Below are 54860 nucleotides of genomic sequence, written 5' to 3'. Positions count from 1 at the left end.
CCGTCCTTTCATTAAGTTTTGCAGCGCTTGTTGCACCGCCATTTCCGATTGGCTGTCGAGGTTGGAGGTGGCTTCATCCAACAATAAAATGCGCGGGTTGCGCAACAGCGCGCGGGCGATTGCGATGCGTTGGCGCTGCCCGCCGGAAAGCTTGATGCCGCGCTCCCCGACTTCTGTGTCGTATTTTTGCGGCAGTTCCTCAATGAACGACGAAGCGTACGCCATATCGGCGGCCCATTTCAATTCTTCATCGCTTACATCCCGCTCCAATCCATAGCAAATATTGTCGCGAATCGTTCCAGCGATGAGCGGGCTTTCCTGCGACACGTAGCCAATTTGCTGGCGCCATGCAGCGAGCGAAAACGAACGGAGCGGTTCGTTTCCCAACGTGATCATGCCGTCTGTCGGTTCATAATATCGTTCCAAAAGCGAGAAAAACGTTGTTTTGCCTGAACCGCTCGGACCAACGATCGCGGTGACTTTGCCCGGTTCAATAGTGAAATTTAAGTTCCGCAAAACAGGTTCTTCGCCGTAAGAAAAATGCAAGTTTTTCACATGGATCGGCACTGGTGCGCGCTTTACTTCATTTCCTGACACATAGTCTTCCTCTTGTTCGCTTAGAGTCGCGATAATGCGGTGCGTCGCCCCCATCGCTTTTTGCAGCTGCGTAAAAAACGTGCTGAACGCAGCAAGAGGCATCACCATTTGGAACAGGTATAAAATATAAGCGACAAGTCCACCCGCGGTCATCGCCCCAGTCGACACGCGGTATCCGCCAAATCCGAGAATGACGACGAGCAGCACCATCATAATAATTCTCATCAATGGCATAATCATTGCTTGCACCTTTGCCTCTTTCAACCCGTAGTGAAATAAATTCGCAATGCCTCGCTTTCCGTTTTCGTATTCGCTGGGCTCGGCATTTGATAATTTGACGAGGCGAATTTCCGATAACACTTGTGTGATGAACGCCGTAAACTGCGCCATTTCATCTTGAAGGCGTTTCGCGTTTTTGAACATTTGCCTGCCAAGCGGCCGCATGACGCTGATTGTCAGCGGCAGCACCACGAACATCACGAGCGTCATTTTCCAATCTAAATACAATAATAGCGCGATCGAGCCGATGATGGAAATGACGCCGTTCAAAAAATTGGCCATATGTTCGGTAATGAGTCCTTTAATGACAGAAGTGTCGTTCGTAACGCGGCTCGCCGTTTCTCCGGTGCGATGATGGTCATAGTAGGAAACGGTCAATGACAACAGCTTTTTCCAAACTTGCTCCCTTAGTCTTGAAACAATCATTTCACCTGTGTAATTCATTAAATAAATCGAGAAACCGCTCGCCAACGTTTGCACGATAAAGGCACCGACTAACAAGACGATCGTCGTTTTGCTTAACGATGATATCGTAAAGCCATCCGTTAGTTTTTTCGTAAACATTGGGATGGCTAAGTTAGCGAGCGAAGAAATCAAGCTTAAAAGGAGAGCTGTGGTCATGATCACTTTCGGCGGTTTTGTCGCCCGGATCATCGCAATGAACGAGCGCCAATCCGCTTTTTCTTCCTGCATCTGTTTTTTCATCGTTTTCACTGCTCCTTTTTCATTGTGTTGGCTGTATGTGTATTGTAATCGATTTTTGTGAACGGAATATGAACGATTGTAAAAGAAGGATATTTCGCTTCTCTTTCTGTTTAGATGGGAGGTTTTTAACATAATCCGCCGAGAAGTCTCCCATCTCTAAGCGAAGTGTAGGTGGGGGAAGTTCATTTCATTGTCGTTAATTGATTGGGAAATAGTGGATGATATTTTTATCATTGTATTATATAATTTTCCTAGAAACGAAAAGGAGGAGATTTGATGTTTGGAAAAATGGCAGCGGATGTGCTTGGGTTAAGCGACATCGGCGCGGTGATTAAGCCGGCGGATTACGACAAAGTCGACGCCGACGATTATGTGATGCATGAAGACGGGGAAAAAATTTATTTTTTGATTAAGTCGAAGTCGGATGAGTATTGTTTTACGAACCGAGCGCTCATTCATTTAGACGGAACGAGCGCGACAAGCAAAAAGCGGACGCTGCGCCGCTACGATTATTACAAACACCCGATCTCCAACGTGTCGCTGGAGACGGCGGGCACGGTCGATTTGGACGTTGAAATTAAATTTACAATTGGTTCAGAGCATTACTCAATCGATGTGCACAAAAAACATATTGAAGAAGTGAAAGATTTATATAAAGCGCTTCTGAAAATCGCGGAAATTTGCCATGAAAATGAAACGGCGCTTGAGTACGCACGGCAAAGCTTGGACGTGGCTACGTCGGTGTTTGGACGCATCACAAGCAATCCGGGGAACATTGCCGAGCAGTTTAAAGAATTGAAGCAAACAGCGTTCAACTGGCTTGTCGAGACGAAAAAGCAATATACGGTAAAAGATTTTAGCGATGTATTTGAACGTTATATTAATAACTGATCGCATAAAAGCAACCCGAATCGGCCAGCGGTTCGGGTTGTTTGAATATTATAAATAAGGGTGGCTGTTTGTTTCTCGTTGATGATGCAAATATGTTTCCGTGTAGATGCGCTCATTGTCGGTGGCGCGGCTATTTCCTTTTAGCGGGTCGATTTGCACATTTCGTTTTTTGGCGATCCAGTCCGTTACAAATCCTAAAACAAGCAGGCTGCCGATAAGCAAGATCCAGCCCATGCGTTCACCCCCTTTTACTTTCATTTTACCATTTATTCCCCTTTTTTAAAAATATTTTTATTTTTCTAAAGAACACGGTGATACGCATTCGAGTGAGTGACATAAAAAAATGGGTTGTGCTCATGTTTGGAAAGCATGATGAAGGCAGTAAAATATTTACGCTGTTCTATTGGTTTGCTTTTTCTATTTATTCATTTTACTTGTTGGTGAACGCTTATTATTTGTTTGCGAGCCCAAGCCTAGGCTCGCTGGCCAGTTTTGTGCTTTCAGCGGTCCTATTTCCGCTTCTATTTCGTCTAGTATACAGCATCCACGTCAAAATTCAAAAATCGTTGAAGGTAAAGAGATAAAGATTTTTATTGCCAAACTCTTCTCACTGATTTAATATTATAGATGTCAATTGTTTGATTATTTTGTACAATTGCATACAGGCGCAGAAAGGTGCCAAACGGGCAAGGCTCTAGTAGGCTTAATAGGGAATCTGGTGCAAGTCCAGAACTGTCCCCGCAACTGTAAATGCGGACGAAATGAAGCAGCCACTGTGCGGTCGGATGGCGAAAGCCGTTTGCCGCATGGGAAGGTTCAGAGTAGGATGAAGCATAAGTCAGTAGACCTGCCTTTTTTGCGCGATGTTTCCTATCTTCGGGGGGTGAGGTGGCGAAACGGCAAGGGGCTTTTCTGTATCTCATCGTTTCCTTATGTTGTCGTTTCCCGCTCATTCCATCCGGAGTGAGCTTTTTTATTTTACATGCAGGAGGAGAATAGACATGAAACAGCTGAAGCACTATGCGCTGCTGCTTGTTTTTGTGCTGACGTTCGGCCTTATCGCCGCATGCGGCAGCAATGAAGCAAGCAAAACAACAAACGAATCCGACACAAAGCAAGAAACAAAAGCCGCTTTTCCAGTGACTGTAAAGGATGGATTGGGACAAGATGTAACGATCCAATCTGAACCGAAAAAAATAGTTTCGTTGATTCCTAGTAATACGGAAATTGCCTATGCGTTAGGATTAGGCAAAAAAATTGTCGGAGTGAGCGATTTTGACAGCTACCCAGAAGATGTGAAAAATAAAGAAAAAATCGGCGGCACGGAGTTCAACGTTGAAAAAATTATTTCGCTCAAACCGGACTTAGTGCTTGCTCACGCATCAAGCGCCCACAATTCGAAAGAAGGGTTGCAGCAATTGAAAGATGCGGGAATTACAGTGCTTGTCGTCAACGACGCGAAAACGTTTGATGACGTCTACCATTCGATCGAATTAATCGGTCAAGCGACAGGAACGACCAAAAAAGCAGATGAAATTATCAATCATATGAAAACAAAGCTCGAACAAATTAAAGAAAAAGCGAAAAATGTGAAACACCCGGTAAAAGTATGGGTGGAAGTATCGCCGGCGCCGGAAATTTACACAGCCGGAAAAGGCACATTTATCGATGATATGCTGCAGGCGATTTCCGCGAAAAACGTCGCTGGCGACCAACAAGGCTGGCCGATGATCACCGAAGAAAAAGCCGTTTCTTTTAATCCGGATGTCATTATTACGACGTATGGATATTATGTCAAAGACGCAGCAAAGCAAGTAATGGCACGTCCTGCGTGGAAAAACGTCCCAGCGATTAAAAATAAACAAGTGTACGATGTCAACTCGGATTTAGTGACACGTCCAGGCCCGCGCCTTATTGAAGGGGTAGAGGAACTTGCAAAAACGATTTATCCGGAAGTCTTTAAATAATGCAATGATTTATGCGCTCGCAGCCATCGTGGCAGCGATGTGCATGCTGTTGGGGATATCGATAGGCTCTCTATCGATTCCCTTTTCTACTATTATCGAAATTTTTTTGTCGCACTGGTTCGGGGTTTCTCCGTCACATCCGATTCCCGATGACTTGGTACAAATTGTGATGGCGATTCGTCTCCCTCGCGTCGTTCTCGCTTTTTTTGTCGGCGCATCGCTGTCGCTTGCCGGAGCGGCGTTTCAAGGAATGTTGAAAAACCCGCTTGCCGATCCGTATACGCTTGGCGTTTCGTCCGGCGCTTCGGTTGGAGCGGTCCTCGTTTTATTTTTCCATTGGCAATGGGCATATCTTGGTGCGTTTACATTGCCGACAGCGAGCATCATTTTTGGATTAGCGACTCTTTTTCTCGTTTTATATTTTGCTAAAATGGCGGATCGCCGCATGTCGATGGAAACGATCATTTTAACGGGTATTATTTTTAGTTCATTTTTCAGCGCTCTCATTTCGCTTATGATCGCGTTGACGGGCGAGGAGTTGCGGCAAATTATCGGGTGGTTGCTAGGAAGCGTCGCGATGCGGGGCTGGAATTACACGTTGATGATTGTTCCGTTCTTTCTTGTTGGAAGTTTGTTGCTATTTATGAACTACCGTGAATTGAACGCGTTTACTTTTGGCGAAGAGGCGGCGGCGCACATCGGCGTCGATGTTGCCAAGCGGAAGTTGGTCATTTTAACGAGCGCTTCGCTATTGACAGGAGCAGCTGTTGCTGTTTCTGGGACGATCGGCTTTGTCGGTTTGGTTGTTCCGCATATGATCCGGCTTGTCACCGGCCCGAACCATCGTTTTCTTTTGCCGCTGTCGCTTTTGTATGGCGGCGCTTTTCTAGTGCTTGCTGATTTGGCGGCGCGGACGATCATTTCACCGCGGGAGCTGCCGATCGGTGTCATTACATCGCTTATCGGCGCTCCGCTGTTTGCCTTTTTATTTATAAAAAGAACGAAAAGAAAGACGTGAAAGCAGTGTTAAACGTTTGTGACATATCGCATCGGTACGATGATAAAACGGTGTTGCAAAAAGTGGCATTCGAAGTGGAAAAAGGGGAGTTTTTCGGAATTTTAGGGCCGAACGGAAGCGGGAAGACAACGCTGTTAAAGCTGCTAAGTAGAGAGCTGCCGCTGCAAGAAGGAGCGATTACGCTAAACGGCGTGTCGCTTGCCTCGCTTTCATCCAAGCAATTGGCGCAATGGATCGCCGTTTTGCCGCAAAATGTTGACATCGCATTCGGTTATACAGTAAAAGAGACGGTTGAGCTAGGGCGTTATGCGCACCAACGTGGGTTATTTGCGAAATGGACGGATGCCGACGAACGGGCGGTAAGCGCGGCGCTCGCACAAGTCGGCATGCTAGCCAAAGAGACACAAACGCTCGACCGTTTAAGCGGCGGCGAGCGGCAGCGCGTGTATTTAGCGCGGGCGCTTGTGCAGGAACCAAGTTTGCTTTTGTTGGATGAACCGACAAACCATATGGACATCTCGCAGCAGATTCTTTTGCTTGATCAACTGAAACAATGGACAAAGGAAAAGCAATTAACGGTGATTGCCATTTTTCATGATATCAATTTGGCGAGCATGTATTGCGACCGCCTTCTTTTGCTCCATGAAGGAAAAGTCGCAAATATTGGTGAGCCGAGCGATTTGATTGAAGAAGAAATGTTAAAGAGCGTGTTTGGCGCATCCGTGCGGCGCCAAGCGCATCCGGTTGTTGCATCACCGCTTATTACCTTTGTGCCGAACGTTGTGCAGGAGAATGAGGAACATATTCTCGATTCTCTCACTATTACGGGCAATCGAGAACAAATCGTTGTCGCGTCCCCTCGGCCGTTGAAAGTGCTGTCATCCGCTGTTGTTGGAGCTGGATTCCAATGGGCGACTCATTTTGTTAATCGGCACGTGCCGAAAGATTATGACTGCGATGATCCAGAAGAAGAGATGAGACAATATTTGCGGAACCGCTCTTTCGATGTGCATCAAACAATCGGCATGATGACGGCGGTTTATTTAGAAGATGCAGTGATTGTGCGCCAAAAAGAGGGGGACGTGTCGCTTGTTGCAATCGTCACGGCAGGAGTTGGGAATGCGGTCGATGCCTCTGTTGCTTGGAAGCGAACAGAAGCAATTGGGTGTGCTGGCACGATTAACATTGTTGTTCTCATTGAAGGGAAGCTCACCGAAGCGGCATATGTGCAGGCGATGATGACGGCGACTGAAGCAAAAGCGAAAGCATTATGCGATGCCGGTGTGGTCGATCCAGAAACAGGCACGATAGCTACAGGAACGTCAACCGATTGTCTGGCCATTGCCGCTTCGCAAACGGGACCGATGTATGAGTACGCCGGGACAGTTACACCACTTGGAAAAGCGCTCGGCCGTCTTGTCTATGAGGCAACAGCAGAAGCGCTGCAAAAGTATAAGAAGCGACGGGGGGAAGCCAGATGATGCACCACGTTACGGCGATGGCCGTTGCCCTCGTTCTTGACTGGCTTATCGGCGACCCGCGTTGGTTGCCGCACCCGGTGCGCGGCATGGGGAAGCTGATCGCTTTCGTTGATCGCCAAATGAACCGCGGCCGATATCGGCGGATCAAGGGAGCAGCCGCTATAATCATTGTGCTCGGCACCGTCTATAGCATCGGTTTTATGCTCGTATGGGGCAGTTACCAAATCTCGAATCTATTAGGAGTTATAGTAGAAGCGGTGTTCATATTTACGACGATCGCCGCCAAAAGCTTACGGGAAGCGGCATGGAATGTACTCATTCCCCTTGAACGAGGCGATATGGGGAAGGCGAGAAGGGAGCTCGGCATGATTGTCGGCAGGGATACGGAAACGCTTGATGAACCGGAAATTGTGCGCGCTTGTGTTGAGACGGTCGCAGAAAATACGAGCGATGGAGTGACCGCGCCTCTTTTTTATGCGCTCATCGGTGGGGCACCGCTTGCGCTTTTGTATCGCGCGGTCAATACGTGCGATTCGATGCTTGGCTATAAAAATGAGGCGTATCGCGATTTCGGCTGGGCTTCAGCGCGTTTGGACGATGTATTAAACTATGTGCCTGCCCGATTGACCGCGTTGATGATGGTGCTTGTGAACAGTCGACATGTCCGTCGCTGTTTGCACCTCTTAATGCGCGATGCCCGCAAACATCCGAGTCCGAACAGCGGCTGGGGCGAGGCGGCGATGGCGGCGCTTCTGGGCGTGCAACTCGGCGGTGTGAACACGTATCAAGGCGTCGTTTCTTGCCGTCCGAAAATCGGCGATGCCATTGTGAAGTTAGAAAAGCAACACATTCGCCAGGCAGTCTATGTGATGCTGCGCACGGTGATCGCCTTTTTTGCGCTTCTTTCGATCGGAGGGATGCTTGTTGAAATTGCCATCACATGGAGCTAATCCGCACTATTTATATAAAAGTATCGGCCTTCCGCTCCCGGAGCAATGGATCGATTTTAGCGTTAATACAAACCCATATCCGCTGCCGCTGTCGATATGGCCGACGCAAGCAGAATTTTACAAATGGGCTACAGAGTATCCTGATCCGGACGCAACTGAATTGAAAAGCTATCTCGCTCGTACGGAGCGGCTTTCAACGGAGCAACTTTTCATCGGAAACGGCGCTTCCGAGTGCATTTATTTGCTCGCCCGGCTCTTTTCGGGAAAACGAGTCGGCATCGTCGAACCGACATTTTCCGAGTATCGCCGGGCATGCGAGTCTAACGGGTGCACCGTGTTGTCCATCGTTTCTGATGAAGCGCGCGGTTGGATGCATGCACAAAGCGATTTGGTGACGATGATTGAGCAAGTGGATGTCATCTTTTTGTGCCACCCGAACAATCCGACTGGAACGGTGATGAAAAAAGAGAAATTCTTTTCCCTTTTAGAAGCAGCCAAGCGGGCTGGCACGTTTGTTGTTATTGACGAGGCATTTTACCATTTTTGGGACGAGCCATTTACCGCTCTTGAATGGATTTCTTTGTTTTCTCATCTCATTGTGATTCGTTCGTTAACAAAGATGTATCATTTAGCTGGCGTGCGGATTGGATATATCGCTGCCGATGAAGCGATCATTCGGAAAATAAGAGCCTTTCAGCCGCCGTGGAGCGCAAGCCAAGTGGCGCAACAGTTGGCCATGCGGCTTTTACCGCTGAACGAATTTGTCGCGCGCACAAGACGGATGATCGCTAGCGAACGAAGCCGGATCACAGCGGCTTTACAGGAAGCAGGTTACTATGTTTCTAGATCGGTAGTGAATTTTTATTTATTGCGGGCGCCAGAGCGTTCGACGGAGGAACTGCTGTATGATTTGCTGCGGGAGGGGTTGATACCGCGCCATACGAAAAATTTTAATGGGCTGAACGGAGATTATTTACGTTTGGCGGTTAAAACAAAAGAGGAAAACGACCAGTTGTTATCTTTTCTAATAAGGTGGCTATCATGATTGTATTTATTAGCGGCGGTGTCCGCAGCGGAAAGAGCGATGTTGCCGAACGATGCGTTCAGGTGCTTGCCTCTTCTGAAAGTGTCGTTCATTATATTGCTACGGCGAAAGTGACCGATGAAGAGATGAGAGCGCGCGTTGTCCACCATCAAAAGCGGCGGGACGGCCAATCGCTTTCGTGGCAAACATGGGAGCAGCCGCTTTGTTTGCATAAATTGGCGCCGAAATTTGCTGCGCGGGATGTTGTGTTGCTCGATTGTTTAACAAATTGGCTGGCGAACGAATTGTTTGCTACGGAAGGTTGGGAACGCGAAGAGCATTGCCTGCAAATTGCTGAGCGGATGCTTGCGGCCATCAAACAGCTCGCCGCTTCGTGTAAAGCGCTCATTATTGTCTCGAATGAATTGTTTTCCGGCGGCGTACCGGATGATATCGGGACTTATCATTTTATGAAGGCGCTCGGTCGGCTTCACCAGCGCATCGTTGATATGGCATCGTCTGCGCTGCTCGTTCAGCATGGCATTCCGACTTTGAAAAAAGGAGTGGACATTTTATGAGGCCGATTTGGCACGGGTTTGTCTTGGCGCTGCAATTTTTGACTATCGTTCCGCTGCGGATGGAAGTAAGTTGGGAGCGCGAGACGGCGCGGTGGTCCGTTCGAGCGTTTCCGCTCGTCGGCGTACTGCTTGGAGGAGTGCTGGCTAGTGTGTATTACGTTTTGTCGCATCTTCCAGTGTCTTCATTTTTTGTTGCGCTGTCGCTCCTTTTTTTGTCTGTGTTTTTGCCGGGGGGACTGCATGCGGACGGATGGATGGATGTGAGCGATGCATTTTTTTCATACCGCGATGCGGCGCGCAGACTTGAAATTATGAAAGATTCGCGCGTTGGCGCGTTCGCTGTGCTATCAATTATGTTTCTTTTATCGTTTCGGTTTCTATTTTTATACGAAACGATTTCTGCGCACATATCATCGCTTCTGTTCATAGTAGTTCCGTTTTTTTCGCGCGCATGGATGGCATTGTTGCTTGCTTCTGGACGCTTGGCGAAGCCGACAGGGATGGCGGCTGCTTTTCGCGAACATCTTGGTCGTAACGATATTTTTTGGCTGATAGCGGCGTTGCTTTTGGGAACGGCTTTAGTTAGTTTACTGCGGCCGCTATTTGCTTTCATCTTGGCCGCTATGGCATTTGTTTTCTTTTCGGGCGCGCGGGTGTTTTACGAAAAACAGTTTGGCGGCATTACCGGTGATATGTTAGGTGCGTTCGTGGAAGGAGCGGAGACGTGGCTATGGTTCATCATTTGGCTCTTACATTTCTTCGTCACGGCATGACAAAGGAAAACATGGAGAAACGTTATATTGGCTTTAGCGATGTACCGCTTCTTCCACAAGAAATGAAGCGCCTTCAGGAAACGGATCGAAGTACGTATCCTAGCGCTGATATAATTGTTGCAAGCGATTTGCAGCGCTGCCGGCAGACGTGCGATTTATTGTTTGGCGCTGCCCTTCCTGTTTATCCGATGAGCGAGTGGCGTGAAATAAATTTTGGCGATTGGGAAGGAAAAACGTTTGCCGAGTTGAAAGATGTAAGAGAGTATCAGCGATGGCTTCAATCGCCGTTGGCGGCCGCCCCGCCGAACGGTGAGCATTACCGTGATTTCAAACAACGAATCGAGCAGGCGTTGACAAAAACAATCGAGCTCGCTTGGCAAGCGAATGCTTCTCATCTTGTGATCATTACGCACGGGGGACCGATTCGTTATATATTGGAGCGGTATGCCCCTAAAGAACGGCCGTTTTGGGAGTGGCGCGTTCCGTTTGGCGGCGGGTTTATGCTGCAATCGACGATTGAACGATGGAGGGAACGAAAGCGATGCACTTTATTGTCGGAGGTGCCTTTCAAGGAAAACGGAAGTGGGCATGTCACTACTACAAACTAAATGAAGGAGTTCCTTATCGCTGGTGCAACGGATATGAACAGGAACCATTTGCTCCAAATGGATCACAAGAGCGTATTATCGTGTTCGAAGGAGTCGAGGCGTTCATCCGCCGCTTGCCCGATCGGACACATTGGGAAACGTTTTTTCAAACATGGCGTGAATGGGAACGCGAAAAAGCGGGACGCATCGTCGTTTGGATCGGTTGTGATATTACTCAAGGAATCGTGCCGATGGCGAAAGAAGAGCGCGATTGGCGCGATGTTACAGGATGGTGCTATCAGCAGTTGACACAATGGTGTGACCGTGTTGACCGGTTGTGGTGCGGTTTGGCGGAACGAATGAAATAATGGGGGAGGAATTTATGATGAAATTGTATACGAGAACGGGAGACAAAGGGAAAACGAGTTTAATAGGGGGACGCGTCGATAAAGATCATTTGCGTGTCGAAGCGTACGGAACGCTCGATGAGGTCAATTCGTTTGTCGGTCAGGCGATGGCTTGGCTTGAAGGAGAGAAATTTCAAGATATTTATGCGGAACTGCAAAAAATTCAGCACGAACTGTTTGATTGCGGCGGCGACTTAGCGATTGTGAACGGAAAACTCCCATACAAAGTGACGGCGGAGATGGTAACATTTTTGGAAGAGCGAATTGATGAATATATTAAACAAGCACCGCCATTAGAAAAATTTATTTTGCCAGGCGGTTCGAAAGCGGCATCAGCGATCCATGTGGCGCGGACGGTGGCAAGAAGGGCGGAGCGCTGCATCGTATCGCTTAGCAAAGCAGAGCCGATTAATGAGATCGTGTTGCAGTACGTCAACCGTTTGTCTGATTACTTTTTTGCAGTGGCGCGCGTCATTAATGCGCGTTTAGGGGTAAGCGATATCGAATATGAACGGAGCGCCATCGTGTTTCGCGATAAGGAGGAGCAATGATAAGGGACACGAAGCGATTGGCAGCTGTGGCGCTATTCGTCAGCTTGTCAGTACTTGGCTCGCTTTTAAAGCTTCCAACGCATATCGGGAGCATTGCGTTAGACAGCACGCCAGCACTTGTGGCCGGGGCGTTGTTGGGACGAAAGGAAGGAGCGCTCGTTGCCGCGGTTGGCCACCTTTCTTCGGCATGGCTTGGCGGTTTTCAATTAGGGCCGCTCCACTGGTTCATCGCGTTGGAAATGGGAGTGCTCGTATATAGTTTCAGTTTATTGTTTCAGCTCGGCTGGAGAAAGACGGCGTACTTTTTCTTTTTTATCGGCAACACTTTTCTTGCGCCGCTTCCGTTTATTTTTGTGATGGGGAGCGCATTTGTTATCGCGCTTTTCCCGCCGCTCGCCGCCGGAACGATAGCGAACGTTGCCGCCTCGTTTGTCGTTGTGTCAGCGCTTTTAAGGCTTGGAATATTTAAGCAAAGGAAGATAAACGATGCGTGATGTGCTGTTTTTGCCGCTTGGCGAGAACGAAGAGCTTGTCATTGCGGCGGATGGCTCTGCCGCGATCGGATTGAAAGAAGCCGATATAGTTTGTGCCCCGTATGAAACGGTGGCGTATTTTGCCGCGCGTGTAGCGTTGATGGAGGCGATGTGCGTCGGCGCGGAGCCGATTGCGGTTGTTTTGCAAAACTTTAATGGTGACGAGGCGTGGAATGCGCTTTGTGCGGGCGTGCGCCAAGCGTTATCCGAACTTCAGTTCACATTGCCGCTTGTCGGAAGCAGCGAATCCAATTTTCCAACGCTGCAATCAGCCTTGGGCGTGACGGTGATCGGGAAAGTGCGGACAAAACGAAAGCGGATGGCCATCACTCCGAAAGATGCCCAGTTTGCGGTCATCGGCGAACCGCTTGTGGGCGATGATGTGTTAAAGCGCCACGATCGAGCGTTACCGCTTTCGCTATTTCGCCGACTATTATCGATAGAAGGAATTTTTGAGCTTGTTCCAATCGGTTCAAAAGGAATTGCCTACGAACTTCAACAATTGTTTGAGGATAATAGAATGGAAGCGGCGCCGTTTGCTTCTCCTTTGCCGCTGCATGTTTCGTCAGGGCCGGCCACCTCGCTATTAATTAGCTTTCATCCGCAAGCCCAGAAGGAAATTCGCCGTTGTACCGGCGACTACTTTTTTCCTATTGAAATAAAGAAATAAAAAAGGAAGAATATCACGTCATATTCTTCCTTTTTTAGTGTAAAATTTCTAAGATGGACACTGTAACGAACAGTGCTTTTTTAGCGACCAATGCAGTAGAACGGGAGGAGAAGGAATGGATTCCGCTTTTGATGAACTATATGAGAAATATCACCGTGATTTATTCCAGTTTTTATTTTATATGGTGCGAAATCGCGAACAAGCGGAAGATCTTGTTCAGGAAGTATATATAAAAGTATTGCATTCATACGGGCGATTTGAGGGGAGGAGCAGCGAAAAGACTTGGCTTTTATCCATCGCGCGCCACGTAGCTATCGATTTTTTTCGCAAACAAAGAACTTGGCGCCAAAAAATCATGGACACATTTGATTGGTCGACGAAGCCGCTTCATGACCCGTATCCGTTACCTGAGGAAGTCGCGATGCAAAAAGAGGAAATTCAGATGATGTATCGCTGCCTTGGACAATGTTCAGTTGATCAACGGCTTGTCGTAGTGCTCCGCTTTATTCAAGGGTTGTCGGTAGCGGAGACTGCGGAAGCGCTCGGCTGGACGGAAAGCAAAGTAAAAACGACACAGCATCGGGCGTTAAAACGGCTGAAACAGCAAATGGAGGAAGAAGCAGCGAAGGGAGGATGGCAGCATGAGAAAGTTCCAATGGAATGAGGATGAAATACAGTCGGTGCTAAAGCAAATGCCCATGGTAAACGACCGCCGCTCCAAAGAAGAAATATACCGCCAAATGAAGCGAAGAGAAAAACAAGAAGGGAGAAAAACGCGCATCGTTCCAGCGTTCGTATCAGTGGCTGCGGCTTGTTTATTGATCATCATTGGCGCATCGATCTATTCATCTTCGCTGGCGCCAGTGAAAAAAAGCAAAGAAAACAGGATGGAAATGGCGAAATCAATGGATATAGCGAAATCGACGCCGCAACAAAAACAATCGCTAATGATGAAAGCAGAAAACGAAAGTGCCGTTTCTTCGCGTATCGTTCAGAAAGGAAAGGTAATCGTTTTTGGGCTTCCAGACAAAAGCTTGCAAGTGGTGATCCCTGTCAGCATTGCTGTTTCGAAACAGGAAGGGTCGCGCGAGCAGCAGATAGAAACAGCGAAGACTCAGCTGCCAGAACAATGGGGGTTAGATACTCATTGGTTTGACCATATACACATTTCGCCGTCCTCGACACATCCAAGCGGTTGGATTGTTCGCATAGGAAGGGCACATCCTGTTTTTTCTGGGGGAGCTGCTAGCGAGGCGATGCTTCTTGCAAGCGTGGAGGAAACGGTGCGCTCATTAGGCGGAACAAGCATACAATTTTTTACCGGTGGCAGAAAAGGAGTGAAGTTATCGCACATTGGACATTTAGAAGCGCTGAAAGTTTCGCGTAAAAAGCGAGCGTACTATTTTTATCAGCTTGACGACGCGCATCCGCCGTTTCTCGTTCCGTCAAAAGAAACATTTGCGACGATCGAAGCTGCTTTCAAAAGCATGCAAAACGTGAAAAGCGACATACTTCGCCCTTCGATTTCCAAGCGTGTGCGCATCGCAGCTGTTCAAAAGCATGATGGGCAGCTTGCTGTCAAATTTGCTGCTAATTCAGCGTTCGACGGTTCGAGCGATTCCCAATGGATGCTTGAAGCGATCTTATTGGCCGCAAAAGAATTTGGCTTCCGATCTGTCATGTTTACAGGCGGAAATGTTAAACAAATCGGGCCGTACTCGTTTGGAAAAACTATTCCTGTGCCGATTGCGCCGAACCCGATGCCGGTGAACTAACCTAATCGAAGCCGTCATTTAACACATTTACCGAGAAGTCTCCCACCTCTAAGGGAAGTGTAGGTGGGGAAGGTTCATAGATGACGGCTTTATTACAATTTTGTAAAAATGAATCAAACACCGTTCTAATTGTTCCCTTTTTTACATAATACATATATGGTCGATATCACGAGAGGGAGGAACGAAATCATGGAAGATGTGATGAAGCGGCTTCTTGCGGTGGCGGGGATGGTTGTGTGCATTCGCCTGTTGTTTTTAATCGGGCTATCTAACTAGCATTTTGAAAATTCAAGAAAATGATTGTCCTCCTGCTTTTGCATCGGATATAATGAGGAAAACATGGTAGGGGGCGTTTCAGATGCTAACGGATTATCACAACCATTTGGAAAGGGGAACATTGACGCTTGACTATTTGAAGCAATTTACCGATGAAGCAGCGCGGAAAGGGATTCAGCACTTTGGCATTTCGGAACATGCGTACCATTTCTACCAAACGAAAGACATTCTTTCTAATCCGTGGGTCGAAGAGCGGAGATATTATGATATGGCCGATTATGTCCGCCTGTTTCATGAAGCGTGGGATGCGGGAATTGATGTCAAAATGTCGATCGAAATGGATTACACACCAGGAAAGCATGCGGAAATGGCAGCGTTTATTCATGCTTATGATTTTGACTACGTCATCGGTTCGATTCATTGGGTCGATGATTTTGGCATCGATTTAGCGGAATATCGAAAAGAGTGGGAACGTCGCGATTTATATGATACATATCGCAAGTATTTTGACCAGGTTGTAACATTGGCTGAATCGAATTTATTCGATATTATCGGCCATCTAGATTTGGTCAAAATTTTTAAATACGTTCCAGAAGATGAAGAGTTTTTACTTGAGCAATATGACCGGGCGACAACCGCTCTCGCCAATTCAAAAACGTGCGTCGAAATCAGCACCGCAGGGTTACGGAAGCCGGTAGGAGAGCTGTATCCCGACAAGCGGCTGCTGCAAATGTGCTACGACAAAGGCATTCCGATTGTGCTCTCATCGGACGCCCATGTGCCGGAGCATGTCGGAGCTGACTACGATAAGGCGATTGCGCTTGCCAAAGAAGTAGGGTATACGGAGCTTATGACGTTCAATAAAGGTGAACGAAAGGCGGTAACGTTAAGGTAAAAAATTTAGAGTTTCATAGTGTCTAGAAATCTTTTAAAATGCGTTTGCCTAAGGGTGAGAAAGAAGGGGAGCGGTCCGTTTTGCGGGGCGAAATCAGCGATGGTTTCGCCCTTTTTGTTATAGCGGCTCTGGTTTTTTTCTGAAAGAAAACGGGTGTGCAGCTTACAGAAAGAATCGCAGTGAAAATTGAAAAGGGGGAAAGCAGCATGGAGAATAAGGAGGGGTTAAAGCAACATTTATACGAACTGGAGCGGCGGCTATTAGAGCCGGATGTCCGCACATCGCCGAGGGAGCTAGATGCGCTGTTGGCCGACGATTTTTTTGAATTCGGCAGCTCCGGGAACGTATGGTACAAACAAGATTGTGTCGAGGGCGGCGGGCTTTCGGTACGGCACATGACGATTTCCGATTTTGCGATACACCCTTTAGCAGATGGAGTGGCGTTGGCGACATATCGCATCCACGATGAAACAAGGGGACAGCGCACGTTGCGCAGTTCGATTTGGAAGCGAGTCGACGGAAGATGGCAACTATTTTTTCACCAAGGAACGATAACGAGTCAAGAGTGAAGAAGGAGAACGGGACTCACCGTTCTCCTTTTCTATTATTCTGCTATACTTCAATTTTTTTAGCAATTTCGATGTCTTCAATGCCAACGAGCGTTTCTAGCAACTCATCGTCGAGCGGCTTGTCGAGCGAAAGCATCATAATTGCTTTTCCGCCTGCCTGTTGGCGTCCGACTTGCATCGTCGCGATGTTGACGTGATGGCTTCCTAGCACGTTTCCGACTTTGCCGATCATGCCCGGTTTGTCTTGATGTTGAATATAAAGGAGATGTCCCTCCGGAGCAAAATCGATGGAGAAGCCGTCAAAGTGGACGATGCGGTCTCCGTAGTTCGGAATGTGCGTCCCTTTAATGGTGAACGTTTTGTTTTCGCCGTAAACCGTCAAAGAAATGCAGTTCGCATAGCCGTGCGTCTCGCCCGAAAATTTTTCCCCGAACGTAATGCCGCGTTCTTTCGCCACCATGGCGGCGTTGACCTCGTTGACGGTGGAAGCGACGCGCGGTTTCAGAAAGCCCGCGAGCAAGCTTCTTGTAATGTACGTTGTTTCTAAATCGGCGACGGTGCCCGCATATGTTACTGCGACCTCTTGTACCGGTATATTCATATATTGAGAGGCGACGGCGCCCATCTTTTTCGCAAGATTGTAGAATGATTGAATTTTTTCGTACAAATCTTTAGACAACGTTGGCAAGTTAATCGAGGATGTGACAGGTTTTCCTTCTAAAAATTGCAGCACTTCTTCTGCGACTTGTGTAGCGACGTTAAGCTGGGCTTCGATGGTGGATGCTCCAAGATGCGGTGTGACAATGACGTTGTCAAAGGCAAGAAGCGGGTGATCGCCCGGTGGTTCCTGTTCGAATACGTCAAGAGCGACGCCGGCGACATGGCCATTTTCTAAAAATGTTATGAGCGCCTGCTCGTCAATAATGCCCCCGCGGGCGCAGTTAAGGAGGTACACCCCTTTTTTCGTTTTCGCAAGATTTTTCTCGCCAAGTAGACCTTTTGTTTCCTTAGTAAGCGGCGTATGTACCGTAATGATGTCAGAAAGAGCGAGCACTTCATCGAGGGTACAAATCGAAACGCCGAGTTTTTCTGCGCGTTCTTTTGTTAAGAACGGGTCGTACACATGCACTTTCATGCCGAACGCGCGCGCCCGTTTCGCCACTTCCGAGCCGATGCGGCCAAAGCCGATAATTCCTAAATGTTTGCCATATAACTCGGCGCCGACGAAAGCGGAGCGGTTCCATTCGCGCGATTTGACAGACACGTGCGCTTGCGGAATATGGCGGACGAGCGCGGCCATCATCGCGAACGTATGCTCAGCAGTGGAAATCGTATTGCCGTTTGGCGCGTTAATGACGACGACACCGTGTCGTGTTGCCGCATCGACATCGATGTTGTCGACGCCGACGCCTGCGCGGCCGACAATTTTTAAGTTCGGCATTTTGGCAAACAGCTCTTCCGTGACTTTCGTAGCGCTGCGCACGAGCAACGCATCGAACTCATGCAGGCGGTCTTCTACTTCATCAACCTTTTTTTGCACAATTTCAATATGTTCGGATTTTCGGAGAGGGGCTAATCCTTCCTCGCTAATAGAATCAGACACTAAAATGCGGAACAAGGTGGTGCACTCCTTTCTGGAACAACAATTTTAAATTTCTGATAATTTATCACAGGAGTGGTAGTCTGTCAATGCAATTGGAAGAAGTCATACAAATGTAAGCGTTTTTATATAAAACGTTCGGAATTTGCCTAAAAAGAAAACCAAGCGAACGAACGTCGCTTGGTTTTTTAGACTTATTTGTTTTTTGTTTCGTTGTAACGAGCGATGCACTCGTCGATGAGTTTCGCAGCCGCTTCCGGACCTTCCCATGTGCCGATTTCGGTGCGTTTTCCTTGCAAATCTTTGTAGCGCTCGAAGAAGTGAGCGATTTCTTTTAATTTATGCTGCGGAAGGTCTTCGATGCTGCGCACTTCGTCGAAGCGAGGGTCTTCAACAGGAACGCCGATCAATTTTGCATCTTCTTCGCCGCTGTCAACCATGTTGAGATAGCCGATGACGCGAGTGTCGATCACGCAGCCAGGGAATGTCGGATTCGTTGTGATGACTAAAATGTCAAGCGGGTCGCCATCAAGAGCAAGCGTATTTTCTAAATAGCCGTACTCTGCTGGATAAAACATTGGCGAGAACAAAACGCGATCGAGCTTAAAGATGCCGCGCTCTTTATCAAACTCGTATTTGTTTTGGCTGCCTGTCGGAATTTCGATAAACGCTTCTACTACTTTGTTTTCAAAAGCCACAATCATTTCCTCCTTCTTCTATGTATGCGCCTTAATTATAAAACAGAGCAGCAAAATGTAGCAACAGTGTAAGCATTGATTGTTCGAGATTTTGTTGCAGAGGTGTAAAAACCAATTTTCCCTTGTGATCTTCAAAAGCAATATATAAAAAATACCACGAATGGTTATTTAGGAGCGTGAAAACATACTGAAAAATGGGAGGTGAATACGATGAAGAGGCTCATTACTTTAGTCATTTCGTTCTGCCTATTGGCCATTTTCGCTATTCCAGCAGCGGCGCAACAGTTTGAATATGCGGCTAATCAAGAGCGGTCGTTTATGAGTGCCGACGAGTTTTATCAACAATTGAAAAACGGCGAGTATAAAGAATTTGCGGATGCTACTTACAGTGTTCGACAAAAAATCTCTTACAAAAAAGTACCTGATGCTCTTATGGTTTTTGAAAAGAAAACAGGAAGATATTTCGGCCAATCAAAACAGAAGCTTTCTCCTTTTGTTCATCCCAAACGGCAAGTATATTTTTTTGCTTCTTTTGTTCAAACAAAAAATGAAGAATATTGGAAGTATGCTGTTATTGACGCAGAAACGAAACGACAGCTTCAGAGCGGGAGCGCCTATAAAAGTTACAAGTGAACGATGAGATGTATTGATGGTGGCAAATAAGTGAAATAAAAAATCCCCCTTGCCGAAACAAGAGGGGGATTTTTTATTCAAATTTGTTTGGATCGCCGTCAAATGGCTCGTCAGCGACTTTAATTGAGTCTGTCGGGCAGCCTTCGAACGCATCCATCATGTCGTCGATTAAAATATCAGGAATTTCAACGATCCCTTGGTTGTCATCAAGCGTTACGTATGCAATTCCTTCATCATCGTAGTCGTAAATGTCCGGAGCAGCCGCACCGCAAGCTCCACAGGCGATGCATGTTTCTTTGTCGACGATTGTATACTTTGGCATAAAAAAACCTCCCCAATTCAATTTGCGCTGGTCGTTGCCGCGCATATGTAAAAATAAAAACACATTCCTATCCCTATAATAAAGCGCTTTTCCTAACTTTTCAATATAAAACTCAAGTGAGAATAGCTTTCACAACAAGGCATGGCGATATACGCGTTCAAACAGGGCTAAAATTTTGGTAAAATCATTGTATATGTATGCAAGAGGCGATCAATGTGAACAATGTATTGCATTTTCTTCTTTTATTTTGCTTGCAACGATTTAATGGCGAACGTTCATTGTCGGCCGTTTTCCATCTGCTCTCGGGGAAAAAGTCGGCGCAGACGCTGCAAGATAGCAAATGGTTTCGGCTTGAGCGTGTATTTGGTATATGCAAAGACGTATCGATGTATGAAATTGAGCAGGCCGCTCGTGAGCTTTTAAAGCAGCGATGGATTGCGCCTCATGGAGAGCGGTCGTACATATTAACGGATGCAGGAAGAAGGGAGCTAGAGCAACAGCTTCCGTCCGCGCATTTTTTGCAGCATATGAACGGCTTTTTATATCATTCGACCGAGACGTTGTTTTGGTATCGGCTATCTTTAGTGGTGCAGACGATTTCTAACTTGGTTCACCAGCGCTCGTTTGAGCCGATTCATCGGCATGAGGCGACTTTTATATGGGTGAAGCGGTATTTGCTTTCGCAAAAGCGGCCGATCGCAGAACTAGCAAAGGCCCTTTACGAAGAGCTTTATGCCCTTTGTTCTTCGCTTTCTGAGGAGAAGGCAACGATTGTGACGTTGCGTCTGACGAGTTTTGAACGGATCGGCTGGACGAACGAGCAACTGGCCGTGTTTTTTCAAACCGATCCTCTTTACGTTCAATTCATGTTTCACGATGCGTTGCATTACATTATGGAGCGTGCAGAACGCGAGGCGACATCGTTTCCCATTTTGCATGAATTGGTCAAAGATCTTGTTTCCCCTCTATCATTAACGAAGTCGGCGCATAAAACGTATGAATGGCTGCGCAAAGGAAAAACGATCGAAGAGGTTGCGCGCATTCGCGGGTTAAAACGGAGCACGATCGAAGACCATGTTGTTGAAATTGCGGCGAACGTTCCTGAATTTTCGATTGAACCATTGATCGATGCGGAGACGATAGAAAAGGTAGTTGCCGCAACAAAGAGGCTTGGCACGAAGCAGTTAAAAAAAATTCGCGAGGCGGTCGGCGAACACGTCAGTTATTTTGAAATTCGCCTCGTTTTGGCAAAGGAAGGGGAGAACAGTGCATCTTGAACAGCTTCTAGAGAAGACGTTTGGTTATCGTTCATTTCGGCTTGGCCAGAAAGAAATTGTCGAAGATGTAATAAAAGGGCGCGACGTATTGGCGATGCTGCCGACGGGGGGAGGAAAATCGCTTTGTTACCAACTGCCCGGTTACGTGCTTCGCGGCAGCGTTCTTATCGTTTCGCCGCTTGTGTCGCTCATGGAAGATCAAGTGCAGCAGTTGAGAACGCGTGGAGAAAAAAGGGTGATCGCGCTCAATAGCTTTTTGGCAAACGACGTTAGACAGGCGGCGCTTGCGGATTTGCGGCGGTTTCGTTTTATTTATGCGTCTCCGGAAATATTGCAATCGCCAAAATGGTTTGCCGCGCTCAAGAAAGCGGGCGTTTCTTTGTTTGTTGTTGATGAAGCGCACTGTATTTCCCAATGGGGACATGATTTTCGCCCGGACTTTTTAAAGCTTGGCGATATTCGCAAGAAGCTTGGAACCCCTCCTTGCTTGGCTTTGACGGCTACGGCGCCACCTGAAGTAATTGATGACATTGTTGCAACGCTTGGGCTTACGAACGTGCGCCGCCATATTTATCCTGTTGACCGGCCCAACATCGCCATTAAAGTTGAATGTGTAATGTCAGTGGAGGAAAAAATAGAGCGGCTCATCCATTACGTTAAAACACTGCAAGGTCCCGGGGTTATTTACGTATCAAGCCGACAATGGGCGGAAGTGCTCGCTCGCAAACTGCAGGCGGAGGGAATCGATAAAACAGCGTATTATCATGGCGGAATGGATGCAGAACAGCGCATGCTCGTCCAGCAGCAGTTTTTGCGTGATCAGCTTCAGCTCGTTTGCTGCACGAATGCTTTTGGCATGGGAGTTAATAAAGGAAACATTCGCTATGTCATTCATTTTCATATGCCGGGACAAATGGAGGCGTATGTGCAAGAGATTGGACGAGCTGGACGCGATGGGAAAAACAGTATTGCCATTTTATTATATACCCACGGCGATGAGGACATGGTACAATCTCTAATAGAGACGGAGTTGCCGACAAAAGAGCAAATTCAGCTGTTTATCGAGCATATGGCGTTTTCGCATACCGCTGAATCATCGGCCGCGCAGCTGCTTCCTTCAATGTTAGGATTAAGTGAGACGCAATGGCGCATGCTCTCATATATATTTGAAAAAGAACGTTCTAGTTTGCGTGGGCTTGAACATATGCAGGCGAATATGCTCCAAATGATTGAAGAAAGAAGAGAGTGGAAGCGAAATAAGCTGAACGAGATGCGCGCGTGGTTATTTCGTTCATTATGCCGACGTGAACAAATCGTTTCCTATTTTCATCAGCGACTTTCGGAAAAGCCGGTAGCCTGTTGCGATGTATGCGGATTGACGCTCGAAAATTACAGAAAACAGCTACAGTCAGATGATGAGGCAGCATGGACATTTCATAGTTGGAGAGAAGAACTGAAAAGAATGTTTTTTAAAGCGGGGAAGTTGGATGAGAAGGCAGACTGAGCAAATTCAAGCGATGAATGATCGCGAAGTGTTGCTTCATCTATATATTACGCAATTTTTATTATTAGCCGCTTCTGGCTGCGCCGGGGTGTTTCTTTTTGACAAACTTTCGTTTCAAAAGATTTGGCATTTCGATGCAGCGACGGTGATCCGGTATGGAGGCGGCGGAGCGCTCGCCGTGCTGGTGTTTGATTTTTTGTTGATGCGCTATGTGCCGCAAGAATGGTATGATGACGGCGGTATTAACGAGAAAATATTCCAAAAACGTTCCATTCCGCATTTATTGTTATTGTGCGCCTTGATTGCCTTCAGTGAAGAGCTGTTGTTTCGCGGCGTGATCCAGACGCATTTTGGGCTGTGGATTGCCAGTGCTATTTTTGCGGTGCTGCACTTTCGTTATTTAGCGAAATGGCTATTGTTTGCAACGGTAGTGCTGTTAAGCTTTTTCCTCGGCTATTTGTATGATTGGACAGGAAGCCTTTGGGTGACTATCTTTGCCCATTTTCTCATCGACTTTGTGTTGGCTGTCCGCATTCGCCTCGATTACCTTCAGACGAGGCATCAAGACGATTGAGGTGAGTCAGATTGAAAGACGTTCGTGATCAAGCAGAAGAGTTGCGCAAACAGGTGGGGCATTTCAAGCAAAAGGAAACGGGGAACAACGTCGATGCGCTGTCGCTTCCACCGCGCAGCGAAGTGCATAAGCAAAAGCAAGCGAAAAAGAAAACGAAATGGAAGATTAAGTATCCGCTTATTCGATTGTTGGCATTATTTTTTATTCTTCTTCCGATTTCTATTTTAAGCATTTATTACATGAACGATAAGCCGGTAGTCGTGACAGTACAAAAAAGCGGAAGCTATGAGCCGATTGATATAGCAAACTATAAAAAAACAGCGCCGCATGATGTGAAAGAAGAACCTCAAGCCGATTCGCCGGCTGACGAAGCTGATAAAAAGGAAAATACCCCGCAAGTAACGACTCATGTTGTCAAAGAGAACGAAACGCTTTTCAGCATTGCCATGCACTACTACAACACAGAAAAAGGAATGGAAATTATAAAAAAATGGAACCATTTGAAAACATCGCAGCTCCATAAAGGACAAATATTGCAAATACCGGAGATCGAGCGTTCAAAATAAAGAGGCGGAACACGTCTCTTTTTTTTGTTCTAATGACCCGTGCTTGTACATATGCTGGAAACAAAGATATAAATCAAAGGGGAACGGACGCTGTGAATGAATGGCTTTCGGGCATTAAAGACGAGGTAACAAAGCAAATGTTGCTTGGAGTTATTGAGAAAAAAGAAAAATGGGAACGGTTGGAAAAGAAAGTGAAAACGTTAAAAATAGTAACATTTGTTGGGTTCGTTTCTTTCTTTAGTTATATTTTCTGGAAGATCGTCGTTCCAAACGGTACAGCCGCTTCAGTAATTGCGGCATTTTTAGGCCGCTTAGAGCATTTGTATATGTTACTTCTTTTGTTTACGGCGTATTGGGGCATCTTGTTTTATCAGGGCAAATGCGATAAAGCAGAGGAGGAGTTCCATGCGCTTCGTTGTGAAATCATCCAAAAGAGTTCGGATTTGTGGCGGGATGAAACGGAGTGGAACGAACGGCACAAATGGTTTCAAGTGCTGAAGGAGAAATACGACATTAATTTATTTTATGAAAATAGCTGAATGAGCGGCACCATTCAGCTATTTTCAGCGCTAAAAAAACTTTTTCCGGTCGCGCTCCTCTTTTAAAATTTCTACTGCTTCGCGGAACCGCTGGGCATGGATGATTTCGCGTTCGCGCAGAAAACGAAGCCCGTCATTCAAATCAGGGTCGTCGCTCATATTGATAATCCATTGATACGTCGCTCTTGCTTTTTCCTCAGCGGCGATATCTTCATATAAATCGGCGATTGGATCGCCTTTTGCTTGAATGTAGGTCGCTGTCCAAGGCACGCCAGCGGCATTGTGATAAAAGAGAGCGCGGTCGTGGTTGACATAATGGGCATCCAATCCAGCTTCTTTCAACTGCTCAGGAGTCGCGTCCTTCGTCAGTTTATACACCATTGTTGCGATCATTTCTAAATGTGCTAGTTCTTCGGTGCCGATGTCGGTCAATAATCCGATGACTTTATCGGGGATGGAATAGCGCTGATTTAAATAGCGGAGTGCGGCCGCTAGCTCCCCGTCTGCGCCGCCGTATTGTTCAATTAAGTACTTAGCGAGTTTTGGATTGCACGTGCTGACACGCACCGGATATTGCAGCTTTTTTTCATAAATCCACATGCCGGTTCCCCCTTAATCTCATCGTTCATACTTGCCACGGCCACGGTGTGTCATTCCAATTCCATGGGTAGTTTGAGTAGCTGTTTCCATACTGCTGAAGCGGTCCGTAGGCGGTTTCATATTGTTTTTTTAAATGCTTTCGCTGTTGAGCGAGCTGATTGAATTGCTGAATCGCTTGGTAATCATTCGGATGGGTATCGAGGTAGAGGGTTAATTCAACAAGCGCAAAATCGACGGCTTGCAGCTTTTCGAGAAGTTCATAATATTCTTTCGGCATTTGCTTCATTGCCCATCACCTTTATTCGCCATTTCATATGGGCTGTAATAAGGATCGTAAAATATTTTCCAGAGCGTTCCTTTTTTTAAAGCTTCATGGAGAGGAAATTGCGGCAAATTGGGTGGCTGAAATCCGACATAAAGGTTCGGTGGAGTGACGTACGTTTTAACGAGAATGGGCGCGCACGGATCGAACGGACTGACGTACGGTTCGTACTGTTTTCGCGTCGTAAACATGGATAGCCCTCCTTTGCAAAAACTTTAATCTTAAGGGTGTTGATTAGCCATTATTTTGCTTCATAAAATATCGCGTATAGCAGTCATAGCGGCAAGCTTTGTCTGATCCCCTAGCTTGGATGGGAATGTAGGAAAGAAATTGCCCAAAAACGTTCGATATTTGGGAAAGGCATACGATGCATATGCTCGGTCGGCAAGCATCTTGCCCATGCAGATAGACAGGAGCTGAATTGCGAACTGTATTTTATTGGTTAATCAACACACTTGCTTCAGTCTATGTGTATGCATGCTTTCCTTTTTTCATGAATAGATGTAAAAAAGGGGGGATCCAATGCGCCGACAACTTTTTTACATAGTAGTTGGATGTCTGTGCGGTTACCTTATGATTTCGTGGATGCCGAAGGTGAAGCCGTTTATATGGGTCAATTTTGTAACCGACTTTACGTTTCATCCGCTTCGCTCCTTTTTGGCGATGGCTTGCTTTTTTGTAGGATTTTTGGCGAATGCGGTGGCGATGCGCACGATAATCGAAGGTCTGTTTCTCTTGCTGACAAAGCAGCGCGTTAATTGGCGGGAGTGGCTGACGAGCTGTACAGCCTTTGGCAGCTTTTATTGGCTGTTTCAACTCAATGAGCGCTTAACGCTTCTCTTTTTTCTTTTTTCTGCCCTTTATGGTATGATATCGTTAGATTTTTCACGCGTTCGGAACTATAAAAAGCTTTTATAGGAGGCATCGATGGCTGTCGTTGTTTTAACTTTTTTCATATGTTTCATTGCATACATGTGGTGGGAGGCGCACCGGAACCGGATTGTTGCTGTGGAGCTGGCTTTTTCCGATTTTCCGGAAAGCGTTCGGGCGCTGACCATCTTTTTTATTTCCGATATTCATCGCCGGAAAGTATCACAAGAGTTGATTGAGCAAGTGAAAGGAAAGGCGGATTTTGTGATTATCGGCGGGGATTTGACAGAAACAGGAGTGCCGTTTTCGCGCGTGCGAGAGAACGTAAAACGGCTCAAACAAGTAGGACCCGTTTATTTCGTATGGGGAAACAACGATTATGAAACAGATTACCATGAATTAGATGCGCTCTTGTTGCAAGAAGGGGTGCATATTTTAGATAACAGAGCGGCGCTGTTTGAATCGGAGCAAGGAGAAAAAGTGGCGCTCATCGGTGTCGATGATGTAGGCAAGCGGCGCGCCCGGTTGGATATAGCGCTTTCCGATGCCGATGAAGAGGCGTTTCGCATCTTAGCATGCCATAATCCGAAAATTGTGCATGCTATTCGTCCAGAGAACCGCATCGCGCTCGTTGTAAGCGGCCATACGCATGGCGGGCAAATTCGCCTCGGCCGTTTCGGCCTTTATGAAAAAGGAGGCATCAAACAGCAAAACGGAACGACCGTATTTGTCAGCAACGGCTATGGGACAAGGCACCTTCCGCTTCGCTTGGGGGCGAAAGCCGAAGCGAATTTGATTACAATTCGCCGCAAAGAAGGACAAGGCCGCTAAACGCGGTGGAGCATAAGGGAGAAAAAACTACATATTTAAGCATAATTATGCTTGTCTAAATGGCGAAAAACGATGTAAACTCAATAATAACAATAGAACCATTTACAGTTTCTTTCATACAATGAACATAAGAAGATGGCTGTGTAGGTAAGGAGGGGTGTTGATGCGCCTTGAACGCTTAACCCACAATAAAATCAAAATTTTCCTCACATTTGACGATTTAATGGATCGCGGCTTAACGAAAGACGATTTATGGAAAGATACGTTTAAAGTGCAGCAATTATTTCGCGACATGATTGAGGAGGCAAGCTCAGAACTCGGTTTTGAAGTGAACGGGTCCATTGCAGTGGAAGTATACTCTTTACCGGCACAGGGAATGGTTGTGATCGTAACGAGCGAAGAGCAGGATTACGATTTCGACGAAGAGTTCGCTGACGACTATATTGAGATGCAAGTGACGCTCGACGAGAGTGAAGATATATTTTACGAATTCCAAACATTTGAAGACGTTATCCAGTTAGCTCATCGTCTTTATGCCATAGGCTGCGTAGACGGCACGCTTTATTCATACCAGCAGCGCTTTTATTTACATGTATCAGAAGAACCGCCGATTACCACTGATGATTTTATCGCAGTATTGGCTGAGTTTGGAAGCTCATCGACGATCACGATTCATCGTGTTGAGGAATACGGAAAAAAATTAATGGACCGTCGCGCTATTGAACAAATCGTTCATTATTTTCCGGCTCATTGATTGTGCCTGCCCAGACTCCGATATAAGGGGTCTGTTTTTTATTTTTTTAGAAAACATTATGCATCGTTGCATACGAAAGAAATTGACGGTGCAATTGTTGATAAAAAAACAATGTAAACGATTTCAAATAAGAGAAAAAGAGCGGAAAAATTGATTTTTTTACTTTGCATAAACAAGAGGAAGGTGTATACTATGACATGAAAGGTGGACAATATCATATAAAGTGATTTGTATGGGAGGTTTACGTATGGTAGCCGACAAGCATACCAGCGAAGAAAAGCACGAAGAAAAACATGATGTTTTAAAAGCAACGCAAGTCGTCATACATAGAGCGTTGGAAAAGCTTGGGTATCCAGAAGAGGTATACGAGCTGTTAAAAGAACCGATTCGCATGCTAACAGTGAAAATTCCTGTGCGCATGGATGACGGTACTGTAAAGATTTTTACCGGCTACCGTGCCCAACATAACGATGCGGTTGGACCAACTAAAGGGGGCATTCGCTTTCATCCAAGCGTAACTGAGCGTGAAGTGAAAGCGTTATCGATTTGGATGAGCTTAAAATGTGGCATTGTTGATTTGCCGTACGGAGGAGGAAAAGGCGGAATCGTATGCGACCCGCGCAATATGTCGTTCCGTGAGCTTGAGCGGTTAAGCCGTGGCTATGTTCGCGCAATTAGCCAAATCGTCGGTCCGACAAAAGACATTCCAGCTCCAGACGTATTTACAAACTCGCAAATTATGGCATGGATGATGGATGAGTATAGCCGCATTGACGAATTTAACTCGCCTGGATTCATTACCGGGAAACCGCTTGTGTTGGGTGGCTCACACGGTCGCGAAACAGCAACAGCTAAAGGGGTTACGATTTGCATTCGCGAAGCGGCGAAAAAACGCGGTATCGACTTAGAAGGCGCTCGTGTCGTTGTTCAAGGATTTGGAAATGCCGGCAGCTTTTTAGCAAAGTTTATGCACGATGCAGGCGCGAAGGTCATTGGCATTTCCGATGCGTATGGTGCACTTTACGATCCGAACGGCTTGGACATCGATTATTTGCTTGACCGCCGTGATAGCTTTGGAACGGTCACGAAGTTGTTTAAAAATACAATTACAAACAAAGAGCTGCTTGAACTAGAATGCGATATTTTAGTGCCAGCAGCGATCGAAAATCAAATTACAGAAGAAAACGCTCATAACATAAAAGCGAAGATTGTCGTCGAGGCGGCCAATGGTCCGACGACGCTTGAGGCGACGGAAATTTTAACAAAACGCGGCATTTTAATCGTGCCGGACGTATTAGCAAGCGCCGGCGGTGTGACGGTTTCTTACTTCGAATGGGTGCAAAACAACCAAGGATATTATTGGACGGAAGAAGAAGTCGAAGAAAAATTGGAAAAAGTCATGGTGAAAGCGTTTAATAACGTATACGAAACAGCACAAACGCGACGCGTCGACATGCGTCTGGCCGCTTACATGGTCGGCGTTAGAAAGATGGCCGAAGCGTGCCGTTTCCGCGGATGGATTTAATTGAAATTGAAGACAAAATCCCCTATCATTTTTACGGTAGGGGATTTTTTATTGCCCAAGGAGGAACGATTATAATGAAGAGGGAAAAAATCATCATCGTTGGCGGAGGACCGTGCGGGTTGGCGGCGGCCATTGCGCTGCAGGATGCTGGTTACAAGCCTTTAGTGATAGAAAAAGGAAATATTGTAAATGCGATTTATCATTATCCAACGCATCAAACGTTTTTTAGCACAAGCGATCGCCTGGAAATCGGCGGTGTGCCGTTTATTACAGAAAATCGGAAGCCGAAGCGGAATCAAGCGCTCGCGTATTATCGCGAAGTGGTGACGCGCAAGCGAATTCGCGTTCATACGTTTGAAAAAGTCGAGTCAGTCGAGAAACAAGCGGGCGGAACGTTTGTGGTAAAAACGACGAAAGATCAATACGAAGCGGATTATGTTGTTATTGCGACGGGGTATTACGATAACCCGAATTACATGAACATTCCCGGCGAACAATTGCCGAAGGTGACGCATTATTTTAAAGAAGGGCATCCATATTATAATACGGACTGTGTCGTTATTGGCGGCAAAAATTCGAGCGTCGATGCGGCGCTCGAACTAGTTAAGGCAGGGGCAAGAGTGACGGTGCTATACAGGGGAAGTGCGTATTCTCCAAGCATTAAACCTTGGATTTTGCCGGAATTTGACGCCCTTGTCCGCCAAGGGGTTATTCATATGGAGTTTAACGCCCATGTCAAAGAAATTACGGAAGACGCCGTTATTTATACGGTTCACGGCGAAGTAAAAAAAATTAAAAACGATTTTGTCTTTGCGATGACAGGATATCATCCGGATCATGCGTTTTTAACAAAAATGGGTGTCGGCATTGATGCGGAAACAGGGCGGCCGCTGTATGACCCGGAAACGATGGAAACGAATGTACAAGGCATATTTATTGCCGGGGTCATCGCAGCCGGGAATAACGCGAATGAAATTTTTATTGAAAACGGACGGTTTCACGGCGGACAGATTGCCGCCTGCATCGTTGCGCGCGAGAAACAAGCGGCCGAGACTTTAGAGCCGTAAATTGGGAGAATAAAAGGGGTATAGGTGATCAAAACGTGAAAAAACGAAAAGTCGTACTTATTACAACAGGCGGCACGATCGCCAGTAAACCGAATGAAACATCAGGGCGATTGAGCGCAGGTGTGTTGACAGGAGAAGAGCTGGCAGCAATGTGCCATTTGCCGCAAGACATTGAAGTTATTGTCGAAAGCGCCTTTCAGCTTCCAAGCATGCATATGACCTTTCAAAATTTGGAGCGTCTCAAAGAGCGAATCGAATATTATTTCCAAGACTCCACCGTAGACGGAGTAGTTGTCACGCACGGTACGGATACGCTTGAGGAGACGGCTTACTTTTTAGATTTGACGATTTCCGATGAGCGGACCGTTGTTGTCACAGGTTCGCAGCGCTCCCCGGTCGATTTGGGCAGCGATGTATATATTAATATCCGCCATGCGATTTATGCAGCGTGCGCCAAAGATTTGCGCGGCGCGGGAACGGTCGTCGTCTTCAATGAGCGCATTTTCCCAGCGAAGTACGTCAAAAAAGAGCACGCCTCTAATATTCAAGGGTTTAATGCCTTTGGCTTCGGTTATTTAGGAATCATTGACAACGACGAAGTATATGTATACCAAAAGCCGATTAAAAGGGAGCATTACAAGCTTGTGCGGGACATTCCGGAAGTTGATATTATTAAATGCTATCTTGAAGCCGATGGGAAGTTTATTAAAGCGGCGAGAGAAAGCGGCGTTGCCGGCATTGTCCTTGAAGGCGTCGGCAGGGGGCAAGTGGCGCCGAAAATGGTTGAAGAAATCGCTAAAGCGATTCAAGCGGGCATGAAAGTCGTCATTACAACGAGCGCTGAAGAGGGAGCGGTGTATACAACGTATGATTATTTAGGAAGCGCCTATGACCTTTATAAAAAAGGCGTGATTCTTGGCAGCGATTATGATTCAAAAAAAGCGCGAATGAAACTCGCGGTGGCGCTCGCCTCTGATTGCGATGTATCGCGCATTTTTGAAAATTAAGCGGAAAGCGACAAAGGGGGAGCCAAGATGGAGGAGTTGCTAAAAGTAGGCGACATTGTCACTGGCCTGTATAAAACGGGGAAATATATCGGCGAAATTACGGATATTCGCCTGCATCATTATCTCGTCAAGGTCAAAGGTGTGCTCAAGCATCCGCAGCAAGGCGATTTGCACCATCCGAAGCAAGCGGATGTGCCGCTGTTTCATGAGCGTCGTGCCCTTGCGTTCAACGAGCAGGCGAACATGCCGAAGCAAATGGTTCGCTTGCATGACGGAGAAGTGCCAGATTACGTGGAATCGCTGAGGCAAGCGGTCGCTGCGATGAAGGAAGAGCTCATGGCTGACGGAAGCGAATGGGCGGTCAAAAGCCTAGAAAACTTAAGGGTGTTGGAGAAAGAGTATTTCGGTGATTGAGGAAATAGTTCCAATAACAGGGATAATATCAAAATGTTGAAAAACGCTTGGGCATGTCCAAGCGTTTTTTATAACTTTTTATTTGTTAGAACCAGGGTCTTGAACACCGCACGGCTCAAGGCCGCGGCGTCTCTTTCTTGTAAATTTCCGAAGGGGACATAAAGCCCTGCAAAATAAGTGTTGTATGATCATTTTTCGCTTGATACACTCGTATGCCATCTTTTGTCCTACCTATTTGTTTTCCGAGTTCGTAGTCATCGATGTTGGCGACGGGATCCGATATATAGGTTGTCCCGCGCCAACTTAATCGGTGAAGCATGTACTTTGTTCCGTTGATCGTTCGAGTCTCTACGTTTGTCTCCTGTTTGAACATAGGCAAAAAATAAAGGTAATCAATGATGCGATAAGCGCCGTAAGACAAGAAAACGAAAAACAAAATCAGCAAAAGTGTTTTTTTATGTCTATCCATCTTACACCTCAATGCTTATAGTTCCGCTCTGTCCAAATCGCCCTCGAACAGCTTGCCGCCATTAAACAGCAAAATGCCGTAATAGACTTGCAAAAATTCGTCGCACGCTTCGCAGTACACTTCTTCGCCGTCGTTCCAAAAGCAAGCGATTGCCGGTCCTTTTGTTTGAAAATGGGTAAATCGCTGGCGATACGCTTCCACAAGCGCCTTGTATTGCGTGAGCGCCTCTTGTTCATCGTCGAATCGCTTTTGTTCGATAATTTGTTCTTCCCAGCCATCGAGGAAATACCACGGCTCGAAATCGCCTTTCGTGACGAGGATGGACCATTGTTCTCTGTTTGCCATTGTCGTTTTTGATTCCTTTCTTTTGTACTATTCTTAATTGTAAACAATTCATTTTGTAGAAGAAAGGTTGATTTTGCTACAATCATAATTAAGCGCAAAATTTTAGTCAAAACAAGGGGGATTTTTTTATGTTTTTGCCTTCGTTTCGTTTGGATGGAAAAACAGCGATTGTAACCGGCGCCGGAAGAGGCATCGGCAAAGCGATTGCGATCGGGTTCGCGGAAGCGGGCGCGGATGTGGCGGTGTTGTCAAGAACAAAGGAAGATTTGGAGACGACCGCGCGCGAAATTGAAGCACTCGGCCAGAAAGCGTACGTCGTTCCAGTCGATGTGACGGATCGCCGCGCGGTGCAACAAGCGGTGGCGGAAGTGAAAGAAAGCGCTGGTCGCATCGATATTTTAGTGAACAACGCGGGGATGAACATCCGCACACCAGCGCTTGATGTGACGGATGAACAGTGGGAAACGATTATGAACACGAATTTGAAATCAGCGTTTATGATGGCGCAAGAAGTCGGCGCAGTTATGAAAGAGCAAGAAAGCGGCGGAAGAATCATCAACATTTCCTCGGTCGCCGGCCATGTCGCTCTTCGCACGGGCGTCGTGTACGCGGCGACAAAAGCGGCTCTCATTCAAATGACAAAAGTATTAGCGTTTGAGTGGGGGAAATACGGCATTCAAGTGAACTCCATCGGCCCTTGGTATTTTAAGACGCCGCTTACGGAAAAGTTATTGCAAGATCAAAACTATGTAAACGATATTTTAGCCGTCACTCCGTTAAAGCGGATCGGCGAATTGCCAGAGCTGGTTGGTCCAGCCGTCTTTTTCGCCTCCGATGCCGGAAGCTATGTAACGGGACAGACGTTATTTGTGGACGGGGGCATGACGATTCACGGATTTTGATTGAATATAAGGCGTTCGCGAAATGGGAATTATACAAAGCATTATTAAGGGAAAAATAAACGGGATGAAACCATCTAAAATAAAGGAGGATAAAGCAGCATGGCGAAAAATCCGAGCGAACGCCAATTTCAACAAGACTTGCAGCAGTATCATATGGACAACGTCGTGAACGCCCCAAAAAACTATGTGTATCGAGTCGGTTATGAAGCGTCTACAGGCAACTCTACAAATGAGAACCATATTGCGAAAAAGACGAGAGACCTGAACGAGTAGCAGACGGTAAAAAAAGAATCGAATCAAAGCATGAGCTTCAGATTCGATTCTTTTTTTGTGTCATTGAATTATTGTACTTTTATATACTTAGCCGCACTTTTATTGTTTGCAGCATCCACCAAGTAAACTGTCAATGTTGTTCCCTTTTTTTGTTTTGGAATGTTGAGCTTGAACGTGCCAGAGCTTGTTACCTTCCCGCTTGCTAGTTGCTTTGAGCCCACGAAAACGAAGACCGTGGCTCTTTTTTCTCCTGATCCGGTTACAGCGGTCGATTGAGCCGTCACTTTATTGACGCGAGGCGGTGCCGGAGCGATACGATCGCTTACTTTCAGCGGAAGGCTGGAATAGCTATTCTTTTTCGTATCGATGGCAACCACTTTAATCTCTGCTCCGGCAGGCAGCTTGGCGATCGGAATTTTATAGTTTCCTTTTGCATCCGCTCTCCCTGTTTTATAGAGCCTTCCGTTGACGTACACCTTGACCGTTGCGCGCGGCAGCGTTTTGCCGGAAACAGCCGTCGAACGGTTGCTGACGGGATTGACTTGCGGCGCGTATACGACTTTTCGTGTTGCGAAGCCGCTTGCATTTCCGGCTAAGTCGACGGCTTGCACCTTAATTTCGCTGCCTGCCGCTTGTTTCGGAAGGGCGGAAAAGTAAGCGCCTTTGCTGTCAGCTTTAACGCTTTTATAATATTGGCCGTTAATATAAATTTTAACGGTCGCAAACGCTTCCGTTTTTCCAGTCATTTTCGCCGATTCGCTAAAGACAGGGTCCAACGTCGGAGCGTTTGGCTTCTTTTTATCGATCACAAATTTTACCGTTTGTTTTCCTTGAGCTTTTGGGCTTGCATTTGCCGCCAGCAAGCCTCTCGCCAAAGCTGGCGTCAAACGGCTGGCCGCCGTGGTTGGATTATTCGCGCGCACGCGAATTTCGTAAGCTCCTTCTTTTGACACAACCGTGTTTTGATTCAGCGCTTGCGTTGATCGCCCTGTCGAAAGCTCAAGTACGCCGCTTTCAGGCACACCGATTTTCACGTCTTCGTTAAAATAAAGCGTATCGGACGACGGGTTCGTTTGTGCATCGTTCACCGTTACCCATCGGTACGAACGGTAAACGTAATTTCCTTCTTCCAGAATAGAAGAGTTTGGAAAAATGTTGCTTGTTACGGCATATGTGAGCAAATAAACGCCGTTTGTCGCCGTGTCGACTGTTCCTTTAATCTGAATATCTTTCGTGCGGTCGCCTTCCGTTTCCGAGTACGCTTTCACGCCTGCAAGAGGGTCAAATGCCGCGCCTTTGACAATGGTTGTCGGCTCGACGCCGGCAAAGAACGGCAGAACAGTTAAAAGCGGGAGCTTTGTTTGATTGCCTTCCTTGACAAATGTCGTATTGCCTACTAAATCTGTTAAAGAGATTTGGTAAATATAATAAGTACCGTCCGGCAGTTGCGGTGGAACTGTAATGTATTCCGCCCATTCGTTCAATCCGTATGATCTCAATGAACCCCAAAACGAATGACCTCGGCTATACCCGCTAAAATCGTCACTGAAAGAGACGTTCACCTCTTTAATTCCTCGCCCGTCATCCTCGGCTTTTACCGTCACCATGATGCGATCGCCGGGATAGACGGTTGTTTTGGATAATGCAATCGAATGAAACATCGGCCCTTTAAAGTCGGAGATGCCGCCTGTGATGATCAGCTTGTCGTCGTCCATAAACGGTGCAGCATGGGCCCAATAACGCTGAGTATTTCCTTTTTTGTCCGTTAATTCAACAGTGTCTACGGTATATTCCCCGTTTTTGGCTAAATCCGGAATCGGAAGATCGGCTTCATATTGGTTTGTTGTCTCGTTGAAGTAAATGTTTCCAAAGAGCGGATAACTCCCGGTTTCTTTATGTTTTAGCGAAAAGCTTCCATGTGAAAAGCCGCTTTCATCGGTGATTCCAAAAATTAGTTTGACCGTTTGCCCCGGTGTTGCCGATGCTTGCATTATTTTCACGGAAGTGAGCTTCGGCGGATTCGAATCCGTTTCGCCGTCAACAATCGTAAATCTCAGTTTTTGAATGAGAGGGTGGTCGCTTCCATACGTGCTGATATTGCCGGCTTGATCGCGCAATGTAATATCAGAAACGTACCACGTTCCTTTTAACATGCCGCTAGAAGGGAAAGAAAACTGATATGTATTATTTCCCTCATATTGCATCATGGAATGAATTGTTTTGTTTGAGCTGTGTGCAAGGGTAATATCTGCATCGGAAGCCGGGCCGGATTCATAGTCCGTCTCAATCGTAAACGTCATTTCAATTGTGCCGCCCCCTGAAAATTCCGTGCTATTGATCCAAGTGTTTTTGAGGATAAGAGGCGTTGTATCGTTTGCGGCCATACTGTGAAGGGGAACAGCGAAGACAGAGATGAAAACGAGCAACCAGCTGAAAGCTTTTTTCAACATTGCAGTACCCAACCTTTCTGATTAAGCCAAGAATATACTCACAGAATAATAATATAGGAACGAAATCATTTGTTTCAATATAAATTTGTTTAGCAAGCTGCTAGAGGGAGGAGATCGAGTCAATATTGTTTATGAGAGATGGTGCGGTAAGTTCCCCAGCGAAAAAGGATAGAAGAGAAATGTGAAAAAAGGATCGCACAGTCCTTGTATGGTGAGCGCGATCCTTTTTTGATTATTGCTTAATGAAAAATACAAAAACAACGAAAGCCCTGCCTCTCATTCGTCCTTGCAGCTCCGAAGCTGCGCCAGCGTGAATTCGCTTTTCATTTGAGCAACACATTCATAAGAAAAAGTGTGAAAAACAATAAAAGCGGCCCCGCCAAAAAAGCAGGGCCGCTTTTCTGTTGCTCTTATCTTTTTCGCACGTTCGCCGCTTGCGGGCCGCGATTTCCTTCGATCACGTCGAATGTTACTTTTTCGCCTTCTTCGAGCGTTTTAAACCCTTCGCTTTGGATCGCGGTGAAATGAACAAATACGTCATTGCCGCTGTCTGTTTGAATAAATCCAAATCCTTTTTCCGCGTTGAACCATTTTACTGTACCTGTGTTCATGTATATGCCTCCTCAAAAAACAAAAGATCAACCATCATTCATTATTCATAAACATAAAAGCCGTGCCCTCATCATTAGGAAGGCTTGTTAAGAGAGCCTTCTCTTTTGAAGAGGCACGACTTATAACAATCCTTGATATAACGAACGAAATGGCGTTCTCTAAACAATACACGATAAACTTGCGAAAGTCAACAATAAACAAATATAGTACTTCATTTTATTTTGCACGGGTAATGGATTCGAGTTTTGATTATAGTAAAACGAGAAGCTTTCCATTATGTTTTCAAGAAAAGCAGCAGCCGACCGTCTCTAACTGCTCGCTTTCAGAGATGGTGTGGTTGCTAAAGCACAGATTTTAATGAACCTCTCCCACCTACACTTCGCTTAGAGGTGGGAGACTTCTCGGTGGATATGTTAAAGGCGCTAGAAGTTGTCCATTCGAAAAAAGTTTAGTCGACCAGCTTTCCTTCGAATACGATCACCTTTCCGCAAGGTTCGACCGAGATGGTCCCTTCTTTTTCGACTTCGCGGAAAATCGGTTGTTCCATGCGGCGGATTGGAGTGTATCCTTCTTGTTTCATGCGCATTAGGCATTGTTCAATCGTTTCGTGATCCATGACTTGAAACTTTTTCTTTTTCTCCCGTTTATTCATTGCAACATCCTCCCTTGATGATGGAAGTTTCTTTTCGTAAATGGAATTTGGAAGAAATATTATTCTCAATCGTCGTGCTCTTATGTTACCATAGAATAAACGGATGGAAACGAGGATTTTTATGTTTGCGATTATTTCAGCTGGTATTGCGCCAGGTGTGGCGCTGCTTAGCTATTTTTATTTAAGGGATGAATATGAAACCGAGCCGCTGTCGCTTGTATTGCGCACCTTTTTGTTTGGCGCTGTTCTCGTATTTCCGATCATGTTCATTCAACATGTTCTTCAGCTTGAAGGAATCGTGACGGCTAAATGGGCAGAAGCGTTTTTCTCTTCGGGACTACTTGAAGAGTTTGTCAAATGGTTTGTCGTGTATTTTTTTATTTTTGATCATCGCGAATTCGACGAGCCGTATGATGGCATCGTTTACAGCGCCAGCGTGTCGCTCGGATTTGCGACAGTTGAAAACATTTTATATTTGCTTGCCAACGGTGTCGAGTTTGCCGTAACGAGGGCGATTCTCCCTGTTTCAAGCCACGCGCTGTTTGCGGTGATGATGGGATTTTATTTAGGAAAGGCGAAGTTTCAAGGGAGAAAGCACCTTTATTTGCTGCTTTCGTTTTTACTTCCTTTTCTGTTGCACGGCACGTACGACTTAATTTTGTTCACGCAAGAAAAGTGGGGCTATTATATGGTGCCGTTTATGCTCGCCTTATGGTGGCAGGCGCTGCGAAAAGTAAAGCAAGCAAAAGGGATGTATACGGCATCGATTGTCTCCTCTGCCAAAAGCCAAGCTTAAAGCTTGGCTTTTTTTATTATGGGCAGCGCCAGTTGGGGATTTATGGGGGTGCAACTGGAGGCTTGGATGTTTCTTATGAATAAAAAACCAGTTTCGGAGAAAAATACGCATATAACCAATTGGAGAACGATGGAGGATGATGATCATGCGTTGGCGAATGATCGTATGTTTGCTCGCTTTTTTATGCGTGTATGAATGGAGCGGGAAGGAAGCGCATGCGTTTTCGAATCAAGTGATTCAGCGCGGAGCGGTTGGCGATGATGTCATTGAATTACAAGCGCGATTGCAATATATCGGTTTGTATCGAGGAAAAATTGACGGGGTGTATGGTTGGAGCACATACTGGGCGGTCCGCAATTTTCAATCGCGGTACGGGTTGCCTGTTGACGGACTAGTCGGCGGAAGTACAAAGAGGAAACTTGTGAACGTGTCGAAATACTACGAGTCGTTTGTCAAAGAGCAAATTCGCAAAGGAAACTCATTTACCCATTACGGCGGAATACCGCTTAGCCAGCAAGTAAAGAACCAAGGGGCGCGAAAAATAACAAGATCTTTGAAAGCGGCAGCGGTCAACATACCGAGAGGATTTTCGCAAAACGATATTCAATTGATGGCCAACGCCGTATACGGTGAGGCGCGCGGGGAGCCTTATATCGGTCAAGTAGCGGTGGCAGCGGTTATTTTAAACAGGCTCGAGCATCCGGCGTTTCCTAACAGTATCGCCGGGATTATTTTTCAGCCGGGGGCGTTTACAGCCGTAGCCGATGGACAAATTTGGTTGACCCCAAATAAAACGGCGAAAAAAGCGGTGCTTGATGCGATCAATGGATGGGATCCTACCGGCGGCGCGATCTATTATTTTAACCCGAACACGGCAACAAGTTCATGGATTTGGAGACGTCCGCAAATTAAGCGAATTGGTGATCATATTTTTTGTAAATAAAAAGGCAGGTGACAGGTATGCTGCGAACGTTGCTCATTGCTCTTTTATCGATTGGGGTTATTGGAACAGGCTATTGGGGCTATCGTGAACATCAGGAAAAAAATGCAATTTTAGTGCATGCGGAAAACAACTATCAACGCGCTTTTCACGATTTGGCATACAAAATTGATTTGCTGCATGACCAAATCGGAACGACATTGGCAATGAATTCGAAAACATCGCTTTCCCCGGCGCTGGCTGAGGTGTGGCGCATCGCCGCGGAAGCGCATTCTGACGTAGGCCAGTTGCCGCTGTCGCTTCTTCCTTTCAATAAAACGCAGCAATTTCTAGCACAAATCGGCGCATTTAGTTATCGCGCGGCGATCCGCGATTTAGAAAAAGAGCCGCTGACGAAGCAAGAATATCGAACATTACAGACACTTTATCAACAAGCGGCCGACATTCAAGGCGAACTTCGCAACGTCCAGCATTTAGTATTAAAAAATAACTTGCGCTGGATGGATGTGGAACTCGCCCTTGCAACGAATCAGCGGCCGAGCGACAATACGATTATCGACGGTTTTAAAGCAGTCGAAACGAACGTCGAATCATTTTCCGAAACGGCTAATTTTGCTCCGACGTTTACGAGCATCACAGATCGGGAAAAAGGATTTGTTCGGGCGCAAGGAAAACGGATTACTGCAAATGAAGCGAAGCAGATCGCCCAATCATTTTTAGGGCTTAAGGGCACAGAAAAAATTAAAGTGGTCCATAGCGGTAAAGGAGCGTATGATCGTTTTTACAGCTTGACGATTTATGATCCGAAAACAAAAACAGATACGTCTATGGACATTACGGAAAAAGGCGGGTATCCAATTTGGGTGATTAACAACCGCCCGGTAAAAAAACAGGCGATGAGCTTGCATGAAGCAGCGATGATAGGGATGGAATTTTTAAAGAAGCATCGCTTCCAAAACATCGAGTTGTATGACAGTACCCAATACGACAATGTGGCGGTGTTGACGTTTGTAACGAACGATCATGGCATTCGCGTGTATCCCGAAGCGATTAAAATGAAAGTGGCGTTGGACGATGGAACAGTTGTTGGCTTTTCTGCGCGCGATTACTTATCATCGCCGGTCATTCACCATTTTCCGAAACCGGTCTTGTCGCTAGCCGAAGCAAGAGCGAAAATTAATCCGAATTTCAAGGTGATGGAAGAGCGCCAAGCGGTCATTACGAACAATTTAAATCAAGAAGTGCTTTGTTACGAGTTTTTAGGAACGCTAGGCGATGATACGTACCAAATTTTTATCAATGCCGAAAACGGAATCGAAGAGAAAGTCGAAAAAATGCAAAACACAGAGATCGCTTATGAATGAAGGAAAAGCTTGTCAATAGCTTTTCCTTTCTGTTTAAATAGGAGATAGAGCAATGAATAAGTGAGAGGGAGAGCAAATGATTAAAATTGGGGACGTACTAATTCTTGAATCAGTCGCTGAAAAAGAGGTGCATCAGTACAAATGCAAAGTGACGGAGACTTTTCCGGACCGTATATATATCGATTATCCTGTCGACCAAAACACCGGGCGAACCGTGTTTTTAATGAACGGAATGCAATTTAAAGCGAGTTTTATTGGAAAAGACGGAAGCCTTTATTTATTTGACACGGAAGTGAAAGGCAAAGCGCGTGATCCCATTCCGATGATTGTGCTATCATACCCAGAGGAAAAACGCCTTGTTCGCATTCAACGCCGCCAATATGTTCGCGTTGAAGCAAGCGTCGACATTGCTATTCATCCGCTGCACGGTGAATTTTCGCCGTTTGCGACGATGACAACCGACATTAGTGCGGGCGGCGCTGCGATTGTGTTGCCGGAAGAACAGATGAATCTGGCTCCGGAAATGATTGTGGAAGCGTGGCTTGTGTTGCACATGAAATCAGGCGAATTTCATTATATGAAAGTGCCAGCGAAAGTGGTGCGCATCTTTGAAGTAGAAGGGAGCTATGTACGCAAAGCGTCACTGCAGTTTCTCGATATGACGCCGCAGGAGCGAGTATTGCTCATCCGTTACAGTTTTGAAAAACAACTGGAGATAAGGAAAAAAGTGGAGGGTATATAGGAATAAGCGAGCGAAAAACGAGGAAGAATAGAAAATAAAAATGAAAAGGCGGTTGTGTATGCGATGAAACGGATCGAGCGAATCTTACTCAAAATCGTTATCGTTCAATTTCTCTTCTTATTGCTTGCCCAATGTTTGCTGTTGTATACTCCGCTTGCCCCGTATGTCAATAAAGTGTATGAATATGAGGGCGTCACAAAACAAGAAAAAACGAAAACGATTGAAACAACCGTCGACCATCGATAATTCATATGGTAAAATATCATCGGAGCATGCAGGATTTTTCCTGCTTTTTTCTTTGAAAAAATACGTTGAAATATAGGAGGATATATGAAGCGAATATCGATTGCGATTGACGGACCGGCAGCTGCGGGAAAAAGCACGGTCGCAAAAATTTTAGCGGGGAAGCTTTCTTATCTCTATATTGATACGGGGGCAATGTATCGAGCCCTTACTTATCTTGCGCTGCAAAAAGGAATCGATTTGCATGATGAACAAGCGCTTCTTGAACTATTGCGCGATACATATATTGAATTAAAACCTTCTGAGCGCGGACAACTTGTGTTTGCTAATGGGAATGATGTCACGAACGTGATTCGCAGCGAAGAAGTGACAAATGCGGTTTCGTTTGTGGCCAAGCATCCGCTTGTGCGGGAAGAAATGGTGGCGCGTCAGCGAGCATTAGGGGAGCAAGGCGGAGTTGTCATGGACGGCCGCGATATTGGCACGCATGTTCTCCCGCATGCAGAAGTAAAAATCTTTTTGAAAGCATCGGTCGAAGAACGTGCGAAGCGGCGCCACCAAGAGAACCTTGAGCGCGGATTTTCCTCTGACTTAGAGAAGCTAAAAGAAGAAATTGCCCGCCGCGACAAAATTGATTCAGAGAGAGAAGTCGCGCCGCTGAAAAAAGCAGAGGATGCCGTTGAAATTGACACAACTTCTTTATCGATTGAAGATGTCGTGAACGAGATTATGAAAATAGTAAATGAAAGGATTTGATCGCCTTGAATTTTTATTCGTTTGCGAAGGGAGTTGTATCGTGCGTTTTAAAGCCGCTTTATCGAATTGAAGTGATCGGTGCAGAACGGTTTCCAAAAGAAGGGGGCGTTCTCCTTTGCGCGAACCATATTAGCAACTTTGACCCTCCAGTTGTCGGCATTACTGCTCCTCGTCCGATTCATTTTATGGCAAAAGAAGAGTTGTTTCGCGTGCCGATTTTAAAAACGCTGCTTCCGCCGCTCAATGCGTTTCCGGTAAAGCGCGGCATGAGCGACCGCCAGGCGTTGCGAACAGGGCTCGATATACTGAAGCAAGGGCGCGTGTTCGGCATTTTTCCGGAAGGGACGCGAAGCAAAGACGGAAAATTGCAAAAAGGGTTGTCTGGGGTCGGCTTTTTTGCGCTTAGAACCGATGCGCAGGTGGTGCCTTGCGCGATTATTGGACCATATCGTCCGTTAAAAAAACTGAAAGTTGTATACGGAGAACCGATCGCGATGGATGAACTGCGCAAGCAAAAAGCGTCGCCAGAAGAAGCGACGGAATATATCATGCGGCATATTCAAGCGCTCTTGGATGAACATCAATAAGCATTCCGATACATGCTTTTTGAAAAAATATGGTATAATAAATAGAAAAGTGGGCCGCGTGGAAAAATCGATACGTTTTTTCCGTTGGTCAGCTTTATTAGTTAGCCATGGGCAGTCGACGAAGGAGGGTTTTTCATGGTAGAAGATATGAATGTGGAAGTAAACGTATATAAGGTAGGTGATGTCGTGCGCGGCAAAGTCGTAAAGGTCGAGGAAAAGCAAGTGCTTGTCGACATCGAAGGTAGCAAGCAAAGCGGCATCATCCCAATCAGCGAACTTTCAAGCCTTCATATTGAAAAAACGAGCGACGCTGTTGCTGTCGGTGACGAAGTAACGGCAAAAGTAAAAAAGGTCGAGGAAGGCGAAAGCGAAGAAGAAGGGCTATTGATTTTATCGAAAAGAGCGGTCGATGCGGATCGCGCATGGGAAGAGTTGGAGAGAAAGTTTTCTAGCGGAGAATCGTTTGATGTCGTTGTGAAAGACATCGTTAAAGGCGGGCTTGTGGCTGATGTCGGTGTGCGTGGGTTCATTCCGGCATCGTTTGTGGAAACGCATTTCGTTGAAGACTTCTCCGACTATAAAGGTCGGACGCTTAAAGTCAAAGTTGTTGAATTAGATCGCGAGAAAAATCGGGTGATTTTATCTCACCGTGCGGTTGCTGAACAAGAGCAAGAGGAGCTCCGGAAGCAAGCGTTCGAAAAGCTTCAAGAAGGGGAAATCGTGGAAGGAACGGTGCGCCGTATCACTGACTTTGGGGTATTTGTCGATGTCGGCGGCTTTGACGGACTCGTACATATTTCACAGCTTTCTCACGCTCGTGTCGCCCATCCATCCGAGGTTGTTCAAGAAGGAGAAACTGTGAAAGTGAAAGTGTTATCGGTGAACAAAGAAAGCGGGCGCATTTCGTTGTCCATTAAAGAAGCGATGCCAGGACCATGGGAAGGCATTGCGCAAAAGATCGCCCCTGGCGATGTTGTGACAGGAAAAGTGAAAAGGCTTGTGCCATTTGGCGCGTTTGTTGAAATTTTTCCTGGTGTTGAAGGGCTTGTTCACATCTCACAAATTTCTAATAAGCATATCGGCACACCGCACGAAGTGTTAAAAGAAGGCGATGAAGTTCAAGTAAAAGTATTGGATGTTAACGAAGCGGAACACCGCATCTCGTTAAGCATGCGCGAACTAATGGAGGAAACAGCCCCGGAAGAAGATTACAGCCAATATACAAAGCATGCCGAGTCGACGGGATTCCAGCTTGGCGAAGTCATTGGTGAGCAGTTGAAGAAATTAAAATAATGGTGATTTTTAGTGAACAGAGCGAGACGAAAAATTGAGCATATTAAACATGCGCTTTCGCTCGAACATAGCGCCGCAAACGGCTTTGATGACATAGCGCTTGTGCACCAAAGCCTGCCCGGCATTTGCACAAATGATGTCAAATTGGCAACGAATTTAGGTGAACTTTCATTAAGTTCGCCTCTTTTTATCAATGCGATGACCGGCGGTGGCGGACAGGCGACACTTGAGATTAATAAAGGGCTCGCAGAAGCAGCGAAAGAGCGGCAAATCGCGATGGCCGTCGGCTCGCAAATGGCAGCCGTGAAGGATGCAAGCGAGCGCGCGTCCTTTGAAATCGTCCGGCGGGTAAATCCAAGCGGCATTATTTTTGCGAATATCGGCAGCGAAGCGACGGTCGATGAAGCAAAGAGAGCGGTCGATATGATTGAGGCAAACGCTCTGCAAATTCATTTAAACGTCGTGCAGGAACTTGTAATGCCGGAAGGGGATCGCGATTTTACAGGAGCACTGGCGCGCATTGAGCGGATTGTTCATGAAGTAAACGTGCCGGTCATCGTGAAAGAAGTGGGATTTGGCATGAGCAAAGAGACCGCGCAAAAGCTTGCGGACATCGGCGTTTTAATGGTCGATGTCGGGGGATTTGGCGGGACCAATTTTGCGCTTATTGAAAACAAACGCCGCAATAAGACATTGCCATATTTTAACGAATGGGGCATTTCGACGACCGCTTCGATCGTTGAAGTGTCGCAAAGTTCCCCGCACCTATACGTAATTGGCAGCGGTGGAATCCAGAATGCGCTTGATGCTGTTAAGGCGATAGCGCTTGGGGCGAGCGCAGTCGGCGTAGCGCGCCCATTTTTGGAAGCCCTTATAACCCGCGGCGTCGAATCGTTACTTGAACTGGTTGATGAATGGCATCATGATCTCATCCTCATCATGACAGCGCTCGGAGCCAAAACGATTGAACAGCTAAAACGCACTCCGCTTGTCATTTATGGCAATACGCACCACTGGTTGACGGAGCGGGGATTCGACACGAAAGCGTACAGTCAAAGATAAAAGGAACAAATTCAGCAAAAAGGCATCGTTCAAAGAGCGATGCCTTTTGGTATGTAAAACTATACCATTTTTACATCGGGCGCTTGCTAATGAAATGAAAGCTTTAGCAGCTAGATAGACTTGTCGCAATGAAAAATGACCAATCCTTATAGGAATTGGTCGGAACATCAAGCTGCTTGTTTGTACAAATTCGTGTTTTCTTGGCAAAAGAGGTCTTTTGTTAGCAACATCTAACCCGCTATTCTTCTAATAACCGCCCGAGTGGCCTGTAAATGTAGTCAACCATTTGCGTTGGTCCGGGAAGATCGGGTTTGTACAAAAGTAAAATGGCAAGTGCTGTTCCCATGCCTAACAATATAACGAATGCAGCTTTTTCTTTTTTTTGTGCGCGCTTCCACTGCGGTCGTTCGAATAAAACAATAAGTGTAAGGAGCACGATGATGCCTAAGATGACATTTAATTTTGTCATTTTTTCACCTCTTCCGGAGGAATTCCTTGTGGAATAGTATTCATTCCTGGTCTGCGGAAATTCACCTTCGCTTTAATCGTTACTTCTACATTCGGGAAAATATCTTCCCATCTGTCTTTTACTTGATTCCATTGTCGCGGATATTTTCGGTGAAACGCTTCTCCGAACCCGACAACATCAGCCTTCATCTTTTGCACTTTATGCAATGCGGCGTAAATTCGATTAGCTGTTTCATCTGCTAGCGCCTTTTGGGCTAGATGGATATGTTTTTTATTATATAAACTTAAATTGGTTGCGTTTGATATTACATCATCTTCTGATGTGATTTTTACAATCATTTTCCATTTTCCGTTTTTATATTCTGGAATAAGTTTCGTATGCATTTTAATGATTGCGGCAGTAATTGTTCCTTTTGCTCCTTTGAGCGAAACAGTAATGTTTGCTTGTTCCACTTCGTTTCGTATCCAAAGAAGACCGCGCGACATTTTATCATTGACCGACCCGATCATGCGGTCTTTTTTAAAAATAGCTGTGCGTTGAATAAAAGCGATTGTTTGTAAATCACTCATTCCCTTTTGTGCGGGTAAAATTTGCACTAGCGGAATAGCGGCCGTTTGAGTGCTGCCCGCTAACATTTGCAGCGCATCTTTCACCGTTACACGAAATAAAAACTGCAATTCCGATAATTCCCGCATTACTTCGGCGGAACTTTGTTCAATCGGCGGGCTCAATTCGAGCACGTTTTTAGCTGACCCCTTGCATATGAACATATTCGAGCGAAGGCGCATTTGCGGGTTGCGGCTTAAGAAGTCGATATATGGGCGAATTCCCTCTTTTGCCACTTTTTCGCTGAACACGACCGCTTTCACGTGCCCCCAAAAAAGACGGCGTGGAATTTTTTCTTGTAAATCTCTAATGGCGTCTGCCATTACCGCGCCGGTTCCCGTTCGAATAATCGTTGCGCCTCCACCTTTCGTGTTGCTTCCGCCCATTGCCATGCCTCCGCCAAGCTGTTTCGGAACAACGAGTTGGACAGTAAGCATCGTGTTTTTCCCTTTTTTGTCAATACCAAGTCCTGTGACGAGAGCTAAATCATTTAGTTCTACCCGGTCCCAACAGCCGCTTAGCAAAAGGCAGTTTGAACAAATAAGAAAACAAATGATCATTTTTTTGAATTTGGTTAATCCGCTCATTTTTGCCCATCCTTCATTCGGTTTCTATTTCTAAATTTAGCAATTAACAAGAGAATGAGAGGAAGAACGATTTGAATCGAGCTTAAATAAAAGGGAACGGTTGTCGCTAATAGATGAGACAATTCCATTAAGCTCGGTGCAATCCATTCTGAAAATACAAGCAATAAAAAACCGAGAGGAAACACGAGCATGCGATAATCGGGCAAATTCAGCCATTGCGCCGTTCCAAGCGCCACTACGTAATAAAAGACAGTAATTTTTAAAAAGGTTCCTCCTACCCAAACGGCCATTACAAACGCCTCTAAGTGTTCAAGGAAGTCGGCGATGCTAATGTAGCGAACGGCGCTCATGACCGGATAGACAAAGTTGGCGGTAATCCCGCCTAATACAAAAAGGACGGTTATATTGATGATAAATAATGTGAGAAAAACCGCCAGCACTGAGATAATACCCCATTTTTTACCGTTTTCTCCATTAGCTAAGTAAGGAAGAAAAAAGGCCATTAGAAAAAATTCGCTAAACCAGCTTTGCGGCGTAACCGCCCCTTTAATGGAAGGGATGATTCCTTTTTCCATGATCGGCAGCATATTGGTAGCGTCCATATCAGGAATTAAAAGAATAACAAAAATAAGGATGACGAGAGTTACGACTGGAACGATCATTTCCGCAAGCCTTCCGATTACCTCGACGCCGCCGCGCACAGCTAGGGCGCATATGAAAACCATGGTCCCCATCACAAAAATCGGCGGCGTGCGCATGAGAAAGTTCCCGACGATAAATTCCCCATATTCGCGGACAACAATCCCATCGGCATGTAGATAAAAAAATAAAAAGACAAAACCTATAATCTTTCCAAAAAATTTTCCCGCAATTTGTTCGCTATATTCAATCGCCGTTTTTTGGGGATAGTAGTGATGCAGCCGAAGGGTGATATACACCGCCAAAAAACCGGAAAAAGATGCCCAAATGGGCGACAGCCACATATCTTGCCCTGCATGGTGGGCGGTAATGGCTGGGACAAGAAGAATGGCTGTCGCAATAATAGCCGGGTACATCATTAGCGCCATTTGCATAGCCGATATTTTTCCTTTTTCAATCATAGCACCCCTCCTTTATTGATCTTTGTTTTCCGGACTTGGCTTTTGGTCTGAACCTTGCCTTGTCAGATTGTCAATGCCCGGCAGTTGCGGTCGTGTGTTGAGCTTCCATAAAGGTGCCCGGACGAGCACGTCTTTCATATCTTGTCCTTGCATCGGTGCCATTGGCGACAAATATGGAACACCGAACGAACGAAGCGTTGCCATATGAATAAGAATTAAAAGAAGTCCAAGCATGACCCCAAGCAGCCCTAACGATCCCGCTAACAAAATCATCGGAAAGCGAAGCATGCGTATGGCAATGCCCGTTGCATAGCGCGGGACGGTGAACGAAGCAATCCCGGTTAAAGAAACGACCATAATCATCGGAGCGGACACGATGCCGGCTTGAACGGCTGCTTGCCCGATGACGAGCGCCCCGACGATGCTTACAGCGGCACCGGCTTGCTTTGGCAAGCGGACTCCCGCTTCGCGCAGCGCCTCAAATACAACTTCCATCATTAACGCTTCCACAAGCGCGGGAAACGGGATTAATTCCCGCGACGCGGCCATTGTCAATAACAACGTTGTCGGCACCATTTCTTGATGGAAGGTGAGGAGAGCCACGTACAGCGAAGGAAGAAAAAGCGATATTAGCAGAAAGAGATAACGCACCCAGCGAATCACTGTGCTAATTAACGAACGTTCGTAGTAATCCTCATGCGATTGCAATAGCGAATAAAACGAAATAGGTGCAACCAAGGCGAACGGTGTTCCATCCTGCAAAATGGCGAAACGTCCTTCGAGAAGGCTAGCGGCTACAACATCCGGCCGCTCCGTATTCAACATTTGCGGAAACGGAGAATACGGATTATCTTCGATGAGTTCTTCGATGTAGCCGACGTCTAAAATGCCGTCAATTTTAATGCGGTGTAACCGCTCTTCAACTTCTTGAATCAGCGCTGGATGAGCCAGTCCTTCAATGTAACAGACAACAACTTCCGTTTGCGTATATGTCCCTATTTTGATAGCTTTTGTTTTGAGGTTGGGACTTTTAACTTTTCGGCGCACAAGCGCAAGGTTCGTTCCAAGCGATTCGATAAATCCTTCGCGCGGCCCTTTGATGCCGGCTTCTCCCACCGGCTCATCGATCGACCGTTTCTCCCATTTTCCGACACCGAGGGAGAATGCGTGATTATAACGGTTTATAAGCAAAACAGCTTTACCCGAAGAAATCGATTCGATGCACTCTGACATTAATTGAGTTTTGCTTACTTTCGAAACAGTCAGCGTTTGGCTGAGCAGTTGATGGATATCAAAATCCGTAATAGATGATAACGGTCTCATTAGAGACGGAAGAACGACTAAATCAAGTTCTTCAACATTTACTAGTCCGTCGATATAGACGAGGACGGCGTTTGTGGTGCCAGCGACCTGAAATGAACGAAATACGACGTCTACGCAATTTTCATAGACGGATTGTAGCGTCTCTATATTTTCCTCCAAATTGAAAGAAAGAACATATGGCTGTGCGTTTTGTTGCGCTATATAGAGTTCCTGCTCGTTGTTTCGTGTTGTTCCATTTTGATGGTTTCCCGTTACCCCATTTCTGCTTTTCTTAAAAAAACGCATTTGTTTCCCTTCTTTCTGGCGCTCAATATGTCTATTGCTAGTTTTTCCATTGTGTTTATAAAATAATCTTTCGAAACAAAGAAAGGAGAGAGATAGAAAAGTCTGATTATATTGGTTTTACCGGGGAGCATGCAGAATGATTGTTTTGTTGCAGAAGCGTCCCCATATTTAATAGTTTCTCGTCTCAACTGAAGAAATCAGGGCATGATAAAAAAGCGGTCAAACTTCTATGTTGTTTGACCGCTTCTCTAGGGCTATTAATGTTGATTGCGTTCTCTAGCGTCATCCGGCGTCTCCAACCGTGTTGCTCCTTTGTTTCCGAGCGCTTGATCGCGATCCGATTCAACGCGGCGCGACTCTTTTAATTTTTTCTCTTGCCGATCTTTTCCCATGGAATGGCCTCCTTTCCCGCAAGGTTTGTTTCTAGTTTTTCTTATTTTTGTTTTTATATGCGTGATTAATTTTTAGCAAAGCTGAAATAATGGGAATAGAACACAAGTGTTGATGATCCATTATTTTACTTAAAAACACAAAATGGTACGGCTAAACACTAGCTTTTCTGCCGAAGTCGGCAAGCATGTCCCCTTTCGAACAATGAACGCTTTGCGGGCAAATGAATGTTGCCCGTTGGCGTTCTTGTTCGAGGGGAAGCAGAGAAGCTAGGAATCAAGCATTGTTAATTGGATAATCAACATACCTGAAAATAGAAAGGAGGAATCGTGTGGAAGGAGCGTATTTTTATTGGTGCGCATGGGTATGTTGGATTTATGCGACATTTTTGATGAAAAAGACGAAAAAACGGACGGTGCTCGCCGCTTTTATGCTTGTCACAATCATTCTTTCCGTTCATGCGGTAGCCATTGGTCCGTTTTCGGTCATGTTGTCGTTTTTGTTTGTGTTCTTTGTTTCATACTGCTTTATTGTTCAAAGGTCAGGTTGGAAGTTTGTATATGCGTTCATATCCATGATGGCGATCGCATTTGTGTACGCTTCCTTGCAAATGTTTGCTCTCATTGATCCTGTATGGGTTTGGGCCGATCAAACGTGGATGCTTGCTATCCTTTTGATGATCCTTTGTTTAATGTTAGGATCAAATTTGTCCGAACGGCTATTATATGCTGCAGTCGGGAGTTGCCAAGGAGAAATCGTGTACGCGTTAGCAGTCAAGCAAATTCCTTTGCCATATACAGTTGGGTCGCTTTCTTTTTTTGATTTGTTGTCCCTTTTATGTGCATGCTTAATAGTCTGGTCTATATTTGAAAATCTTTCAATTTATGCTGATGCGATTCAAAAGCAAATGAAGCGAAATAAACCGCTGTAGCGCTCTTTCTATTGTTGAGCGCTATTGTTTTTGATAAAATAAAACAGCTGTGCTTTTGATTCGCCGCAATAATAAAGAAAGGGTGATTACAATGGCCAATCCAGTTGTAGCGATTGTTGGCCGTCCGAACGTCGGAAAGTCAACAATTTTTAATCGAATTGCTGGCGAGCGTATCTCGATTGTAGAAGATGTGCCGGGAGTGACCCGAGATCGGATATATAGCAGCGGAGAATGGTTGAATTACAAGTTTCATATTATTGATACAGGCGGGATTGATATCGGGGACGAGCCGTTGCTCACACAAATTCGCCAGCAGGCGGAAATCGCCATTGACGAAGCGGACGTCATCATATTTATGACGAATGGACGTGACGGAGTGACGGCGGCGGACGAGGAAGTGGCAAAAATATTGCACCGTTCGAATAAACCGGTCGTGCTTGCGGTAAATAAAATTGACAATCCGGATATGCGCGATCTTATTTACGATTTTTACGTGCTCGGGTTTGGCGAGCCGTATCCGATTTCCGGATCGCACGGAACAGGGCTTGGAGATTTATTAGACGCCGTTGCCCAGCATTTTCCGAAACAAAAAGAAGAAGAGTATGAAGATGATGTCATTAAGTTTTGCCTCATTGGCCGTCCGAACGTCGGCAAATCGTCGCTTGTCAATGCCATTTTAGGCGAAGAGCGCGTGATTGTCAGCGATATCGCCGGCACGACGCGCGATGCAGTCGATACGACGTTTACGAGGGAAGGACAGGAGTATGTCATTATTGACACGGCCGGCATGCGGAAAAGAGGAAAAATTTACGAAAGCACCGAAAAATATAGTATCCTGCGGGCGTTGAAGGCGATCGAACGATCCGATGTTGTTCTCGTTGTGTTGAATGCGGAAGAGGGCATTATCGAACAAGATAAGAAAATTGCCGGATACGCGCATGAAGCGGGGCGAGGTGTTGTGATCGTCGTCAATAAGTGGGACGCGGTCGAAAAAGATGATAAAACATTGATTGAATTCGAACGGAAAATTCGTGACCATTTCCAATTCCTAGACTATGCGCCGATTTTATTTGTGTCTGCGAAAACAAAGCAGCGCTTACATAAGTTGTTGCCGCTCGTGCAAATGGCAAGCGAAAATCACGCGATGCGCGTACAAACAAACGTGCTTAATGAAGTGATTATGGACGCGGTGGCGATGAATCCGACACCGACGCACAACGGCCAGCGGCTTAAAATTTATTATGTCACCCAAGTGGCTGTCAAGCCGCCGACGTTCGTTGTATTTGTGAACGATCCGGAATTAATGCATTTTTCATACGAAAGATTTTTAGAAAACCGGATTCGTGATGCGTTCGGTTTTGAAGGAACCCCGATCAAACTCATTGCTAGGCCGAGAAAATAAATTTTAAGGAAGTGATAAGGGTGGAACAAATTGCGGTGCTAGGAGCAGGAAGCTGGGGAACAGCGCTCGCGATTGTCCTCGCGGATAACGGCCATGCCGTCCGTCTATGGGGACAGCGCCCGGAGCAAATCGAAGAAATTAACGAAAAGCGAACGAACGAGAAATATTTGCCGGGCATCGAGCTTCCTAACGGAATCGTTGGCTATTCGTCCCTGAAAGAAGCGTTGGAGACGATCGAAACGGTCGTGCTCGCTGTGCCGACGAAGGCGATTCGCGACGTGTTGAAAAAAGTGCGGGAATGCGTGAAGCAGGCGATCACCATTGTTACTGTCAGCAAGGGGATTGAACCAGATACGCATAAACGCATCTCAGAAATCATTGAAGAAGAAATGGGGCCGTTTTTACAAGATGTGGTCGTACTGTCGGGGCCGAGCCATGCGGAAGAGGTGAGCCTGCGCCATCCGACGACGGTGACGGTGTCTTCGAAAAATATGAAAGCGGCGGAGCGGATTCAGGACTTGTTTATGAACTCGCAATATTTCCGCGTCTATACGAACCCGGATCTCATTGGCGTTGAGATTGGCGGGGCATTAAAAAATATTATCGCCCTTGCGGCAGGGATTACCGATGGTTTAGGGTATGGAGATAACGCTAAAGCGGCCTTGATTACCCGGGGGCTTGCCGAAATCGCACGGCTTGGCTGCTCGCTCGGCGCAAACCCGCTCACGTTTTCGGGCCTTACGGGAATTGGCGATTTAATCGTTACATGTACGAGCGTACATTCGCGCAACTGGCGAGCGGGGCATTTGCTTGGAAAAGGCATGAAGCTTGACGAAGTGCTCGACAGCATGGGAATGGTTGTCGAAGGAGTACGGACGACAAAAGCTGCCTATCAATTGGCACAAAAGCTCGGTGTGAAAATGCCGATTACTGAAGTGCTCTATGACGTGCTGTTTAATGGGAAAAACCCTAAAGAGGGGGCCGATTCTCTGATGGCGCGCGTTAAGACACACGAGATGGAAGATTTAATCAATATTTTGGAAAAATAGGCATTCGACGATGCCATAGGCGTTGTCCATGCATACAATATGGCGAACAATCATAGACTTGAACTTCCGGACAAAGGGTATCCCGTCCACTGAAGTAAAGAGCCCCGCTTTACTTCAGTTTTTTTGCTGATCTTGTATAATAATTGTCGAAAAAAGGGGGAACGAACATGTCGCCTGGGTTAGCGAAAATGTGGATTGCACTTACTTCGATGGCATTTATGTTTATTTCTGTTTTTTCTATTTATTTGAGCCGCTATAAAATAAAAAACAAAGCGTTGAAAGCAGTGCTGGCGTTGATTGCATACGTGCTTATGATTTTAGCGGGAATCATCATCATTTTCGTTGTATTTAGCGGCCCGACGCCAGAGTAATGGACAAGCAAAAAGGATGGAGAGGAAAATGAAGCGTGCGTTTCGATGGATCGTTGCCAGCATGATCATGCTTTTACTGTCTGGCTGTCTATACCCAGATGAGCGATTAAAACAAAACCAAATTCCTTACCAAGATCAAGTGGCGAGCGTGCAGCAGGCGGTCAATCAATACCGAGAGGCGACCGGAGGATTGCTGCCTATAAAGACGCGCGATATGAAAACACCGATTTATCAAAAGTATCCAATCGATTTTCAAAAGCTCGTGCCGCGCTATATGCCTGAACCGCCGGGCAACGCGTTTGAAAGCGGCGGCATTTTTCAGTACGTGCTTGTAGATGCGGAAACGAATCCGACGGTCAAATTGCTTGATTTGCGGATGGCGGAGCAAATTCGCGACATCAACTTGCGCCTGCAAATGTACCGCGACGCCCATGGATATCCGCCGTTTAAACAAATGATTGCCAAGGGAGTTTTTACACTTGATTATAAAAAACTAGGATATAAAGAACCGCCTTATGCCGAAAGCCCTTACTCCGGAAACAATTTGCCGTTTGTGATCGACTATAAAGGAGATGTTTATGTCGATTACCGCATCGACTTATATGAAGCGTTGAAAAAAACGAAGCGTTCGTATAAGACAGGCGAAGATATTCGCGGGCTGTTAGTCGAAAACTCTCTGTTTGTTCCGGCATACTCTCTTCCGTACACGGTTGATGCACATAATGAGCCGATTTTTTTAACGAAATAAGTCATGATCCCTTCTCTTATGAATACATTCTAGAGAAGGGATTTTTTCTTATTTTAGTCATAAATGAATAGGACAACGTCATATTCATATAGTGTCCTAGTAGTCCTAATAGGGACCATAACGACTCAAAGACTGGAGGGGAGTCATTTGGAAAAAGTCGATATTTTTAAAGATATCGCGGAACGAACAGGCGGCGATATTTATTTAGGCGTAGTCGGTGCCGTTAGAACGGGCAAATCGACATTTATAAAGAAATTCATGGAGCTTGTCGTAATCCCGAACATCGGGAACGAAGCGGATAAGGCGCGGGCGCAAGATGAGTTGCCGCAAAGCGCCGCCGGCAAGACGATTATGACAACGGAACCGAAATTTGTTCCGAATCAGGCGGTGAAAGTGAAAGTTGATGATGGATTGGAAGTGAACATCCGCCTCGTTGATTGTGTCGGCTACGCAGTCACAGGAGCGAAAGGGTATGAAGATGAAA

66 protein-coding genes and 1 riboswitch (2 of these 67 running past the window's edge) are annotated in these 54860 nt (G+C 46.1%); of the genes, 48 read left to right on the top strand and 18 right to left on the bottom strand.

Features of this window, described 5'->3' with window-relative positions; translation table 11 throughout:
* A protein-coding gene (locus tag N667_RS0105590) for an ABC transporter ATP-binding protein (protein WP_027408651.1) crosses the window boundary here: on the bottom strand, nt 1–1581 show its 5' portion. Its footprint begins 192 nt before the window's first position; only the first 1581 of its 1773 coding nucleotides appear in the window; the start codon lies at nt 1579–1581; the stop codon falls past the left edge of the window.
* A gap of 276 nt (nt 1582–1857) precedes the next feature.
* Here N667_RS0105590 and N667_RS0105580 point away from each other — a divergent pair, with 276 nt between their 5' ends.
* Complete coding sequence (locus tag N667_RS0105580; protein WP_027408650.1) at nt 1858–2472, top strand: PH domain-containing protein; 615 nt, start codon at nt 1858–1860, stop codon at nt 2470–2472.
* A 48-nt stretch (nt 2473–2520) separates the two neighbouring features.
* Here the strand turns inward: N667_RS0105580 and N667_RS0105575 are convergent, their stop codons facing one another.
* Nucleotides 2521–2706 carry a hypothetical protein gene (locus tag N667_RS0105575; protein WP_027408649.1) on the bottom strand — a complete coding sequence of 62 codons (186 nt, stop codon included), beginning with the start codon at nt 2704–2706 and terminating at the stop codon, nt 2521–2523.
* 92 nt (nt 2707–2798) lie between these two features.
* Here N667_RS0105575 and N667_RS0105570 point away from each other — a divergent pair, with 92 nt between their 5' ends.
* The 17 genes from N667_RS0105570 (at nt 2799) to N667_RS0105485 (ending at nt 16526) form a co-directional block, all read left to right on the top strand.
* Complete coding sequence (locus tag N667_RS0105570; RefSeq protein WP_035098093.1) at nt 2799–3056, top strand: hypothetical protein; 258 nt, start codon at nt 2799–2801, stop codon at nt 3054–3056.
* Nucleotides 3057–3128: 72 nt separating this feature from the next.
* Nucleotides 3129–3342: riboswitch (cobalamin riboswitch) on the top strand.
* 131 nt (nt 3343–3473) lie between these two features.
* A complete protein-coding gene (locus tag N667_RS0105565) occupies nt 3474–4439 on the top strand; it encodes an ABC transporter substrate-binding protein (RefSeq protein WP_027408647.1) in 966 nt (321 codons plus the stop codon).
* Complete coding sequence (locus N667_RS0105560) at nt 4405–5457, top strand: FecCD family ABC transporter permease (protein ID WP_027408646.1); 1053 nt, start codon at nt 4405–4407, stop codon at nt 5455–5457. The genes N667_RS0105565 and N667_RS0105560 overlap by 35 nt, the downstream gene beginning before the upstream one ends.
* A gap of 5 nt (nt 5458–5462) precedes the next feature.
* The gene (locus N667_RS0105555; RefSeq protein WP_027408645.1) at nt 5463–6938 is read left to right on the top strand and encodes an adenosylcobinamide amidohydrolase; all 1476 of its coding nucleotides are present in this window, start codon (nt 5463–5465) and stop codon (nt 6936–6938) included.
* Complete coding sequence (gene cbiB / locus N667_RS0105550) at nt 6938–7888, top strand: adenosylcobinamide-phosphate synthase CbiB (protein ID WP_027408644.1); 951 nt, start codon at nt 6938–6940, stop codon at nt 7886–7888. Before N667_RS0105555 ends, cbiB begins: the two co-directional genes overlap by 1 nt.
* Nucleotides 7863–8933, top strand: coding sequence for a threonine-phosphate decarboxylase CobD (cobD, locus tag N667_RS0105545; RefSeq protein ID WP_027408643.1), 1071 nt, complete (start codon nt 7863–7865; stop codon nt 8931–8933). Before cbiB ends, cobD begins: the two co-directional genes overlap by 26 nt.
* Complete coding sequence (locus N667_RS0105540; protein ID WP_027408642.1) at nt 8930–9490, top strand: bifunctional adenosylcobinamide kinase/adenosylcobinamide-phosphate guanylyltransferase; 561 nt, start codon at nt 8930–8932, stop codon at nt 9488–9490. Before cobD ends, N667_RS0105540 begins: the two co-directional genes overlap by 4 nt.
* Nucleotides 9487–10263 carry an adenosylcobinamide-GDP ribazoletransferase gene (cobS, locus tag N667_RS0105535; protein ID WP_027408641.1) on the top strand — a complete coding sequence of 259 codons (777 nt, stop codon included), beginning with the start codon at nt 9487–9489 and terminating at the stop codon, nt 10261–10263. Before N667_RS0105540 ends, cobS begins: the two co-directional genes overlap by 4 nt.
* A complete protein-coding gene (locus N667_RS0105530; protein WP_027408640.1) occupies nt 10221–10871 on the top strand; it encodes a histidine phosphatase family protein in 651 nt (216 codons plus the stop codon). Before cobS ends, N667_RS0105530 begins: the two co-directional genes overlap by 43 nt.
* Nucleotides 10805–11218, top strand: a complete 414-nt coding sequence (locus N667_RS0105525) for a bifunctional adenosylcobinamide kinase/adenosylcobinamide-phosphate guanylyltransferase (protein ID WP_027408639.1) — start codon at nt 10805–10807, stop codon at nt 11216–11218. The genes N667_RS0105530 and N667_RS0105525 overlap by 67 nt, the downstream gene beginning before the upstream one ends.
* Nucleotides 11219–11235: 17 nt before the next feature.
* Nucleotides 11236–11808 (top strand): cob(I)yrinic acid a,c-diamide adenosyltransferase, encoded by a 573-nt coding sequence (locus N667_RS0105520; protein WP_027408638.1) that lies wholly within the window; start codon nt 11236–11238, stop codon nt 11806–11808.
* Nucleotides 11805–12302, top strand: coding sequence for an ECF transporter S component (locus N667_RS0105515; protein ID WP_027408637.1), 498 nt, complete (start codon nt 11805–11807; stop codon nt 12300–12302). The genes N667_RS0105520 and N667_RS0105515 overlap by 4 nt, the downstream gene beginning before the upstream one ends.
* The gene (locus N667_RS0105510) at nt 12295–13011 is read left to right on the top strand and encodes an AIR synthase related protein (protein ID WP_027408636.1); all 717 of its coding nucleotides are present in this window, start codon (nt 12295–12297) and stop codon (nt 13009–13011) included. The genes N667_RS0105515 and N667_RS0105510 overlap by 8 nt, the downstream gene beginning before the upstream one ends.
* A gap of 115 nt (nt 13012–13126) precedes the next feature.
* Nucleotides 13127–13675: an RNA polymerase sigma factor SigX gene (gene sigX / locus N667_RS0105505; protein WP_027408635.1), complete on the top strand. Its 549-nt coding sequence runs from the start codon at nt 13127–13129 to the stop codon at nt 13673–13675.
* Nucleotides 13653–14786 (top strand): hypothetical protein, encoded by a 1134-nt coding sequence (locus tag N667_RS0105500; protein WP_027408634.1) that lies wholly within the window; start codon nt 13653–13655, stop codon nt 14784–14786. Before sigX ends, N667_RS0105500 begins: the two co-directional genes overlap by 23 nt.
* Before the next feature lie 358 nt (nt 14787–15144).
* Complete coding sequence (locus N667_RS0105490) at nt 15145–15957, top strand: histidinol-phosphatase (protein WP_027408633.1); 813 nt, start codon at nt 15145–15147, stop codon at nt 15955–15957.
* Nucleotides 15958–16163: 206 nt separating this feature from the next.
* Complete coding sequence (locus N667_RS0105485; protein ID WP_027408632.1) at nt 16164–16526, top strand: DUF4440 domain-containing protein; 363 nt, start codon at nt 16164–16166, stop codon at nt 16524–16526.
* Between the two features lie 43 nt (nt 16527–16569).
* On the opposite strand, the gene serA is transcribed toward N667_RS0105485, so the two are convergent.
* Nucleotides 16570–18144 (bottom strand): phosphoglycerate dehydrogenase, encoded by a 1575-nt coding sequence (gene serA, locus N667_RS0105480; protein WP_027408631.1) that lies wholly within the window; start codon nt 18142–18144, stop codon nt 16570–16572.
* Nucleotides 18145–18320: 176 nt separating this feature from the next.
* On the bottom strand, nt 18321–18824 hold the full coding sequence (locus N667_RS0105475) for an inorganic diphosphatase (RefSeq protein WP_027408630.1): 504 nt from the start codon (nt 18822–18824) through the stop codon (nt 18321–18323).
* Nucleotides 18825–19034: 210 nt separating this feature from the next.
* Here N667_RS0105475 and N667_RS0105470 point away from each other — a divergent pair, with 210 nt between their 5' ends.
* A complete protein-coding gene (locus N667_RS0105470) occupies nt 19035–19457 on the top strand; it encodes a hypothetical protein (RefSeq protein WP_027408629.1) in 423 nt (140 codons plus the stop codon).
* Between the two features lie 73 nt (nt 19458–19530).
* On the opposite strand, the gene N667_RS0105465 is transcribed toward N667_RS0105470, so the two are convergent.
* Nucleotides 19531–19779, bottom strand: coding sequence for a ferredoxin (locus tag N667_RS0105465; protein WP_027408628.1), 249 nt, complete (start codon nt 19777–19779; stop codon nt 19531–19533).
* Between the two features lie 215 nt (nt 19780–19994).
* Here N667_RS0105465 and N667_RS0105460 point away from each other — a divergent pair, with 215 nt between their 5' ends.
* The 5 genes from N667_RS0105460 to N667_RS0105440 all read left to right on the top strand — a co-directional run bounded on the left by N667_RS0105460 (nt 19995) and on the right by N667_RS0105440 (nt 24239).
* Nucleotides 19995–21056 carry a helix-turn-helix domain-containing protein gene (locus N667_RS0105460; RefSeq protein WP_035098088.1) on the top strand — a complete coding sequence of 354 codons (1062 nt, stop codon included), beginning with the start codon at nt 19995–19997 and terminating at the stop codon, nt 21054–21056.
* Nucleotides 21046–22560, top strand: a complete 1515-nt coding sequence (locus N667_RS0105455) for a RecQ family ATP-dependent DNA helicase (protein WP_027408626.1) — start codon at nt 21046–21048, stop codon at nt 22558–22560. The genes N667_RS0105460 and N667_RS0105455 overlap by 11 nt, the downstream gene beginning before the upstream one ends.
* On the top strand, nt 22544–23134 hold the full coding sequence (locus tag N667_RS0105450) for a CPBP family intramembrane glutamic endopeptidase (RefSeq protein ID WP_027408625.1): 591 nt from the start codon (nt 22544–22546) through the stop codon (nt 23132–23134). Before N667_RS0105455 ends, N667_RS0105450 begins: the two co-directional genes overlap by 17 nt.
* 11 nt (nt 23135–23145) lie before the next feature.
* Complete coding sequence (locus N667_RS0105445; RefSeq protein ID WP_027408624.1) at nt 23146–23700, top strand: LysM peptidoglycan-binding domain-containing protein; 555 nt, start codon at nt 23146–23148, stop codon at nt 23698–23700.
* Between the two features lie 92 nt (nt 23701–23792).
* Entirely contained in the window at nt 23793–24239 is a 447-nt protein-coding gene (locus N667_RS0105440; RefSeq protein ID WP_027408623.1) for a DUF2663 family protein, read from the top strand.
* Nucleotides 24240–24269: 30 nt separating this feature from the next.
* Here N667_RS0105440 and N667_RS0105435 read toward each other — a convergent pair whose 3' ends face one another.
* Genes N667_RS0105435 through N667_RS0105425 form a run of 3 tightly spaced genes read right to left on the bottom strand, consistent with a single transcriptional unit; the run spans nt 24270 to nt 25352 of the window.
* Entirely contained in the window at nt 24270–24839 is a 570-nt protein-coding gene (locus N667_RS0105435) for a manganese catalase family protein (RefSeq protein WP_027408622.1), read from the bottom strand.
* Nucleotides 24840–24864: 25 nt separating this feature from the next.
* On the bottom strand, nt 24865–25125 hold the full coding sequence (locus N667_RS0105430; RefSeq protein ID WP_027408621.1) for a spore coat protein CotJB: 261 nt from the start codon (nt 25123–25125) through the stop codon (nt 24865–24867).
* Entirely contained in the window at nt 25122–25352 is a 231-nt protein-coding gene (locus N667_RS0105425) for a spore coat associated protein CotJA (protein ID WP_027408620.1), read from the bottom strand. The genes N667_RS0105430 and N667_RS0105425 overlap by 4 nt, the downstream gene beginning before the upstream one ends.
* Nucleotides 25353–25683: 331 nt before the next feature.
* On the opposite strand from N667_RS0105425, the gene N667_RS0105420 reads away from it, so the two are divergent.
* The 7 genes from N667_RS0105420 (at nt 25684) to N667_RS0105390 (ending at nt 31629) form a co-directional block, all read left to right on the top strand.
* On the top strand, nt 25684–26079 hold the full coding sequence (locus tag N667_RS0105420) for a hypothetical protein (protein WP_035098084.1): 396 nt from the start codon (nt 25684–25686) through the stop codon (nt 26077–26079).
* Nucleotides 26080–26088: 9 nt separating this feature from the next.
* Complete coding sequence (locus tag N667_RS0105415; protein ID WP_027408618.1) at nt 26089–26862, top strand: metallophosphoesterase; 774 nt, start codon at nt 26089–26091, stop codon at nt 26860–26862.
* Between the two features lie 163 nt (nt 26863–27025).
* A complete protein-coding gene (locus N667_RS0105410) occupies nt 27026–27616 on the top strand; it encodes a genetic competence negative regulator (RefSeq protein WP_027408617.1) in 591 nt (196 codons plus the stop codon).
* Nucleotides 27617–27863: 247 nt separating this feature from the next.
* On the top strand, nt 27864–29141 hold the full coding sequence (locus N667_RS0105405) for a Glu/Leu/Phe/Val family dehydrogenase (RefSeq protein WP_027408616.1): 1278 nt from the start codon (nt 27864–27866) through the stop codon (nt 29139–29141).
* Nucleotides 29142–29215: 74 nt separating this feature from the next.
* A complete protein-coding gene (locus tag N667_RS0105400) occupies nt 29216–30208 on the top strand; it encodes a YpdA family putative bacillithiol disulfide reductase (RefSeq protein WP_027408615.1) in 993 nt (330 codons plus the stop codon).
* 35 nt (nt 30209–30243) lie between these two features.
* On the top strand, nt 30244–31215 hold the full coding sequence (locus N667_RS0105395) for an asparaginase (protein ID WP_027408614.1): 972 nt from the start codon (nt 30244–30246) through the stop codon (nt 31213–31215).
* Nucleotides 31216–31242: 27 nt separating this feature from the next.
* Nucleotides 31243–31629 (top strand): kinase-associated lipoprotein B, encoded by a 387-nt coding sequence (locus N667_RS0105390; protein WP_027408613.1) that lies wholly within the window; start codon nt 31243–31245, stop codon nt 31627–31629.
* Nucleotides 31630–31744: 115 nt separating this feature from the next.
* Here the strand turns inward: N667_RS0105390 and N667_RS0105385 are convergent, their stop codons facing one another.
* A complete protein-coding gene (locus N667_RS0105385) occupies nt 31745–32098 on the bottom strand; it encodes a hypothetical protein (protein ID WP_027408612.1) in 354 nt (117 codons plus the stop codon).
* A gap of 15 nt (nt 32099–32113) precedes the next feature.
* Complete coding sequence (locus N667_RS18310; RefSeq protein WP_051529968.1) at nt 32114–32443, bottom strand: DUF1033 family protein; 330 nt, start codon at nt 32441–32443, stop codon at nt 32114–32116.
* 128 nt (nt 32444–32571) lie between these two features.
* On the opposite strand from N667_RS18310, the gene N667_RS0105375 reads away from it, so the two are divergent.
* Both N667_RS0105375 and N667_RS19955 read left to right on the top strand, forming a co-directional pair.
* Nucleotides 32572–33345, top strand: a complete 774-nt coding sequence (locus N667_RS0105375) for an SDR family NAD(P)-dependent oxidoreductase (protein WP_027408611.1) — start codon at nt 32572–32574, stop codon at nt 33343–33345.
* Between the two features lie 99 nt (nt 33346–33444).
* Nucleotides 33445–33618: a hypothetical protein gene (locus N667_RS19955; protein ID WP_198020520.1), complete on the top strand. Its 174-nt coding sequence runs from the start codon at nt 33445–33447 to the stop codon at nt 33616–33618.
* A 68-nt stretch (nt 33619–33686) separates the two neighbouring features.
* Here the strand turns inward: N667_RS19955 and N667_RS0105365 are convergent, their stop codons facing one another.
* The 3 genes from N667_RS0105365 to N667_RS0105355 all read right to left on the bottom strand — a co-directional run bounded on the left by N667_RS0105365 (nt 33687) and on the right by N667_RS0105355 (nt 37332).
* The gene (locus N667_RS0105365; RefSeq protein ID WP_027408610.1) at nt 33687–36068 is read right to left on the bottom strand and encodes an Ig-like domain-containing protein; all 2382 of its coding nucleotides are present in this window, start codon (nt 36066–36068) and stop codon (nt 33687–33689) included.
* Nucleotides 36069–36478: 410 nt separating this feature from the next.
* Nucleotides 36479–36679: a cold-shock protein gene (locus N667_RS0105360; RefSeq protein WP_027408609.1), complete on the bottom strand. Its 201-nt coding sequence runs from the start codon at nt 36677–36679 to the stop codon at nt 36479–36481.
* A 449-nt stretch (nt 36680–37128) separates the two neighbouring features.
* Nucleotides 37129–37332 carry an NETI motif-containing protein gene (locus tag N667_RS0105355; protein WP_027408608.1) on the bottom strand — a complete coding sequence of 68 codons (204 nt, stop codon included), beginning with the start codon at nt 37330–37332 and terminating at the stop codon, nt 37129–37131.
* A gap of 121 nt (nt 37333–37453) precedes the next feature.
* Between N667_RS0105355 and prsW the strand changes: the two genes are divergently transcribed.
* The 9 genes from prsW to fni all read left to right on the top strand — a co-directional run bounded on the left by prsW (nt 37454) and on the right by fni (nt 45115).
* Entirely contained in the window at nt 37454–38128 is a 675-nt protein-coding gene (gene prsW, locus N667_RS0105350) for a glutamic-type intramembrane protease PrsW (RefSeq protein WP_027408607.1), read from the top strand.
* Between the two features lie 157 nt (nt 38129–38285).
* On the top strand, nt 38286–39071 hold the full coding sequence (sleB, locus tag N667_RS0105345) for a spore cortex-lytic enzyme (RefSeq protein WP_409978171.1): 786 nt from the start codon (nt 38286–38288) through the stop codon (nt 39069–39071).
* 17 nt (nt 39072–39088) lie between these two features.
* Nucleotides 39089–40432: a germination protein YpeB gene (ypeB, locus tag N667_RS0105340; protein ID WP_027408605.1), complete on the top strand. Its 1344-nt coding sequence runs from the start codon at nt 39089–39091 to the stop codon at nt 40430–40432.
* Nucleotides 40433–40508: 76 nt separating this feature from the next.
* The gene (locus N667_RS0105335) at nt 40509–41174 is read left to right on the top strand and encodes a flagellar brake protein (RefSeq protein WP_027408604.1); all 666 of its coding nucleotides are present in this window, start codon (nt 40509–40511) and stop codon (nt 41172–41174) included.
* 63 nt (nt 41175–41237) lie between these two features.
* The gene (locus N667_RS0105330) at nt 41238–41420 is read left to right on the top strand and encodes a YpfB family protein (protein WP_027408603.1); all 183 of its coding nucleotides are present in this window, start codon (nt 41238–41240) and stop codon (nt 41418–41420) included.
* 84 nt (nt 41421–41504) lie between these two features.
* Nucleotides 41505–42173 (top strand): (d)CMP kinase, encoded by a 669-nt coding sequence (cmk, locus tag N667_RS0105325; RefSeq protein ID WP_035098079.1) that lies wholly within the window; start codon nt 41505–41507, stop codon nt 42171–42173.
* A 5-nt stretch (nt 42174–42178) separates the two neighbouring features.
* Nucleotides 42179–42760 carry a lysophospholipid acyltransferase family protein gene (locus N667_RS0105320; RefSeq protein ID WP_027408601.1) on the top strand — a complete coding sequence of 194 codons (582 nt, stop codon included), beginning with the start codon at nt 42179–42181 and terminating at the stop codon, nt 42758–42760.
* 135 nt (nt 42761–42895) lie between these two features.
* Nucleotides 42896–44053 carry a 30S ribosomal protein S1 gene (rpsA, locus tag N667_RS0105315; protein ID WP_027408600.1) on the top strand — a complete coding sequence of 386 codons (1158 nt, stop codon included), beginning with the start codon at nt 42896–42898 and terminating at the stop codon, nt 44051–44053.
* A gap of 12 nt (nt 44054–44065) precedes the next feature.
* Nucleotides 44066–45115 carry a type 2 isopentenyl-diphosphate Delta-isomerase gene (gene fni / locus N667_RS0105310; protein WP_027408599.1) on the top strand — a complete coding sequence of 350 codons (1050 nt, stop codon included), beginning with the start codon at nt 44066–44068 and terminating at the stop codon, nt 45113–45115.
* A gap of 238 nt (nt 45116–45353) precedes the next feature.
* Here fni and N667_RS0105305 read toward each other — a convergent pair whose 3' ends face one another.
* The 5 genes from N667_RS0105305 to N667_RS19325 all read right to left on the bottom strand — a co-directional run bounded on the left by N667_RS0105305 (nt 45354) and on the right by N667_RS19325 (nt 49877).
* A complete protein-coding gene (locus N667_RS0105305; protein WP_027408598.1) occupies nt 45354–45584 on the bottom strand; it encodes a hypothetical protein in 231 nt (76 codons plus the stop codon).
* Nucleotides 45581–46777, bottom strand: coding sequence for a Ger(x)C family spore germination protein (locus N667_RS0105300; RefSeq protein WP_027408597.1), 1197 nt, complete (start codon nt 46775–46777; stop codon nt 45581–45583). The genes N667_RS0105305 and N667_RS0105300 overlap by 4 nt, the downstream gene beginning before the upstream one ends.
* Nucleotides 46774–47877 carry an endospore germination permease gene (locus tag N667_RS0105295; protein WP_027408596.1) on the bottom strand — a complete coding sequence of 368 codons (1104 nt, stop codon included), beginning with the start codon at nt 47875–47877 and terminating at the stop codon, nt 46774–46776. The genes N667_RS0105300 and N667_RS0105295 overlap by 4 nt, the downstream gene beginning before the upstream one ends.
* A gap of 12 nt (nt 47878–47889) precedes the next feature.
* On the bottom strand, nt 47890–49485 hold the full coding sequence (locus tag N667_RS0105290) for a spore germination protein (protein ID WP_027408595.1): 1596 nt from the start codon (nt 49483–49485) through the stop codon (nt 47890–47892).
* A gap of 257 nt (nt 49486–49742) precedes the next feature.
* Nucleotides 49743–49877 carry a YpzI family protein gene (locus N667_RS19325; RefSeq protein WP_084278920.1) on the bottom strand — a complete coding sequence of 45 codons (135 nt, stop codon included), beginning with the start codon at nt 49875–49877 and terminating at the stop codon, nt 49743–49745.
* Nucleotides 49878–50206: 329 nt separating this feature from the next.
* Here N667_RS19325 and N667_RS0105280 point away from each other — a divergent pair, with 329 nt between their 5' ends.
* The 6 genes from N667_RS0105280 to spoIVA all read left to right on the top strand — a co-directional run.
* Nucleotides 50207–50806 carry a hypothetical protein gene (locus tag N667_RS0105280; protein WP_027408594.1) on the top strand — a complete coding sequence of 200 codons (600 nt, stop codon included), beginning with the start codon at nt 50207–50209 and terminating at the stop codon, nt 50804–50806.
* 91 nt (nt 50807–50897) lie between these two features.
* Complete coding sequence (der, locus tag N667_RS0105275; protein ID WP_027408593.1) at nt 50898–52208, top strand: ribosome biogenesis GTPase Der; 1311 nt, start codon at nt 50898–50900, stop codon at nt 52206–52208.
* A gap of 20 nt (nt 52209–52228) precedes the next feature.
* Nucleotides 52229–53257 (top strand): NAD(P)H-dependent glycerol-3-phosphate dehydrogenase, encoded by a 1029-nt coding sequence (locus N667_RS0105270; protein ID WP_027408592.1) that lies wholly within the window; start codon nt 52229–52231, stop codon nt 53255–53257.
* Between the two features lie 167 nt (nt 53258–53424).
* Entirely contained in the window at nt 53425–53628 is a 204-nt protein-coding gene (locus N667_RS0105265; RefSeq protein ID WP_027408591.1) for a DUF2768 domain-containing protein, read from the top strand.
* 28 nt (nt 53629–53656) lie between these two features.
* Nucleotides 53657–54376, top strand: coding sequence for a hypothetical protein (locus N667_RS0105260; RefSeq protein WP_027408590.1), 720 nt, complete (start codon nt 53657–53659; stop codon nt 54374–54376).
* A gap of 147 nt (nt 54377–54523) precedes the next feature.
* A protein-coding gene (spoIVA, locus tag N667_RS0105255; RefSeq protein WP_027408589.1) for a stage IV sporulation protein A crosses the window boundary here: on the top strand, nt 54524–54860 show its 5' portion. 1142 nt of this gene lie beyond the right edge of the window; the window shows 337 of its 1479 coding nt (coding positions 1–337); its start codon is at nt 54524–54526; the stop codon falls past the right edge of the window.

The organism is Anoxybacillus tepidamans PS2 (assembly GCF_000620165.1).
GTDB classification, from domain to species: Bacteria; Bacillota; Bacilli; order Bacillales; family Anoxybacillaceae; genus Anoxybacteroides; species Anoxybacteroides tepidamans_A.
This window is presented reverse-complemented; position numbering and strand designations above follow the sequence as displayed.

What these genes read in the sequence shown, in the direction of transcription:
- N667_RS0105265 (WP_027408591.1), top strand. Translation starts at nt 53,425, where the DNA reads ATGTCGCCTGGGTTAGCGAAAATGTGGATTGCACTTACTTCGATGGCA.
- N667_RS0105450 (WP_027408625.1), top strand. Translation starts at nt 22,544, where the DNA reads ATGAGAAGGCAGACTGAGCAAATTCAAGCGATGAATGATCGCGAAGTG.
- N667_RS0105290 (WP_027408595.1), bottom strand. Translation starts at nt 49,485, where the DNA reads ATGCGTTTTTTTAAGAAAAGCAGAAATGGGGTAACGGGAAACCATCAA.
- N667_RS0105540 (WP_027408642.1), top strand. Translation starts at nt 8,930, where the DNA reads ATGATTGTATTTATTAGCGGCGGTGTCCGCAGCGGAAAGAGCGATGTT.
- N667_RS0105365 (WP_027408610.1), bottom strand. Translation starts at nt 36,068, where the DNA reads ATGTTGAAAAAAGCTTTCAGCTGGTTGCTCGTTTTCATCTCTGTCTTC.
- N667_RS0105420 (WP_035098084.1), top strand. Translation starts at nt 25,684, where the DNA reads ATGCGCCGACAACTTTTTTACATAGTAGTTGGATGTCTGTGCGGTTAC.
- prsW (WP_027408607.1), top strand. Translation starts at nt 37,454, where the DNA reads ATGTTTGCGATTATTTCAGCTGGTATTGCGCCAGGTGTGGCGCTGCTT.
- N667_RS0105360 (WP_027408609.1), bottom strand. Translation starts at nt 36,679, where the DNA reads ATGAACACAGGTACAGTAAAATGGTTCAACGCGGAAAAAGGATTTGGA.
- ypeB (WP_027408605.1), top strand. Translation starts at nt 39,089, where the DNA reads ATGCTGCGAACGTTGCTCATTGCTCTTTTATCGATTGGGGTTATTGGA.
- N667_RS0105295 (WP_027408596.1), bottom strand. Translation starts at nt 47,877, where the DNA reads ATGATTGAAAAAGGAAAAATATCGGCTATGCAAATGGCGCTAATGATG.
- N667_RS0105515 (WP_027408637.1), top strand. Translation starts at nt 11,805, where the DNA reads ATGATAAGGGACACGAAGCGATTGGCAGCTGTGGCGCTATTCGTCAGC.
- cmk (WP_035098079.1), top strand. Translation starts at nt 41,505, where the DNA reads ATGAAGCGAATATCGATTGCGATTGACGGACCGGCAGCTGCGGGAAAA.
- N667_RS0105520 (WP_027408638.1), top strand. Translation starts at nt 11,236, where the DNA reads ATGAAATTGTATACGAGAACGGGAGACAAAGGGAAAACGAGTTTAATA.
- N667_RS0105415 (WP_027408618.1), top strand. Translation starts at nt 26,089, where the DNA reads ATGGCTGTCGTTGTTTTAACTTTTTTCATATGTTTCATTGCATACATG.
- cbiB (WP_027408644.1), top strand. Translation starts at nt 6,938, where the DNA reads ATGCACCACGTTACGGCGATGGCCGTTGCCCTCGTTCTTGACTGGCTT.
- N667_RS0105410 (WP_027408617.1), top strand. Translation starts at nt 27,026, where the DNA reads ATGCGCCTTGAACGCTTAACCCACAATAAAATCAAAATTTTCCTCACA.
- N667_RS0105385 (WP_027408612.1), bottom strand. Translation starts at nt 32,098, where the DNA reads ATGGATAGACATAAAAAAACACTTTTGCTGATTTTGTTTTTCGTTTTC.
- N667_RS0105510 (WP_027408636.1), top strand. Translation starts at nt 12,295, where the DNA reads ATGCGTGATGTGCTGTTTTTGCCGCTTGGCGAGAACGAAGAGCTTGTC.
- N667_RS0105525 (WP_027408639.1), top strand. Translation starts at nt 10,805, where the DNA reads ATGCACTTTATTGTCGGAGGTGCCTTTCAAGGAAAACGGAAGTGGGCA.
- N667_RS0105485 (WP_027408632.1), top strand. Translation starts at nt 16,164, where the DNA reads ATGGAGAATAAGGAGGGGTTAAAGCAACATTTATACGAACTGGAGCGG.
- N667_RS0105425 (WP_027408620.1), bottom strand. Translation starts at nt 25,352, where the DNA reads ATGTTTACGACGCGAAAACAGTACGAACCGTACGTCAGTCCGTTCGAT.
- N667_RS0105565 (WP_027408647.1), top strand. Translation starts at nt 3,474, where the DNA reads ATGAAACAGCTGAAGCACTATGCGCTGCTGCTTGTTTTTGTGCTGACG.
- N667_RS0105305 (WP_027408598.1), bottom strand. Translation starts at nt 45,584, where the DNA reads ATGACAAAATTAAATGTCATCTTAGGCATCATCGTGCTCCTTACACTT.
- N667_RS0105470 (WP_027408629.1), top strand. Translation starts at nt 19,035, where the DNA reads ATGAAGAGGCTCATTACTTTAGTCATTTCGTTCTGCCTATTGGCCATT.
- N667_RS0105375 (WP_027408611.1), top strand. Translation starts at nt 32,572, where the DNA reads ATGTTTTTGCCTTCGTTTCGTTTGGATGGAAAAACAGCGATTGTAACC.
- N667_RS0105430 (WP_027408621.1), bottom strand. Translation starts at nt 25,125, where the DNA reads ATGAAGCAAATGCCGAAAGAATATTATGAACTTCTCGAAAAGCTGCAA.
- N667_RS19955 (WP_198020520.1), top strand. Translation starts at nt 33,445, where the DNA reads ATGGCGAAAAATCCGAGCGAACGCCAATTTCAACAAGACTTGCAGCAG.
- N667_RS0105490 (WP_027408633.1), top strand. Translation starts at nt 15,145, where the DNA reads ATGCTAACGGATTATCACAACCATTTGGAAAGGGGAACATTGACGCTT.
- der (WP_027408593.1), top strand. Translation starts at nt 50,898, where the DNA reads ATGGCCAATCCAGTTGTAGCGATTGTTGGCCGTCCGAACGTCGGAAAG.
- sleB (WP_409978171.1), top strand. Translation starts at nt 38,286, where the DNA reads ATGATCGTATGTTTGCTCGCTTTTTTATGCGTGTATGAATGGAGCGGG.
- N667_RS0105300 (WP_027408597.1), bottom strand. Translation starts at nt 46,777, where the DNA reads ATGAGCGGATTAACCAAATTCAAAAAAATGATCATTTGTTTTCTTATT.
- N667_RS19325 (WP_084278920.1), bottom strand. Translation starts at nt 49,877, where the DNA reads ATGGGAAAAGATCGGCAAGAGAAAAAATTAAAAGAGTCGCGCCGCGTT.
- cobS (WP_027408641.1), top strand. Translation starts at nt 9,487, where the DNA reads ATGAGGCCGATTTGGCACGGGTTTGTCTTGGCGCTGCAATTTTTGACT.
- N667_RS0105355 (WP_027408608.1), bottom strand. Translation starts at nt 37,332, where the DNA reads ATGAATAAACGGGAGAAAAAGAAAAAGTTTCAAGTCATGGATCACGAA.
- N667_RS0105435 (WP_027408622.1), bottom strand. Translation starts at nt 24,839, where the DNA reads ATGTGGATTTATGAAAAAAAGCTGCAATATCCGGTGCGTGTCAGCACG.
- N667_RS0105400 (WP_027408615.1), top strand. Translation starts at nt 29,216, where the DNA reads ATGAAGAGGGAAAAAATCATCATCGTTGGCGGAGGACCGTGCGGGTTG.
- N667_RS0105330 (WP_027408603.1), top strand. Translation starts at nt 41,238, where the DNA reads ATGAAACGGATCGAGCGAATCTTACTCAAAATCGTTATCGTTCAATTT.
- sigX (WP_027408635.1), top strand. Translation starts at nt 13,127, where the DNA reads ATGGATTCCGCTTTTGATGAACTATATGAGAAATATCACCGTGATTTA.
- N667_RS0105580 (WP_027408650.1), top strand. Translation starts at nt 1,858, where the DNA reads ATGTTTGGAAAAATGGCAGCGGATGTGCTTGGGTTAAGCGACATCGGC.
- N667_RS0105575 (WP_027408649.1), bottom strand. Translation starts at nt 2,706, where the DNA reads ATGGGCTGGATCTTGCTTATCGGCAGCCTGCTTGTTTTAGGATTTGTA.
- N667_RS0105390 (WP_027408613.1), top strand. Translation starts at nt 31,243, where the DNA reads ATGGAGGAGTTGCTAAAAGTAGGCGACATTGTCACTGGCCTGTATAAA.
- N667_RS18310 (WP_051529968.1), bottom strand. Translation starts at nt 32,443, where the DNA reads ATGGCAAACAGAGAACAATGGTCCATCCTCGTCACGAAAGGCGATTTC.
- N667_RS0105405 (WP_027408616.1), top strand. Translation starts at nt 27,864, where the DNA reads ATGGTAGCCGACAAGCATACCAGCGAAGAAAAGCACGAAGAAAAACAT.
- N667_RS0105530 (WP_027408640.1), top strand. Translation starts at nt 10,221, where the DNA reads ATGGTTCATCATTTGGCTCTTACATTTCTTCGTCACGGCATGACAAAG.
- rpsA (WP_027408600.1), top strand. Translation starts at nt 42,896, where the DNA reads ATGGTAGAAGATATGAATGTGGAAGTAAACGTATATAAGGTAGGTGAT.
- N667_RS0105335 (WP_027408604.1), top strand. Translation starts at nt 40,509, where the DNA reads ATGATTAAAATTGGGGACGTACTAATTCTTGAATCAGTCGCTGAAAAA.
- N667_RS0105465 (WP_027408628.1), bottom strand. Translation starts at nt 19,779, where the DNA reads ATGCCAAAGTATACAATCGTCGACAAAGAAACATGCATCGCCTGTGGA.
- N667_RS0105500 (WP_027408634.1), top strand. Translation starts at nt 13,653, where the DNA reads ATGAGAAAGTTCCAATGGAATGAGGATGAAATACAGTCGGTGCTAAAG.
- N667_RS0105260 (WP_027408590.1), top strand. Translation starts at nt 53,657, where the DNA reads ATGAAGCGTGCGTTTCGATGGATCGTTGCCAGCATGATCATGCTTTTA.